Origin of the sequence: Neobacillus canaveralius, from assembly GCF_047237705.1 — a bacterium.
Classification (GTDB): domain Bacteria; phylum Bacillota; class Bacilli; order Bacillales; family Cytobacillaceae; genus Neobacillus; species Neobacillus niacini_K.
The window spans coordinates 807,401-865,071 of record NZ_JBDFLL010000001.1 but is presented as its reverse complement, the minus strand read 5'-3'; the positions used below and the strand labels follow the sequence as shown (position 1 = coordinate 865,071).

Genomic DNA, 57,671 nt, shown 5'->3' with positions numbered 1-57,671 from the left:
GGTTATTTGACCGGTCTCTTGTCTATTTAGTACATAGAAATGTAAAAAATATGAAAGGATAGTATTATACGGCTATTAAATCGTTAGGAGGTTGAACCTGTGCAGAGGAAAGTGATCTATAAGATTTTGCTGATAATGATTTTTCTAACTGTAACATCTTTAGCCAATAGCGATGAAAGTAAGGATATTCAAGCATTTTCGAACCAGGTACTCCAGCAAGGCTCTTCTGGTGAAGATGTGATTGAACTGCAATCGCGCCTCTCATATAATGGATTTTATAAAGGTAAGATTGACGGTGTGTTTGGCTGGAATACATATTGGGCAGTTCGAAACTTTCAAGATCAATTTGGTCTTCCCATCGATGGAATGGTAGGGGCAAAAACGAAGGCAATGCTTGTAAAAGCAACAAAATATGAAAAGAATGGCACTGGGAATACGACGGCAAATGTTCCAAATGGCTATAGTCAAAACGATATCCAATTGATGGCGAACGCCGTATACGGAGAATCGCGTGGAGAACCCTATATAGGTCAAGTTGCTGTGGCCGCCGTTATTTTAAACCGAGTTCAAAGTGTCTCTTTTCCGAACAGTGTCGCAGGTGTCATCTATGAACCTGGAGCCTTCACTGCTGTTGCCGATGGGCAAATTAATTTAACGCCAAATGAAACGGCAAAAAAAGCCGTATTGGATGCAGTTAATGGATGGGATCCAACTGGCAATGCCATTTATTATTTTAATCCTGATACCGCGACAAGCAGCTGGATATGGAGCCGCCCACAGATTAAGAAAATTGGTAAACATATTTTCTGCAATTAAAATAGAAAACTGTCATCTACAATTTATTTATGCAGATGACAGTTTTTTAGTTTATGGCTTTATTATTCCCTGCTCCTTTGCCTTAAACACGGCTTTATGCCTTCCCGTTACTTCTAATTTGGAATAAATATTTGAAATATAATTTTTTACGGTTCCTTCAGTCAGGAAGAGCTTTCTGGCTATTTCACGATTGGTTAACCCTTTCGAAAGTTCCTCTACTATTTCTACTTCTCTTTGCGTGAGTCCAAAATCCTTACGATTACTTTTTTCCTCGATTACTTTTTCCGATGGGGTAATCCACTGTGTAATTAACTGCTTCGCAATCTCCTGCGTAATCAGTGTCCCACCGTGATGGACGAGTCTGATTCCTGCTGCAAGATCTTTTGGGTGAATGGCTTTTAATACATATCCTTCTGCTCCGGCTGCCAACGCATCTCGAACATATCCTAATTCCTCAAAGGTTGTTAAAATCATTACCTTCACAGAAGGAAATAGGCTTTTAATTTGAGCTGTGGCGTCGACCCCATTCATTTCGGGCATATGAATGTCCATCAGTACTACATCAGGAGAAAGCTGTTTTGTTAACTCCAATGCCACCTTTCCATTTTCAGCTGTACCGACAATTTCAAAGTCTGCTTCCCCTCCTAATACAATCGCAAGGCTTGCCGTAATCAATTCCTGGTCATCCACTAGTAACACTTTTATCATCTTGCATAACCCCCTCCCTAAAACGGCTTACACTCACAGGTAAAAAACAAGTAACAATCGTTCCTTCATTTTCCTTTGATTCAATACTCAACCGACCTTGGAGTGATTCTAACCGCTCCTTCATTCCATTAAGACCAAATCCATTGCTTACTTCCCGGATACCTATGCCATTATCCTGTATCAAAAGGATCACATGCGAAGAATCTGCCTTTAGTGTAATCATAATCTCATTGGCATGGCCATGGCGGATGGCATTAGTTAGTGATTCCTGGAGGCACCTTATAAGAGCGATGGTTGCTTGAGAGGATATATTGATGTCATGTTGGTCTATATGTTCAAAATGGATATTAGTTTTCGTATGTAAGGCAAATTCATCCGCAATTTTTTTCAACTGGGAAGGTACCTCTTCCCTTTCTTCACTTGGAGAAATTTGATGAATTTGCGTTCGAATTCCTCCTAAAGACTTCCTCATCACATCACTTAACACATCCACTTGTTCCTGTGCTTTTTCCGGAGATGTTTTCATTAGAAACGAGGCCGCGTCAAGTCCCATAATAACGGATGTAAAGGTATGTCCAACCGTATCATGGAGATCACGTGCCAAACGATTTCGCTCCTCCAATAACGTGACCTTTTCAACTTGCCTTGCATATTCCTTCAAAAGTTGATTCTGCCTCCTGTTTTCAACAAGCAGCCTTTGCGTCTTTTTCTCGGCTTCAATAACTTTTGCCACAGCTATACCAATGCCATAGAAGAAAAAGCCATCTATCACGCCAAGACCCAAATGATTCAATCCAACAGCAAGTACTGCAAGAAACGGAACAAGGGAAAATCCCGCCCATAACCACCAACGTTCCTTCCTAGGATTACTATAAATAGCAGCACAGAGGGCAGGATAGGCCAAGAAGGATGAATACTTCCCTAACAAATAACAGCCCACAATTAAGAACAGCCCGCTAAAAATTAATTCAAGTAAAGGATAGTTTCTGACACCGAAACTATCAAACTTAATTCCTGACCATTGTGGAATCAAGAACGCGGCAAAGAACAACGGCAGGATTAGCCAGAAGAAAGGCATGGAAGAAAGAAAAATAGCTAGAAATAATAAATGAAAGACAAACCAGCCTATTCTTGTTATTTGTGCCGTTTTATATACCCAATGGGATTCTTGCCGAATTGGCAGCATAATGAGCACCTTCAATCTTCTGATTTAATCACTTACTATATTCCACACCGCTTCATATTTCCCTTTTTTCGTTAAAAGCTGTGGGTAATAAAAGTCATATGACCCTCTTATGACCAAGTTCACTTTTAGGTATGACCGTTTCTCGCCGATAATGAGGATACAAATTGAAGCAAAAAGGAGAAATTCAAATGAAAAAATTTTTATATCGTCATGGTTTGGTTTTATTTCTTGTAGTAATGATTGGCAGAGGCTTAATAGGAATGCTTGCCGTAAAGGGAATCCAATCATTTAACCCTTCCCTTACGGTTGAAAAAGATTTAGGTTGGTTAATCATGCTAATTTATGCAACCACTGTTTTCTTAGCGGTAAAATGGGTGAAAATTGACAAAGAAATCGGATTGAAAATGCCGTCCTCAGTAAAAGAATGGTATGTTTGGGTACCAGCACTCCTTATCCCTATCACATTGGCGTTCTATCTTGGTTTTAATTCAACATTGGGGCATATTCCGCTATTGCTCATTGCAGCAGTCGGTGTTGCAGTGAATGAAGAAATATTATTTAGAGGAATTCTTCTTCGAGCGATTTTACCATTTGGTAAAGCAGTTGCGATAATTGTTCCTTCGCTCTTATTTGGAGCTGCTCACCTCGGCAATATTTTTGTAGGTGCAGATGTAACCTACGCTCTCTTCCAGTTTGGTTGGACGTCTTTTGCCGGCATGGCCCTTACCGCTATGGTATTAGCCAATAAAAGCTTACTTCCGGCTATTGTCTTTCATTTTGTCCTGGACGCAATAGAGTATGGGGCAACAGGAGCATACGGTGTTCATAGTACAGAGTATTCACTGAAATGGTTAAGTGTATTTTTGCTGCTCAACTTGGCATTTTTACTGTACTCACTCTTTATTTTAAAAAAATCAACATCGAACCAACATCAAGCTACTTATCCAGCCACACCTTTGTAACGATACATTAAGGCTGACCTTAAAGGAGGAGTAATTCCATCTTTTTTGGTCAGCCTCTTTATTTTAGTAACTTTAGAGCTACGTTTAGAAAACAATGGTTTTGTTTTGATGGACAATAATCCGGTCTTCGATATGCCATTTTACCGCCCGAGCCAAAACACTTCTTTCCACTCTACGACCAATTTTTTTCAAATTATCGACATCGTCACGGTGATCGACTCGGGCAATATCCTGCTCAATAATCGGTCCTTCATCAAGATCATTGGTTACATAATGAGAGGTTGCTCCAATTAACTTTACACCGCGGGCATGGGCACGCTCATAGGGTCTTGCCCCAATAAACGCTGGTAAAAAAGAATGATGAATATTAATGATTTTCTTTGGATTGACTTCAACAAATTTAGGGGTCAGGATTTGCATATAACGCGCTAATATTATTAAATCGATTTCATACTCTTTTAACAGTTCAAGCTGCTGGGCTTCCACCTGTTCACGAATATCCTTATTCGCAGGGATATAATAAAACGGGATATTCAATCCTTCAACCGCCTCCCTTGCCTCCTCATGGTTACTGATGACGAGCGCAATATCCGCCATTAAATCACCGCTCTGCCATTCCCAAAGCAATTCAAGCAAACAGTGAAGCTCCTTAGACACAAAGATTGCAGCTTTCTTCACATGATAGACATGCGTTAATTTCCAATCCATCGAGAATTTCTCAGCAATCGCAGCAAACTGCCCTTCCATATCCTTTGCCTTTTCCTTTAGACCTGGGCACTCAAATTCAATTCGGATAAAAAATACGCCGCCTTCCGGATTGGTAGAATATTGACTAGATTCGATGATATTGGCTTGATACGAAAATAAAAACTGCGAGATGGCTGAAACAATGCCCGGCTGATCCGGGCAGCTGACAAGCAGCCGTCCACGATTACGGTTCTCTTGTTGAAACTTTTCTAGTTGATCCTTTATATATGAATTCATTGTCATAACTCCTCTATTATTATTAGAAAAGATTATACAGCAGACAACCTTTATAAGCGAATCTTTTATTGAAAATTCTAATTTTATTTCGCGAACAAATAATGGTAAAATTTTTTAAAAGGAGGTTGTCTGGTTATGAAAATTGCCTTTATTTCTGATATTCATGGGAATGCCCTCGCGCTGGATGCAGTTCTCCAGGATATTGAGAATCAGGGAATTGATAAAATTTATGTGCTAGGTGATATTTGTTACCGTGGACCAGAGCCAAAACGTTCTCTTGACCTAGTCCGCAATTTACATACTGAAGTGATCAAAGGAAATGCCGATGAATGGGTGGTACGTGGTGTTCGGAAGGGTGAAGTGGCAGATAAGGTCCTAGAGTTAATGAACCTTGAACGCCAATGGATTGTAGAGCAGCTAGAACCATCAGACATCGATTATTTAGAGAGCCTGCCTGCTCAATTAAATCTCACAATCGAAGATGTTGAGATTTCAGCCTTCCACGCTACTCCGACTAGTTTATTTGATATCGTCCTCCCAAACGCGGACGACAACCAAATCGAAACGAGTTTAATACAGACGCAAAATGCACAGGTTTTCGTATATGCACATATTCACAAGCCATATATTAGATATCTAAATAGCAAGGTCATTATCAACATCGGCAGCGTAGGTTTACCGTTCGATGGTCTGGCAAAGGCATCCTATGGACTTGTTGAAATCGAGGACGGACATATAAAAACATCCATAAGAAGAGTAAACTATGAACTCGAAAATGTCGTAGCACTCTATCATGAAGTCCAATACCCAAATGCAGAAATGATGAGTAACGTTATTCGGAATGCTAGAATCTAAGTAATCTCGGTGTTTTCTTTAATTGATAGGCTGTGTTACAGCTAATTGTAGATTTTGCACCCTGTTGATTTGCGCGGAAGGCACGAAGACTCCTCGAAAATGCTATCGCATTTTCTTCGTGCGTGGGCAAATTCGAGGAAGAAATTCAATGTCCTGCAGGAGTACGGAGCAGGTGAGACCCCACAGGCGCAAGCGCCGAGGAGGCTCACCGCAACGCCTGCGGAAAGCGACGTGCCTCGTGACAGGCAAAGATCGCCTGTCCCTGCGGTGATTATTCAAAGAAGCCTTCCTTAGTGGAGCGCAAATCAACAGGTCCATGTAACACAGCCAATAGATAAATAGGGAGTTAGATAAATGCAGTTATTTGTAAGGAATATGACGGAGGAATATGCAAAACAGATACTAAATTGGAAATACGAAGCACCCTATGATTTTTATAACAATGAAGAAACCTCTGAATCTCTTAACGAAATACTAGAAAACCCCTATTATGCTGTTTTAAATCAAGACAATGAACTCGTTGGGTTCTTTTGTATTGGAAACGCGGCACAAGTCCCATTCGGTTCTACAATCGGCGCCTACGATGAGGATATGAGGGATATCGGTATTGGCATGAATCCGGCAATAACGGGTCAGGGGTTTGGAACACCATTCTTCTCGTTTATCCTTTCGTATATGCAAGAAACCTATGGACTGGATGCAATCCGATTAACAGTAGCAAATTTTAATGAAAGAGCCATTCATCTTTATACGAAACTCGGATTTGTTAAAAAAGTGGAGTTTAATAGAGATTCAACTAAATTTATTACAATGGTTAAGAATTAGTAATAGGTACGTGCCGAAGACAGTACGGTCTCCGGCCTTATTTAAATTTACCCTTTAAACTCTTCTGTTCAGGAGTAAAGAACGTCTCGACCATTTCAACACTAGTTGGTCTGCTAAAATAATATCCCTGCATGTTATGGCAGCCAATACTGCATAAAAATTGATATTGTTCTATCTCTTCTACTCCCTCGGCTACCACATTCATTCCAAGGTTTCTTCCCATTGCCACTAATGTTCGACAGACAGAACGCTGATTTTTATTCTCTAGCCCTTCAATAAAGGATTTATCAATTTTTATCGTATTAAATGGATATTGAACAAGATAACTAATGGATGAATACCCAACCCCAAAATCATCAAGAATGATATCGACTCCTTTATCCTGTAATTCTTTTATCGTGTTCAATGTTTGCTGAACATTGGTCATCGCTGTTCTTTCTGTGATTTCAATTTTTAAAAGATTAGCTGGTAACTGATGGCGTGCTAACGTGTCCTTAACACTTTCAAGAAAAGATTCCAAATTAATTTGTCTGGCTGGTACATTAATAGATACATAGAACGGCGGCAGGTTCATATCCGCCCAGGTCTTACGCTGTCTGCAGGCGGTTTCCAATACCCAATTGCTTAATTTTATAATTAAATCTGACTCTTCGGCAATTTGGATAAATTCTCCCGGAGATATTGCACCTAAAACGGGGTGCTTCCAACGAAGAAGTGCTTCTACCCCAATCACTTGTTTTCCGTACACATCAACGATCGGTTGATACACCAGATATAATTGATTCTTTTCAATGGCTTTATGAAGGTACTGCTCTAGCAGCAATTTTCGCGATAGACTTTTCGACATTCCCAATTCATAAGACTGAATTCCTACCCCGCTTTCCTTTGCAAGATACATCGCTTGGTCTGCCTTTTGAATTAATCCTTCCGCCTCGTAACCATGATCTGGGAAAATACTCATCCCGATACTTGCACTCAGTACAAACTCATTACCGAGCAGTCGAATTGGGTCTGCAATCATTTCATTAATCCTTGCTGCGGTTTCTTCAATATCCTCTTTTGTTGAAAGGTTTTTCAGCAAAATGACAAACTCGTCCCCGCCTTGCCGTGAAATAATATCGTCCTTTCTTAAACTTTCCTTCAACCGATCCGCAATTACCTGTAATACTTTATCTCCCATTTTATGACCAAGAGAATCATTGATATATTTAAATCGGTCGAGATCCAAGAATAAAACTCCGACCTTCTTTTTCTGTTCCTTTGCTTCACTTAACGTTTTAAGAAGCTCATGATCTAATTTCCTTCGGTTCGGTAAACCGGTTAAAGAATCATGAAAGGCTAAGAACGTTAATTTTTCCTCTGCTTTTTTCCTTTTCGTACTATCCACAACGATTCGATCAATTTTCTTAATACCAGTATAGATAGTATCCCAGCTCCAAGTAATGGAAGGGGAAAGATTCTTGTCATTTGCTGCACTGGTAATATAGCCGCAAATACCTAGAATTACACCATCTACTTTAACCGGAATAGAAAGGATATTTACATCTATTATATGACCGTTCCGATTTCTAATCTTTGTATGAATGCTCTTCCTTTCTCCTTTGAGGACAGCATTAATATGCTCAATCGTCTTATCAATCTCCTCTTCTTCTAAAAACGAGACAAAATTCCATTGATAATCAGGATGTCTTTCACAACCTGTTAATTCTTGAACGGCTTCATTCGAAAAAACAATACTGCCCTCCAAATCCATTACGTAACACGGATATGGCATACACAAAAGTAAAGGCTTACAATTTTCAACAAAGGAACTCAAATCTGAACTTTTAATCTGATATCTCAAGAGAAATCTCCTTTCTACGTTCCGGAGAATCAAACACCTGTTAATGAGACGATATACCATATTCCCGTATATAGCTGTGATAGATATCAACAAACCCAGACATTTTTTTCACCTTCTATTACTAATCAAACGTTTGATTAAAAGCGCCTCAATCCCATATAAAAAACAAGCTTATTTTAATTTCCCAGAAAATATCCTGTCGAAGAAAAGTTGTCTTTTTTCTTAGAACACGTCGAAAACAAAATGAAATAGTGTGCCAAGCTTTTCGTTTTTTCCCATTCCCTTTTTGTTAAACTTAATTAAAGAAAATTGTTTTAGTGCTTTTATCTCTATTTTTCAAGTTAAGCACTGTGAAATAAACCATTTGGATTATTGTATATGTAAGCGTTTTACATTATAATCAGTATAACAATCGAAAAAAAGAAATATTATCTACAACTACTAATAGGGAGTGGATTTTATGGACGAGCAGGGTAATTTCGCCTATGGGCTAGTTTGGGGTACTTCATTAAGTGTACCGCTATGGATTGCGTTTTTCGGTTGGATAAAATTAATCATTCATTTTATATTTTAGGCCATATAAAAAATACCCTTGCCCGCAAGCCACGGACAAGGGTTTTTTATTTAGGCTTTTTCCACGTTAAAAATCGGCTTTAAGATTTTAACAACAATCTTTACGAAAACAGCCTTTATTTAATACTGCTGATTGTTATGCCATTTCCAGGCATCTGCTATAATCTGTTCCAAATTCCGCTCGGCTTTCCAGCCTAATTCACTGAAAATCTTTTGTGATGAAGCGACGAGCCTAGCAGGATCCCCTGCACGACGGTCAGCCATTTCAACATTTGCTTTTACCCCGGTTACTCTTTCGCACGTCTCTATAACCTCTTTAACCGAAAACCCGAGACCATTTCCTAAATTATAAACCTCTGCGCTTTTCTTCTCACTTAATAAAGCCTCTACTGCAAGGATATGGGCGCTGGCTAAATCAGTGACATGTATGTAATCACGAATACATGTACCGTCAGCCGTATCATAATCAGAGCCGAAAACAGCGACCTTTTCGCGCTGACCTAGTAGCTGCTGAAGAATAATCGGAATTAAGTGCGTTTCTGGGTCATGGCTTTCACCAATCTTAGATGATTCATGTGCCCCAGCCGCATTAAAATACCGTAGAACGACATAGTTCAAACCATAGGCTTTGGAAAAATCAGCAAGCATTTGTTCAATCATTAATTTAGAATGGCCATAAGGATTGATTGGTGAAGTGACTGTTTGTTCATCAATGATCTCAACATTTGGGATACCATATGTAGCCGCAGTAGAAGAAAAAATAAAGTTCTTAATATTGTTTTTCATCATTACTTTTAGAAGCGTTAACGTCGCTGCTACATTATTTTCATAATACTTAAGAGGATCAACTACAGACTCTCCTACTAGGCTAAAAGCAGCAAAGTGCATAACAGCCTTAATGGGATAACTAGAGAAAATCATTTGTAAGTCTTCTTCATTTCCGAGGTCGCCTTGTACAAAAATCGCTCTTGTATCAATCGCTTCACGATGACCTGTAGACAGGTTATCTAATACGATTACCTCTTCCTTTTCCACTAATTCCTTAACAAGATGACTGCCGATATAACCAGCACCGCCAACAACGAGAATCATAGTCATTTCCCCTTATGCAAAAAATTTTTCTTATAAGTTTTATTTTATCACAAAATCATTGTAACAAATCCACCCTTGCTTACGTCCAAAAATGAGACATAGAAATTATTGGAAATAACCCGAAAAGCGGAAGCGCCTTGCTCAGGGGCGACAGGCATAAGACGGGCCGGCGAGAAGGTTGTTCTTTAACCTTCTTGACGGATTGGCTTATGACCCAGAGCCCCTAGGCGCTGGAGCTGGACAGTAATCTAAGTTCAATATGCTTTCTAGTTTTTTAGCAGGTTGAAAGGAGTGAAAATTTAGAATATAATTTCTTTTACGTGACACTACTTCTATTGTACGAAAGTAATAACTTTGAAGGAGGAGAAATGAGGTGGGGAATTTTGCGGTTTATTAGATTATTTACATACTATCTACTTGGAATGGTATCTATATTTTGTGTGAGTATTTTCCCACAATATTTTTCCACTAGAGGAACTCCAGAATCAACAGGGTATCTTGATCAATTATTCTCTTTTGGGAAGGACTTAATGAAACCAGAGTCATGGATTTATAAGTTCGAACGATCGCAGACGGGTGGTGCCCCGATGATGGAGATTATGGGGCCGGCATTTATTTATTCCATGCAAATCCTGTTAGGTGCTCTTTTGGCAGGCTTCAGTATCGCCCTTCTTCTCGCATTAGGGTCCGCCTTTTTGCCTAAAATCGTGCTTAGTCCTATCAAGAGATTACTTGATGTGCTGGAGTCTGTTCCAGACTTGATACTCGGTACTCTTTTACAAGTACTATCTATTATGATCTTTAAGTCGTTTGGAGTCGATTTATTTCGGGTTGCCAGCTTTACAGAAAAGGCCTATTTTGCTCCAATTGTAACGTTAGCAATCTTACCGCTTGTGTCCATGTTTAAAATCCTCCTCCTTATGATTGAAGAAGAGTTTTTGAAGGTATATGTTACCTTTGTCAAAAGCAAAGGGATAGACAAATTCAATATCTTAATTAGACATATTTTAAAAAACATCATGCCTCTTTCATTCCATCATATAAAAATTATTATTTGGGGAACACTTTCCAGCCAATTTATTATTGAACGAATTTTTAACGTACACGGGCTAACTTTCTACTTACTTGATAACTTCCAACCTATAACTATTTTTGTTACTTTGGGTCTTATTTTTACACCTTTTTACTTTCTATTCCAGTTAGTAGATCTATGGCTAAAGGAAGATCTGCCACTATCTTACGAAACAAGACGGAGTTCCTGGTGGCAAAGATGGCGCATTGGAAATATGGTGGAGGGGACAAAGAGGTTTTTTGATAACATCCTTTATTCTATTAAATCCATTAACCTAAGAAAAATATCACCATTCCGTCCATTTATCAATGTATTCTTTATTTTTTACCGTCATATGAAAAATTGGAAATTTGCGCTTGGGGCTTTATTTTTCATTGTAACGATCAGTTACAGCATTATTTATTCGGTCACAACCGACAACCACGTTGATCAAGTCAGACTATATTACGCAGAAGATGGCGCGACGCTGCTTGGTGCTGCTCCACATGCGCCAACAAAGCCCTTTTTCTTCGGATCCGACAAATTAGGCTTCAGTCTTTTTGACCAGTTAGTGATCGGTGCGAAATATACGTTGATTTTTGCATTGTTAATCGCATTATTACGTGTAGTTGGCGGGCTATTGTTTGGTGTTTTTTATGCTTTTTACTTAGGACCCCGCACCCAGCAATGGCTAGCAAAGTTAATAGACTCAATTCATTTCCTGCCTTTAAGCTTGGTGGCATATATTCTGTTGGCGCCGATCTTAATGCCGGCGTTTACTGGCTTTGGCTATGAATTTACCTATACGTTTACGGAACGAATTTTACTAGAAATGTTCGTCTTAACCATCCTGGTCGTTCCGTTAACAAGTGTTTTACTAGGTAGTGAGATAAAGCGAGTTCTTGATTATGAATTTATTGCCAGTGCGCGCGTTTTAGGCGGCAGTAGATTTCATCTCTTCTGGCGGCACATCTTCCCGCATATTAGTGCCCGTTTAACGATTTTATTAGGAACACAATTTATCCAAGTTCTATTAATCTTTATTCATTTAGGGATTTTTAAATTTTTCTTTGGCGGGACAAAACTAGACTTTGATCCAATGGGTGCGGATCCGCCAATGTCGATAACCCATGAATGGTCAGGATTAATTGGAGAATTAGGCAGGACCACCATTGCTTCTGGCCGCTACTGGTACTTGTGGATTTTAGCTGCCTTCATGCTGGCGATTTTTGCAATGCAGCTGATTATACAAGGTGTAAAAGAAGTGCAGCAAGTAAAAGTTGGCGTGTTATATAAACTTCCAAAAGCTCAAAAGAAAAAATTTAAAAATACAAGTGAAGTTCCTTCCTATCAAATGACAAAGGAAAGTTTTAAAGTGATTGGAAATGAAGCAGATCGTACTCTCGAACCTGATGTGGGTAAAAAGATCGACCGAAAAATAAAACCAAAGTTTAAACGAGGGTTTGAACGTGGGATGTAACTTCATGGCTGGAGCTAGCTTCAAACAAAAAAAGAACCCCGTACACTTAGGATTGTACGGGGTTAATTTTTGCAAGAATAGCATTGTATGTCTCAATCGCAAATTCCTTGAAAGGCAAAGATGGGATGTTTTTAAAATTCTTCACTGCCATTTCTGCGGATTGAAGCGCATTTTCCATTTCGCCAAGCTCCACATGGCATAAAGCTTTGTATGAATAGCGAACATAAAAAAGTGACAAATCAAATGGATGGTGAGTAGTGGTCGGAGTCTCTACTTTTTCAAATTGACGAATCGCTTCCGTAAATTCTCCAAGACCATATAAAGCTTTTCCTTTTTCAATTGTATAAAGTGATTCCACCACTTCTTCTTCCTGCGGGTTGGCTAAGTAATGGTCAAGAATTTCAATGGCATTGGCGTACTCTTTATTCTCAGCAATTAAAGTCATGGCAATAAGGAGGTCATGAACGAGGATGGACAACGAATCCTCAGCAAAATCACCGTATTGCTTTAACTTACGTAAATAATGCTCTCGCTTTTCTTTATCACTAAACATCATGGCCTGTCCGGCACCGATTCTGTATAAATCATCAGCACGATAAAAGATTCTGTGCTTTTTTGAAAAAATCAAGGCATTCTCCATTACATGAGAGGCCGTCTTATAGTCACCAACTGCAAAATGAAGAATCGCTTCTGTATAGTCAAGGTCAACCTGTGTCATGGGGTCCATATAGACATGATTTGATTTGATTTCCATACGTTCGCTTAGTAATATCTCTAATGCATTGGAATAATCATGTTCAATGAATTTGACCATAGAACGAAATATTGCAATTTGCGCACGATTGGCTGTTACATTCATCTTGTCATACATAGTCGCAGCAAGGCCTGCGAGGTTCTCCCAGCCAGGTATTTTTTCTTCATATAAACTTCTGCTATAAATATCTAACAAGCGTGCCCCCTCATACCCTTGTGTAAGGTTTTTTATATAGGGTTCGATAAGGGTTAAAAGCTGTTGGTATTTATCATCGACTTTATCTTTTTTTTCATTGTACAGCTTTTCTGCTTTTTCAAGAACTTCTCTTAATTCCATTGTACTGACTTCCTCTAATAAATCAGTTACTTCCACCCCTAATCCCTCAGCAATATAGGCAAGACTCTCCATAGAGGGCTGTGCTTTATTGTTCTCGATTAAGCTGAGCATGCCCTTGGTAAGTCCCTTTCCTGCCAGGGCTTCAAGCGTCAGCTTTTTCTGCTTTCTTAATTTTCGTATACGGTCTCCTAACATGTAAAGAGCAACTCCTTAAAACGTTTCTTTGTTTAATTATATTAAACTTATCCATAATTTGAAAGATGTAAACGAAATGAAAATAAATTTGTTTAATTTAATTAAACTTATTACTTGATTTGGTAAAAACTTCGTGTTATGATTTGTTTAATTAAATTAAACTTTAAAGAAAAGAGGAGATTTTTATGAATAGCAGTGTAATGTTGAAAAAAGCCACTTATCATCTTTGGACATTCACCATCAGCAAACTGATTGCTTCGTTTGGTTCGCAGGTATATTCATTTGCAATTAGTTTTTATATTTTGCAGGCAACAGGATCGGCGAAAAGTTTTGCACTGAATTTGATATGTAATGTATTGCCTCGTACCATCGCAGCTCCATTTGCAGGTTATATCATCGATAAGTACCCACGGAAAAGGATTGCAATTACCTCACAAATAGCGACGACCTTAGGGATAGGGGGATTGTTAGTCGTCAGTGTCACCTCTGGATTATCTTTAACCGCTATCTATATTACTACCTGCCTTCTGTCCCTTACATCCATGTTCTCCAGTGTAGCGTTCACTTCCTCGATTACAGGGCTTGTGGATGAAACAAGAATTCAAAAAGCCATGTCATTAAATCAAATGTCTGTTTCCTTTGCGGCTATTGCTTCTCCAGCAGTCGGAGGACTCTTGTATGGAGTGATTTCCATGCCAATTTTCCTTATTTTCTATATGGCTGCTTCAACGGTGGCAATCGTTCTCGATGCTACGATGAACTTCACTTTGTTCGCTGTCCAAAAAGCAGAAACAGTGGAGAAGTCGAAAGAATCCATGTGGCAAGGAATGAAGGCCGGTGTATCCTATTTAAAATTACAGCCGATGTTGATGACCATTATCTGGATTGCGTTATTAGTTAATTTCCTTTTCAGTGCCTATCAGGTTGGATATTCCTTTATTCTGATTGAAAAATTAAAAATGCTTTCCCATCATTTTGGTTTTACAGAAGGTGCCTTCGCGGTCGGTATGCTGCTGTTATCGATTTATCTCTCCATTCGGAAAGAGATAAAATTTCCACTGCTGGTTTCAAAAAGAGGCATTGTTCTCATGGGGGTCGTCATGGGAAGTTCCACTCTTCCATTACTCTTCATTATGTCTTATAACATCATGTTTGGTTACTACATTCTTCTTCAATTTGTTTTAGGAGTGTGTATTGTTTTCGTTAACACGCCAACACAAGTGATGATGCAAAAACAAATTGCCGACGAATTTAAGGGACGTGTATTTTCACTCATTGAAACAGTAGCAATTGCTTTATCACCATTAGGTATGGTGCTGTATGGATTTCTGTATGATGTCTTCCCTGCAGAATGGGTTCTGCTCCTGTCATCTGGATTATGTGTGTGTGTAGTACTTACTCTTTTAAGACCAACCGTCATACGAAGGGTTCATCCGGAGCTTAAAGCGGAAAAAGTAGTGAAGAAAAGTGTGGAAGCATTTTGATGAAGTTTAAGTTATCCTAACAAATGGGGTTGGATTCAGTAGAATCCAACCCCATTTTTATCGATCTAATTTTATAATTCTCCTAACCATCCTTAAATGAGACACCAAGATTAGAAAAACGATGGGATATAGAAAGATGGAATACCAGAGCTTCCAGCCAGTATAGTTAAAAAAGTGAGTCCTTTCAACAATAAATTCAATAATGGAGGATCCTGCTGTCCATGCAAGGATATAAAAGAGTTTCTGTTGGTTAGTCCGTTTAAAGGGATAATAGTTTAAGAACAAAATACTGACTGGAATAAAGTAAAGAAATTCTCCAACAAACCCCAGCCATTGAAAACCTTCACCAAAATATCCGTACAAATGGTATTTAAAGACGAGAACCAAATCTACATTGATACCAAATACCAAAGCAAAAAGACTCGTTGTATATAATTCAATTTTAGTCAATCTCTTTGGGACTAGAAAAGCAATGATAACAAGAATAAAAAAGAAAATAAATACCAGCTTCCACATGGATGGACTATCTCCTTCAAAAACAACTAATTAAAAATTATACTTTCCAAATCCTTGCTCATATAGTCACCTATCAATCCTCATCCAGATAAAATGCCAAAAGACCTACTCTACCCACCCGAACAGGAGGATTAATTTTCCAAATAAATAGTTATTTGTGACTGATTTATTATTCTGGTAAATAAAATACTCCTTTTATGAATAGTAATGAATTAACCCCAAGAAAGGAGTGAATATGCAATGAGTGTATTAGATCGCAGTCCGTTTTTATACTTCTTATGTATCCTTGCCGGTTTTGCCTTATTAAGAGTAGAGCTAACTGGATTCTTAGCGCCGCTTAGTCCGTTAGTTCTCCTAATTGGTGTCATAGCTGTCCTTTTATTCTCACTTGTGTTAATCATCCAAGGGGTACTTTGTTTGGTAAAAAGAAGATAGTTGTTTAAAGTTCAAGAAAGAGAGCGAAAACTATCGCTCTTTTTTTGTTTTTTGCGAAGGCCAGCAGTAAATTTTTTTTATTTATTAAAAATGCCTATTTATAAGCACTGAGAACGCTTTAAAACCAAGGAATTAATTATTATTTTAAAAAAGGGATTTGACTTTTCACTATCCCTACAGTAAATTAATTAACAAGTTCAAAAAATGAATAAAGTAAAAATACTTCTTATCAAGAGAGGTTGAGGGACTGGCCCTATGACACCTCGGCAGCGGAATCACAAGATTCTGTGCCAAATCCAGCAAGTGCGACTTGATAGATAAGAAGAGGACGCTAATTATTTCAATTTGCCCTCTTCTTTTTCAAGAAGAGGTTTTTTATTTTTAACTGAATAATATTTCTTATCCAGAGAGGTTGAGGGACTGGCCCTATGACACCTCGGCAGCGGAACCAATTGGGGACTGTGCCAAATCCAGCAAGCAGCAAGCTTGGGAGATAAGAAGAGTTTTTTGCTATTACTTTGCATCGGCATGCCCTCTTCTTGTTTCCAAGAAGAGGGTTTTTTATTTGTTAAAAAAGGAGAGATACACCATGATCGAATTTCAGAATCTTAAAAAGGTTTATGAAAGTGGCGGGCAGCAGGTTGCAGCTTTGAATGGAATTGATTTGAAGATTAATAAGGGAGAGATTTTCGGAGTAATCGGGTTTAGCGGTGCTGGGAAAAGTTCACTTATCCGCTGTGTAAACTTACTAGAGCGTCCGACCTCAGGTAGTGTAATCGTCGATGGTCATGACCTCACTTCGATGTCCGTAAAAGAAGTCCGTGAGATTAAGAAAAATATTGGCATGGTTTTTCAACACTTTAATCTATTAAACTCAAAAACAGTGTTTGCCAACGTCGCAATGCCTCTGACACTTGCCAAAGTTCCAAAGGATGGTATTAAGAAGCGCGTTCAGGAATTACTAGAATTTGTCGGGTTGGCCGACAAGGCGGACTATTATCCTGACCAGCTTTCAGGCGGACAAAAGCAGCGAATTGGAATTGCAAGGGCCTTGGCAACACAGCCATCGATTCTACTTTGTGATGAGGCCACATCTGCACTTGATCCACAGACAACCAGCTCCATTTTACAGCTGTTGAAAAAAATCAATAAGGAATACAACATAACCATTCTAATCATTACCCATGAAATGGCGGTCATCAGAGAAATTTGCGACCGAGTGGCAGTGATTGAGTCCGGTAAAATTATTGAAGAAGGCACGGTGTTTAACGTCTTTTCATCTCCTAAAACGGAGACGGCAAAGAACTTTGTAAGCTCTGTCATGAACGACCAGATCCCTGATTCTATAAAAGAAATCATTCAAAAACATGACGGAATGCAAAAGGTTTACCGAATTAATTTTGTAGGCAGCACATCCGGTCAGCCCCTGCTCTCCGAACTTGCCAAACAGTTTGATATTCATATCAATGTCCTGTTCGGAACCATTACTGAGCTTCAAGGCACACCGTTTGGAAACTTAATTGTTGAGTTCCAAGGCTCTGACAAAGAAATCATCCGTGCATTAACCTACATCAACCAGAAGAAAATCAGCATAAAGGAAGTGACAGCACATGCTAGTTAACTCAGAGCAAATTATTTCTGCTTTAATTGAAACGGTCCAGATGGTTGCTTTTTCACTCTTGTTCTCAACCATCCTTGGACTGCCGCTGGGAATCTTACTTGTCGTAACACGGAAAGGCCATCTGCTTCAGAATCTGCCGGTTTTTAATGTATTGAATGGAATTATTAATATTTTCCGATCTGTTCCGTTCATCATTTTATTGGTGGCAATGATACCCGTTACAAGGTTGATTGTTGGAACTTCGATTGGAACCGCAGCAGCAGTAGTTCCTCTCGTCTTCTATGCAGGACCCTATATTGCCAGATTGATAGAAAATTCCTTACTAGAGGTTGATCCTGGTGTCATTGAAGCAGCAGAGGCAATGGGCGCAACCCCATGGCAAATTATTAGTAAATTTTTAATTCCTGAAGCACTCAGCTCACTAGTTCTTGCCCTGACAATCGCGACCATCGGTCTTGTTGGTGCTTCGGCAATGGCTGGGGCAGTCGGCGGCGGTGGAATTGGAGATTTGGCAATTACATATGGCTACCAGCGTTTTGATACAGTCACGATGATGATTACAGTAGGAATTCTGATTGTGATCGTACAAGGTCTACAGTCATTTGGGAATATAGCAGCAAAAAAAATTAGACGAAGATAACTAGGAGGAAAAATACGATGAAAAAACTTTTACTATCCATCATTATTATTACATTAGCGATTATTGGCGCTGGCTGCGCTGAGAAAACATCAGAGGGTAAAGAAACCACTACCGTTAAGCTTGGTGTTAGCGGAACCGATACACGTATTTGGGATTTTGTAGCGAAAAAGGCTGAAAAAGAGGGAATCGATATCGAAATCGTATCATTCTCAGATTACGTTGCTCCCAACACTGCACTTGCAGAAGGTGAAATAGATGTTAATGCATTCCAAACCGTTGCCTATTTTGATGTATTTATTAAAGAACACAAATTAGACCTAGTGCCAATCGCAACTACCGTCCTTGCCCCAATGGGAATTTACTCTGAAAAACACAAAGATGTCAAAGACATTCCAGATGGTGCAAAAATTGCGCTTCCGAACGATGCATCCAATCAAGGCCGTGCATTATTACTTCTTCAAGAAGCTGGACTTATTGAATTACCAAAAGATTTTGATCCAAATGGAGATCTTACTCAAATAAAGAAAAACCCTAAGAACATTGAATTTGTTCCAGTTGTACCAGCGCAAACACCTAGAGCATTGCCAGACGTTGCTGCTTCTGTGATCAATAACGGGATTGCCGGTGATGCAGGTCTTAGCCCATTAGAAGATGCGATTTTTGCTGAAAGTGAAACAGCTACCCCTTACCTGAATATTATCGCTGTCCAAGCAAAAGACAAAGACAACAAAACTTATAAGAGAATAGCAGAACTTTACCAATCAGAAGATACAGCAGAATTTATTGAAAAAGAGTACAAAGGCAACATGATTCCAACATTCGTGCCACTTAGCAATATTGGTTGGTAGAAAGAAAAGCGGAAGCGCCTTGAAAAGGGAAAAATGCAGTTCAATTTTCCTCTGGCGCTGGAGCTGGACAATTTAAGGAGGGGAAAAACGATGTCAGAAACTGTTATATCCATAAACGCCTTAAAAGAAACAATTATAGAAAATGTAGAAAGCAATAAAGAGCTTTACCTGTCAACTAGTCAGAAAATTCATGAAAGTCCTGAAATCGGCAATGAAGAATTTTTTGCTTCTGCCCTCTTGGCCGACATTCTTTTAAAAGAAGGCTTTGCGGTTGAAAAGGCAGTTGCTGGACATGAAACTTCATTTATTGCTCGTAAAAAGTCAGAAAAACCAGGTCCATCCATTGCATTCCTAGCCGAATATGATGCCCTTCCAGGCCTAGGACATGCATGCGGACATAATATTATTGGAACCACTAGTGTTGCTGCAGCGATTGCCTTGAGTAAAGTTTTACAAGAAACAGGCGGAGAAGCCGTTGTTTTCGGTACCCCGGCAGAAGAAGGCGGGCCAAACGGCAGTGCAAAAGGCAGTTTTGTTAAACACGGACTAGTGACCGGGATTGACGCCGCACTAATGATTCACCCGAATAGTGAGACACGACTAACCAGTTCATCTCTAGCTGTAGATCCACTAGATTTTGAGTTTATTGGAAAGCCGGCACATGCATCAGCTAACCCGCATGAAGGAATAAATGCACTCGATGCAGTTATTCAGCTTTTTAATGGAATCAATGCATTAAGGCAGCAACTACCGGGCGATGTACGGATTCATGGAATCATCACCCATGGCGGGGATGCACCAAATATTATCCCTGAATATGCAAAAGCAAGATTTTACATCCGAGCTGCAACAAGAACTGGTTTGAACGAAGTTACTCAACGAGTAAAAGCAGTGGCGGAAGGTGCCGCATTGGCTACAGGGGCAAAGTTAAACGTGATTGCTTTCCAAAATGAAGTTGACAATCTTCTATTAAATAGTAGTTATAATGCTGTATTCAAGGAAATCGTTGAAGAACTAGGTGAAACCGTGGTTGAAGGTGGAAACAAAGGCATCGGCTCAACAGATGCAGGAAACATCAGTCAGGTTGTCCCAACCATTCATCCCTATATAAAAATTGGTGCGAGCGATCTTATTCCGCATACGGTACCATTTAGAGAAGCCGCAGCCTCTCCTAAAGGAGACCAAGCACTCATCACCGGTGCTAAAGCTCTTGCACTAACTGCTTTAAAACTGATTACAGACACTGATACATTAACTCAGATTAAAGCAGAATTTAAAGAGAGAAAAGCGGCAGAGTCCATATAAAAAGACGCCCAGTGACATAACCTTGTCGCTGGGCTCTCTAATTTTAGGACCCTACCTACCTCTTATTCTTTTACCGCACCACCTAAAATCCCAGAAATAAAATGCTTTTGGAGCAATAGGAAAAAGACCATAATGGGGACCGTAGATAACGCAGTTCCTAACATTAACTGTCCATAATCAATCCGCGCCATCCCGATTAAACTGGATAATGCAACAGGCAGAGTAAACATTTCTTCCGAATTTAGCGTAATAAGCGGCCAGAGTAAGCTATTCCATTGTGACATAAATAGAAAAATAGCAACAGCTGCCATTGCAGGTCTTGTTACAGGCAAGATAACCGTGAAGAATATTTTTAATTCTCCTGCCCCATCTACACGTGATGCCTCGATAATCGAGTCTGGAACAGATTTCATATTCTGCCTCATCAAATAAATCGCAAAAGGAGAAGCAAGGGTTGGTAAAATAATCGCTTGATACGTGTTTAACCAATTAAAGGTAACCATCATTTCAAACAAAGGAATCAATGTCACCTGAGAAGGAATCATTAGTGTGCATAAAATAATAAAAAAGAACAAGTTCTTACCCTTAAAATTAAATTTTGCAAATGCGTACCCAGCCATTGAACTAATAAGTGTGCTAACCAATGTATAAACGAGTGCAATAAACAATGAATTCCAAAAGATTTTGGCAAACCCCAATGACTCATTAAGCGAATGTAAATTCTTTACTAAGTAGTCACCTGGAAGAAGTTTAGGAGGTAAACGAAAAATCTCTCCTGATGGCAGGGTAGAACCGACAAGCATCCAATAAAACGGCGCAATCGATAAAAACACACCTGCTATTAATAAACAATAAAGCCCTATTTTCGAGGATCGTTTCTTAGAATAGATCATTAATCATCACCTACTAGTTTCATCTGAACCCATGAAATGATTGCCGTTATGATGACAAGAACATAAGCAATCGCTGAAGCATATCCAAAGTCAAAGAATTTAAAGCCTGCTTCATATAAATATAGCGTAATCGTCATCGTGGCATTATTTGGTCCGCCTTGAGTCAAAATGAACGGCTCATCAAATAGCTGAAGGGTGCCAATAGTTGACATGACAACAGTAAAAATAAATACAGGTTTTAATTGAGGAATCGTGATCATGAAAAATTGCTTTACTTTACTTGCTCCATCAATACTTGCTGCTTCATATAATTCTGATGGAATATTTTGTAGGCCAGCTAAGAAAATCACCATATTGTATCCAGTCCATCTCCAAGTCATGACAAGAATGACAGAGACCTTTGCCCAAAATGGGGTGGTTAACCAAGGGACGGCTTCAACACCGAAGAATGATAATAAATAGTTGACGAGACCAAAATGTTCATCTAATAGGATCATGAAAACAATTGACGCAGCAACAAGCGCTGTGATGGCAGGCATAAAGAAAGAAATTCGGAAAAACGCCTTCCCCTTTAGCATGGAAGAATGGAGGCCCACTGCAATCAGTAAAGAGAGAAAGAGCATGATTGGAACTTGAACAATCAATATTTGAAAGGTATTTAAAAGTGATTTATAGAAAACCGGATCCTGAAATAACCGTGTATAATTGGCTAGACCCACAAATGTTTTCTCCAGCCCCCGTACCTCTTGAAAGCTTAAGATAAACGAAAAAATCACGGGATAAACGGTAAATATCAAGATTAACAGCACTGCCGGTGCGATAAAAACATATGGGACGTTTTTAGGGGTCAAAAGACTTTTTCTCGTTTTGACTTGAAAGTTCGTTTCGGTATTTAAAACCTTTTCTGTCTGCTCCAAACGAGCCACCTTCCTAACTTAAAGAGATTTTAGAATAAGAGAGAGCTGAGAAAAATTAGAATACTCAGCTCTTTCGTTTTCTAAAAATCTATTTTTTTATTTCATTTTCTAGTTGTTCCTCTGCATCCTTTAATCCAGACTCTACTGATTTGTTTTCGAGTAAAATTGCTGCCTGTGCATTACTCGTTAAACTGCTTGCTTTTGCAAAGTTTTCGTTCAAGTTAATCTGTGGCACTTGATCAACAATATCAGCAAACTTTTTGAAAATGGGACTATTATTAAAGTACTCGTTATTCGCAGTAAATATTGGAGTGCTATACGTTTCCTTTAAGGATGGGAAAAGCCCATACTTTTCAAATCCTAACAATTGGGATTCTGGATCTGTTGTAAAGAATTCCACAAAGGCATAGGCAGCAGATTGATTTTTGCTTGATGAAGGAATCAACACAGATGATCCCCCTACATTCGCATATCTGGTGCCGCCACTTTCAAAGCTCGGCAGATAGAATACATCCCATTTTCCTTTTAAATCTGGCGCTTGATCCATGATAGTTCCTGCATACCAAACACCATAAGGAATGGTAGCAACACTACCATTTACTGTTGCCGTTACAATCCCATCCCATCCTTTATTGTTTAGGACCAAGTCCTCTTCATGAAGCTTTTTGATGACTTCCATGGCTCGGATCGCTTCCTTGGATTGCAGGGTGATTTTGTCGTCCTTATCAAAATAAGAAAGTCCTTGCTGCTGCATCATCATTTGGAAAACACCATCATAGTTCGGTATATCTATCGGCAATAACTGCGCACCAGTAGCTTCTTTAATCTTCTTCCCTGCTGCAATATAGTCATCCCATGTTTGAATGGTATTTGGATCAATATTTGCCTTTTCAAAGAAATCTACTCGGTAGAACATTCCAGCAGGACCAATATCCCATGGGGCCGCGATGAAATCCCCGTCTTTATTCTGAACAGCAGCGACCTTAGCTGGATTGAAAGAATCTTTATATTGGTCATACCCAAGCTTGTTCAAATTTACAAATCCTTCGGGAAATTGGTGTAAGTATCCAGGAATTCGTTCATCCTCCATTAACACAACATCCGGTAATCCTGAACCCCGTGCTGCCAGACCAACTGTTAATTTATCGTATAAATCGGAGCTATTAAAATCCTCTACCTTCACGTCTACATCAGGATACTTCTTCTGAAATCCCTCAACTGCAGCTTCCATCGTTGCTGCAGCGACATCCCATCCCCATACCGTGATTGTCCCGGCAGGATTTTTTGAATCCCCCGTTTTCTCTTCATCCCCTGCAGTATTATTAGAACAGGCGGACAGCATGAGCAAAATCATTACTAGCATAATCGACATGTACTTTTTCATTTTTTAACCCCCTCTTTTTAAAAAATGCACTATTACTATTTCACTAGATTATGTGCTTCTGTTTTTTTCAAATAAGTTCTCCAAGTGATACACCATTTCTCTGGATCATCCAAATAATCTTGCTCGTCAATTTTGTGTATTGTACTATTATGCGGGGCAGTTTTGATGATTTCTGGGATTTCATATGCTTCCTTGGATATTTGCTCTAGTGCATTGATATATTCATCTAAATCCTCTTTTGAATAAGACTCTGTTGGCTCAAGGGTAAACGGTTGTTTCACGATATAAGGATGGTGGCTAGTCCAGTAATGGAGACCGAAATCAGTCATTCTTAACTGAATATCCTCTGTAGTTACTCCCGTTTCTTTTGTTAACTGCTCCCAGCTATAACGGACCTGCTCAAGGCGGTGTCCTTTGACATATGGTGCACCCGCGCCGCGAATCGCTAAAACCTTGTGATACATATAGTTATTGTTTAACACGGCAGTTTTCGCCACTTCTTTAAGTCCGCTCGCTCCGAGTGCGCGAATCCAAGCATAGGCGCGCAATACCGTTTGAGCTACGCCATGGAAGGAACGAACCTTTCCAATTGAATGCTCTAGATCGTATTGGAGTGAATATTTCCCTTCCTGATATTGAACAATTGGGGCTGGCAAGAACTCTTTCAGTTCTGCTGTCACACCGAGCGCACCCGTTGCTGGTCCGCCGCACATATGCGGGGCAGCAAAGGTTTTGTGAAGATTAAAGAAACACATATCAAAGCCCGCTTCTTTTGCTCTTGTGATTCCTAAAAGGCCATTCGCATTCGCCTGGTCGTAAAAGCAAAGACCGCCTGCTTGGTGGACAATATCTGTAAACTCTTTTATTTTTGGATTAAAAATGCCTGTATCCTCAGGGTTTGCTACAACAAATCCTGCTGTTCGCTCAGACACTGCCGCTTTTAACTTTTCAATATCAGGAAAGCCATTCTCATCCGGATGCAAGGTAATAATTTTATAGCCTTTAACGGCTGCTGTTGCTGCCTGTGATGGGTGAGAGAAAATCGTCGTAATGATTTCATTCCGCTGATCTCCTTCGCCCTTTTGTTCATGGTATTTTCTTACGATGGATGCCATCGCAAACAGTGCTTGCGTTCCACTGCTGGGCTGGAAGGAGAAATAATCCATTCCCGAGATTTCTCTCATACATAAGTCCAGCTTGTAGAAAATCTCAAGCATTCCTTGAACGGTATCTTCACTCTGTAATGGATGAAGCTCCATCATTTTTGGATCACGAACTAATAATTCGTTTATTTTTGGAATGTACTTCATCGTACAGGTTCCTTGGCCGATTTCTACATTAAAATCCGAACCAAGTGTTTCTTGGGAAAGCCTCAAGTAATGTCGTAATACCCGCGCTTGACCAACTTCAGGGAGATTGGGCTTACTTGTTCTCTGCATTGCTGCTGGAATGGCCGATGTTCCATCTCCTACAGCTAATGTGATTTTTTCGTTTACTGGCGGCAGCTCCACACCCTTTTCCCCTGGCTGATGGAGTTCAAAAATAATCGGTTCATTCCATTTTGCTTGATGAAAATCCCGTGTCTTGCTTGTGCGTTGAATCCTTTTCATGTCTGAATGCTCCTCTCTTCTTTCGGTTATTACGCTAAAATATCCTTAATCGCTTGGACTAACTGGTCAATATCCTCTTTCGTATGAACCTCGGTTACACAAAATAATGCTGATTGGCCAAACTCAGGGAACTCAAGTGAGAGGTCCTTTCCACCAAAAATCTTCTTTTCTAAAAGCCTTTGATTAATTTGTTCAACTGAACAGCCGGTTTGATTAAAATCGACGATAAACTCTTTAAAAAATGATGAATGTATCCGTGACCCTGTTACACCGGCAATTTGATTTAATTCTTGAGCAGCATACTGGCTATTCTGCATAATGGTTTGGCCTACTTCCTGCATACCATTTGGACCAAGTAAGGCTAAATAAACTCCTGCTGTAATGCCCCATAATGCGGTCTGCGTTCCAACGGATTCTTTTCCTTTTTCCCTTTGAGCAAATGAGGTCCGTTCATATGCCACATCTCCAAAGCCGTATTCCCCTGCTTTCACCGTAGGGACAATACCAAACAATCGGGATGGGTACTCATTGACCACTTTCACATCATTATGCGAGGCAATGAAACCAGCCTGGCCGCCGCTGTAATTCATATGCATACCAAGTGGCTGCAGGTCTCCACAAACAATATCAGCTCCATAATGACTTGGTGGTGCCAGTACGCCAAGAGAGATCGGGTCGACTCCAACTACCATTAGTGTTTCGTTTTCCTTTAATAGATTAGAAATCTCTGTTCCCTGTGCCTCAATAAATCCTAGGTAGGATGGATTTTCAAAATAAAGGGCTGCAACATCTTCTGTTAATTTTTCTCGTAAGTCTTCTAAGTCCATTGCCCCTGATTTCGTATCAAATTGAACAAATTCAAATTCTAATGCCGGCGTTCCGTAGTTGATGATAATTTTGCTTCGTTCGGGTGCAACGGTTTTGGCTAGTAAGACTTTCTTCCTCCCGGTGATACGGGCTGCCATTCTAATCGATGTTGCTGCCGCCTGCCCCCAGTCAAAGGTTGGAACATTTACAACATCCATATCTACTAATTCAGCTAGTAAACTTTGATACTCGAAAAGTGCCTGAAAACGTCCATGGTCCTCGTACGGTTCCCCCGCATAGGCCGTTAAAAATTCTGAACGCTGATTAATTTCATCACAAACTGCGGGGATAAAGTGCTGCCAGCAGCCAGCTCCTAGGAAATTCAAATATTCCTTTGCACTTGTATTCTTATTTAGAATTCCTTCAATATGGCGTCTAAGCTGGTACTCCGTTAAGGATGGCGGCAGTTTTAGATCTCCTTTAAGCTGTAGCTCCTCTGGGATGCCTGAGTATAGTTCCATAATGGATTCAGCGCCAATTACCTTCAGCATTTCTGCTTGTACTTCTGGCACCATATTCGGTATATAAGGGTGTACCTTTTGTGTCATGAAAATTACCTCCTTGTAGTTTGAAGTGATAAATAGTTAATTCCCAATATTACAAAAAATCAGGCTAAACCGCCTCCATCAATAATAAGGTCAGTACCTGTTACCCATTCTGACAAGTCGCTTGCAAGGAATAATACTCCTTTGGCAATATCCCTTGGCGTTCCAAGTCTTTCTAATGGCCGGCCTTTAGCAGAAGATACTAAAAAATCATCCTCTTTCAACTGTAATTGCTTCGCTTCATCCCGTAATAACGGAGTATCGGTGTCACCTGGACAAATACAGTTCACACGAATATTTTGCGGTCCATGGTCAATGGCCATTGCCTTAGTTAAATTCACGACTCCAGCTTTGGCCGCACAATAAGCAGCTGCCTGGTCTCCACCTTTTATCCCCCATCCAGAGCCGGTATTAATGATACTTCCTCCGCCGCCACTAGCCATAAGAGGAATTAAATATTTAGAAAGGAGATAAATTCCTTTTAAGGAGACATCTATGACTAAATCCCAATCCGACTCTTCCAAATCAACAACTGTTTTTCTTCTGATAACACCAGCATTGTTAAAAAGGACATCGATGGTACCGTATTTTTTTTCGATATGATCTCTTACGGCGATACAATCGTTTCCATTACTTACATCACATTGTAAGAATTCCGCCCTATATTCTTTCCTCTGTAACTCAGCCACGGCCTTTTGACCGTTTTCTTGATTAATATCTACCATAATCACCTTAGCGCCAACTTCAGCTAAAAGTGTTGCAGCAGCTAGCCCAATCCCTGATGCCCCACCTGTTACAACACACACCTTATCCTCTAAACCGAAATAATCTTGAGTTATCATCTTAATACCTCCTGATAAAAATTGATTTGATCTATAGTAGAAAATCTCTAAACCCTTTTTTACTGCCCCATATATTTCTCTGAATCTATAACGGCATTGTTCAATAATTCTTTCGCATCCTGTTCCAGCATGATGGCATTTATTGCTGACGATAAATTTCGATTGATTTCATCCCAATTCTTAGTCAGCAGATACGCTGGTGTAGCATTAGATCTTTCTAGCATTTTGTAGAATGGCCCAAGTAATGGGTCCTGATCTGTTTTCAACTCTTTCACCATGCTGATACGGACAGGTAAATCAGCTGTTCTCATTTTTATTGCTTCTGGGGAGGAGAAAAATTTCACAAATTCCCATGCTAGATCTTTATTTTTTGAATCCTTTGCAATCGAAATCGCTGAAGAAGAAATAATACCTCTTACTGGTTTTCCTTTAAATGCAGGCATTTCAACTGTTCCAAAGTTTACCTTAGCTTTTTTAAACTCTTCCAATGGCCAAATTCCGCTTTCCCACATGGCAATCTTGCCTGTTTTAAAAAACTCTTCACCACTCTGTTGATTTTTACCGCCAACAAGCACTGCGCTTTTTTCCTTGACCATGTCTGCAAACATTTTGATTGATTCAATGGTTTCTGGGCTATTCATATAGCTATCGATTTTCTTTCCATCGTCACTAATGAAGCTTAAGCCATTACTCCAAACAATGCCTTGGAGGTCATACGTATCTGGTTCTGGTCTTACTCCGAATCCATACTGATTGATAGCAGGATTAGATAATTGCTTTGCCACACTTTTAAAGTCATCCCATGTCCAGCCATCCTTTGGGTAGGGGACACCCGCAGCATCAAATAAATCCTTGTTATAATAGACCACTCTTGTTGTAAAACCGGCTGGCATACCATACAGTTTTCGATACATAGTCGAATAGTTAAAGAGACCCTGGTAAAAATCATTCAAGTCGATTGTGGGATCTTTTTTAATAAAATTCTCAAGTGGTTCAAGTGATTGAAAATAGGCTGGATAATTCCACATATACATGACATCTGGAGGGTTTTTTGCACCAAATGCAGCAGCCAGCTTTTGATCAAATTCATCTCCATAGGCCTCCATTTGCACCTTTATAAATGGATGTTTTTCTTCAAATTTTTTAGCAATTGTTTCTTGAATTTTTAGTGCTTCGCCTGAATCCCAGGTTGCAAAACGAAGAACTATTCTTTCGTTATTTTCTTTCCTTGTTTGATTAGCCCCGCTGTTAGATTGATGGTCTAAGCAGGCAGCCATAACAAATACTAAAATGAGTGTCAGAAAAGTCATCCAGAATTTCTTCATCACTAGCTCCTCTTTTTCCTTTCAAGATATCAGAAACCGCTTTCATTATAACTCGAATGAAAGCGGTCTAGAACTTACTATCATCTTATTCTTTTTGTACTATTGTTCGAATTTTCTCAAAGCGATGCATGATAGGGAATTTTGTTAGCTTTCATTCTGCTTTTTGTCCTGTCGATATTCTGAAGGTGTCGTACCCATACATTTTTTAAACCATTTGCTAAAATATTTTCCATCCTGAATGCCTATTTTTTCACCAATATTTTGTAAAGGAAGCGAAGTATTTTCAAGAAGTTCACACGCAGCTTTGACTTTCAGCTTTTCTATAAAGGTAATAAAGCTTTCTCCAACTGTCTTTTTAAACATGGTGCTAAAATGACTCCTGCTTAAGCCCACTTCATTGGCAATATAGCTTGATGAAAAAGATTGATCTAAATCTTGGATCATGATTTGAACAGCCTTATGAATGGGGAATGGCCAATCCTCCATCGAAACCTTAAATTGTTTACCAAATTTGAACCTGCGAAAAAGATTTGTCACTCCATCCATCCATTCATTCATTCCTCGATTTGGACCGTGATCCTTCCAACGAATAGAGGATTCCATACTTCTAGCCTCAACTAGAAGATGTTCAAAATCTGCTTTTGACTTTTCCTTGATAAAAATAAAGGCTTGATCATGCCCGCAAGGAATCAAAGCAAATTGCTTTTCCCCAAAAGACAGTTTCTTCTGAAAAAACTCGCTGCTATTTAGTCCGGTAATTAAATAAATAAAATAAGGATTCTCCATCCAATTCCACTCATTGGAAAACAGCTCCTCCACTAGCTTGGGAAAGGAATTTTCAAAGTCACATAACCATTCATAGAATTCCTTTGCTAGATAGGATGAATCATAGGAATTTTGGATATTGGTTTGATTAATTTCATTTTCAATGCGTCCAAGGTATTCTTCAAATTGGTGGTCACTAAAGGCTGTTTTCAAAATATAACCAGAAGCACCAATATTCATCCCCTCCTGTGCAAAAGTGAAGTCTCGATGGCAGCTTAATAATAATATTTTGGTAGTTGGGGAACTCTGTTTTATGTTTCTAGCAAGCTCAATTCCATTCATTTCAGGCATGACAATATCGGTTATGACTACATCGGGGCAATGCTGCTGAAAGAGCTCCCAAGCTTTTTGTCCATTAGGTGCATCAGCAATTACCTCCATGCCAAATTTCTCCCAATCTACCGTTGCGATTAATCCTTTTCTAACAATGAGTTCATCATCTGCAATTAATACCTTTATCATCAACGTTATCTCCTTTTCGGCCATTTAATGCTAAAGATTGTTTTTACACCCACAACTGATTCGATTGATAAGCCGTACTCATTTCCAAAGTGAAGCCTTATTCGTTGGTCGACATTATAAACACCAATTCCCCTCCCATTTCCACCATGATGATTCGGGTTGAGAAGCTTTTCAATGGATTCTTCATTCATACCTTTGCCGTTATCAGCTAAGGTAAGTTCTAGATATTCAGGTTTAACGGTCACCACTAGTTCAATACTTCCTTCGCCATCTTCAAATGCATGGAAAAAGATATTTTCAAACAATGGCTGGAGAGTCATCCTAGGGATTAAATAGTCCAAGCATTCCGAATGAATATTCTCTATATATTCAAATGTTTGGCCATAACGTATCTCTTGAACCTTCAAATAATGTTTGATCGTCTGGAGTTCCTTTTTTAACGGAATTAACTCATCAGCAAAATTTAAATTTTCATGCAGAACCTCTGTTAAATGGTAGATCATCTCTTGAACTTCCTTTGCTCCTAAGATCCTTGCCTTCCATTGGATCGAGTTTAAGGTATTAAATAATAAATGAGGGTTTATTTGATAATGAAAAGCCCTTAATTCTGCTTGTCTTTTTAAACGTTCAGTCATGCTATTTTTCTCGATTAATTCCTTAATTTGATTGACCATAACATTAAAGCTTTGAGATAAAATTCCTAATTCATCATTAGAAGTAACGGTTATCTGTGTGTCTAAGTTTCCTTCACTGACTCTCTTCATCGAGTAATTTAGACTTTTAATTCCCTTCGTAAGCGGAACAGAAAATATGAAAGCGAGCAAGGATACAAGGATGATGGAAAATAAAATAGCCGCTATCGTATAACGTAATATCACATTTGATGATTGATAATAATACTCTTGAGGTATGCGAACATGGATATCCCATCCATAGGCATCAAAGTGGTTGTTCCAGATAATATCTGTTGTCAATTCCTTCGGAGCATTTTTTGTCTTATAGACCACCTGGTTCTTACCATTTTTAAGAGTGATAGAAGCGTAAAGATCATTTTCTAGAAAACCAATATAAGAGAACAGCTCCTCCGCATTTGTTTCAACTAACAGTTTACTTCCTTTCAATACCCCAAAATCACTTTCAATTGGAAAAACAAGTCCGATAATTTTTTCATCTTTTTTACCAGTGTAATAATGGTCAGAATTATAAAACCCTATCCAGAGATCTCCTTCTTTTAAGCTATTAATCTCTTTCCAAAATGGCTTTTGAAAGAGATTATGTATATCCAAGCGACTATTTCCATAATAATAACCTGTATTGGTAATTAAATAGATTCCCTTTGTGTCATACGTTTTATGTGCCTCTATATATCTTTCAAAGTTTTTGATTCCAATAAACCCTGTATACGTTCTCGGGATTTCTTCCTGTAAGATGACCAAGGTTGGATCCGATAAATACTGATTAATATCTTTCGAAACGACATACATTTGCTCAAATATATTTTCGATTTGTTTATCGAGTTGAGAAACAGCAAATTGCTCATATTCATTAAATTGTTTATTCACAATTTCAGAAGACTTTCCATAGGATAGGAATCCAAATAACAGTAATGGAAACAGGGCAACTATGAGGAAAAACAGCACCATTTTTGTACGAATGCTTCGAAAAGAACAGTTTTTTATTTTAGTTGCAAGTTTTTTCAAAGTTTTCTCCACCTTGTAAAACAAAATGTGGACATAAAAAAGAGGAGTGTCCCGGCACCCCAATATAGCATTATTTCTTTTGAGGTACGGAAGCACTTTCTCTTACAATTAACTTCGTATTTATGGTGATTTTTTTACTGACTTCCCTTTTTGAGGAGAGCCTTTCTACCAGTAAGTCAACAGCAGTTTCACCCATGATTTCTGTATAGAGTTTAACCGTCGTTAAAGGCGGAACCATATATTGGGCTGTAGCGACATCATTAAAACCAACAATGCTTAGTTCATCAGGAATTTTGACCCCTAGTTCATAAGCAGCTTTATAGCAGCCGACTGCAATCGTGTCATTCGCAACAAAAACAGCCGTCGGCTTAGGCTCAGATCCTAACATTTCTCTTAGATTGGTATAACCATCCTTCGGATCATATCCACCAATTTTCACTAATTCTTCTTTAAAAATACCTTTTTCTTTTAAATAATTTTCAAAAACATCCTGTCGTAAATCTTTAAATCGATTCCCATACATATCTGTTTCTACTCCACCAATAAAGCCAATATTTTCATGACCTAGTTCAGTTAAGTAGTTTAGAGCATTTCTGGTGGCAGAATTGAAATCAATCACAACGGAATCATAATAATACTCGTCTGGATTGGAATCAACAAAGACACAAGGTTTATGAAAACTTTTAATTTTTTCAATATCCTTTTTTTTGAAGGTCCCAAGGCATAAGATTCCATCAATTTTTTTAAGATTCTCCTCATTGCCTTCCTTGTCAATTCTGAAAAAGTCAATGCCTTTACTTTTCAGTTTTTTTTCCAAGGCGACCCTTATGGACAAGTAATAGGTATCTACTAATTCTTCTTCGAGTGAGAAAGAATCGTATAACCCTATTCTCCATTTACTCTTTTGCTTCTTCTTCGGAATTACCACATAGGCTAACTCCTCAGCCGCTTCAAACACTCTTTTTCTCGTTTCTGGTGAGACATTTAATGTTTCATCATAATTTAATACTCTTGATACGGTAGTGATTGAAACATTAGCTAAGTTGGCTATATCTTTTATAGTGGCCATTATTTCTCCCTACCTACTTGTTTTTTTATCTTGCTATTCCTATTCAATTAGGTTAATTCCTTTAGTTTATTCTTTTTTAAAAAAGGCATTTTTGTTTCTGAAATGATGATGGCAGTTAGAATAAGAATGGCACCAATCACCATTTTAATGGTCATAGCTTCATCCAAAATCGCAACGGAAAATACCATTCCCCAAAACGATTCTGTGGAAAGAATAATCGCAGCTTTTGTTTCTGTTATCATTTTTTGAGCAACGGTTTGCAATAGATACGCGATCGTTGTTGAAAAAATCCCCAGGTAAAGCAGTGAGAACATTCCTTCCTTTTCAAAAACAAAGGAAGTTTCTCCCTTGAAAAGAACAACGATCATTCCGATTATCGCGGCTGTCATCATTTGAATAAGCGTTAATGAGACAGGGTCTGAATCTTTTACATATTTTGCAGTAAAGAATATATGGAATGCAAATCCAAAAGCACAGCCTAGTGTCAGTAAATCCCCAATGTTGATTTCAGCAGAGAGTTTAAGTGATAATATGCCGACGCCAACCATAGCCAAAATAGCACCCATTAGTTCATACATATCAATTTTCCGTTTATATATAACAAATGCAATAAAAGGAACAATCACGACATTCACAGCCGTTAAGAAGGCATTTTTTGAAGGTGTCGTAAATTGAAGTCCTACTGTTTGAAGTGCAAAGGCCAAATATAAAAAGATCCCTAGTACAGCCCCTTTTATCATAGTACTTTTATTAATATTTTTCAGCTTTTTATGGAAAATTACGGTTAAAACAATGGCCCCTATTAAAAATCTCCCTGCTAAAATTTGATAGGGTGTAAAGTACTCCAAGGAGATGCTACTTGCAACAAATCCGCTTCCCCATATAATCGCTGTAATCGTAAGAGCGATTTCTCCCATATATTTTTGCATTTAATCCCCCCTAAGCTGATCTTCTAACAGCAGCAGAAATACACTTGATGTCCATGTGAAGGATGTATCCACTAACCCTTTTCCAGTAAGCGGATCGAAGTTTTCAGCCATCCCGCCTATAAGCGTAAGGTCTAAAAACTTATCTCTGAGACGATTTCCAACCTCTTTGTAGCCATTTTTCTTTAATGCATGGATAAACAGGTAAGTAACTGGCGCCCAGATAGGACCGAGCCAATACCCATTTTCCCGATAATAGTTACTTGTTACACTCTCAGTAGCGAGACCAAATTTCGTTTCAAAATTGATTTCAAGGTCTGACACCAAGCTATCCATAATGGTTTTATCAAAGCGATAACCGATCAATACTGGCAGTCTTAAAATTAAACTGCTTCTAATCGCGATTTTCTCACTATTTTTGCCCACTCGCCCATAAAAGCCATCACCATCATAAAGTCGCTCAAGTAATAGGTTAAATAAAGAGTCTGCTTGCTTCTTAAATCTCCCTGCCGCATCGACTTCTCCCAGAATTTCTGCAAAGGAGGAGAGGATATCAAAAGAACGAATTAAAAAACTAGCAAGGTCTGGTGCTTCCACGGGCATCCCCGCATGAAAGAGGGAAGCATTATCCCATCCAGAATCATTCCCATGTTTATAGTGTGGCAGTCTGCCATGAAAAGTACGATAATTTTCATAATAGGTCATGACTTTTTTTGTAGACTCATACACATTTCTTAACCGTTGTTCGTCCTTAAAGTAATCATTTCGCTCCATTAACTGTTCATAGACATAGGCAAAAATAGGCGGCTTTATACAATTGTACGAAATAAATTTGTCATTCACAAAATCCGAATAAGCGCCCGACTCATCTTGTGTGTCCATGAAAATCTTTAATTGAGCATAGGCGATTTCTGGATACCTTTCTCCTAAGTTCAATGCGTTAAAGCAGTTATCCCACGACCAAATATTATACATCCACAGCTTAGACATATACATTGCATAATCCTTAAGGACTCCATCCGGATGTACGACGCTTGACCATGTAATATAAGAAGCCTTCTCCAAGGAGAGGTGATAGTCAGTTTGATCATAGCCCTTTCTCATAGAATCAAACCACTGTTTGTAAAGCATATCGACTTGTTCTTTTCCTTGGCTAAAAGGGAGGTATTTCTTTTTATGATAAACGGTTCGATAGCTTTCGATTACGAAATGTCCATTTTTCAAGCGCATATCAATATAATCATTTCCGATAATATTCCATGGTGCATCAATAGACATATCACCATTTAGATTCATGATCATTAATTTTAATTCCTTAGGATAGATGTGGTATTCGTACATTCCATCTTCCAATTCCATTAAAGAATCATATTTTCCCTTTGTCGCTCGCAGCCTAAGTTCTACATCCTGTACTTCAATATGGAGTTCATCTTCTTCGGGTATGATGATTTCTGCAACACACTCCGGTTGGTCATTAATATAGAAGGAAGTGGAAATCTCCGAAGCACGTACTACGTAATCCATTTCAACTCCATCTTTTAATAGATCCACTTGAAAAAGCTTGGATGGCGCGTCATCACCGCCGTGAACGTCCCTTATATATACAGCCTCTGAATCCTTTTCTTGCGAGATGCAAAAATAGGATCCAAATCTGGAAAATGGTATCTCTTTAATGTCTAATTTCATCCTATTTCTCCTTGAATTATGATAGTCTACAGCTTTATCATTTCAAATAAGCAGGGTTTCCCCTGCCTTTGAAATTTTATCTAGCTCTAAAACATTTACTCTCTTCTACTAAATCATCTTTAGGAATGCTCCTAATTTCCAGACTGATTTCAAAGTCTTCAATTCCTACTCGATAGGATGGAAGTTGTTCCTCCCCACAGCTATTACTGCCAAGACCGCTTTGTCGATAATCGATGGTTAACACATGGAATGGCGATTTTTTAATTTCACCTCGGTGCGTTGCTTCTTCTAAGGCACTTGTTTCATAGTCATGAATGGTAAAATCCCTAATCTCTTTAAAGTTAAAGAGGATGGATTGATTCCCCTTCGTTACAGCTAAGAAAGAAGTATCACATCTTGAACCATTTTCCTGTGGATAAACATAATCCGTGTGCATTTCCTCTACGCTTTTATGATAAAGGCCAATACTTTGGCTTCTCTTACTATCTTGATAACTTTCAGAATCGCCTCTGCCATACCATGTCACATCATTATAATCTTTGTTTACATGCAACGTAATCCCTATTCTTGGCAGCATTTCAGGTATTTCTTTTCCTCTAATAACTTTACTGCCTTTCAATTGGAGATTTAATACCCCACTTTGAGTGATTCGATACTGGTAAAACAATTCAAAGCCCCATGCTTGATTCACGCTGGATAAATATTTTATGATTTCAATATCTACATAGCCTTCGTTCACTTGATAAGAGAAGGACGATAGTTGTTCCTTTGCATTTTTCAGGAAGTACTTATTGATCCAATCGTTTTTCTTATACATATCATTATCAATGGCAGCTCTCCAGAGGGTAAGCTCAGGCCCCTTCTGAATAATCTCTTCTCCATTTAGTTGGTAGGAAACGAGAATTCCATGAAGTTTTGAGAAAACAGTTTTAAACGTATCATTTTCAAGAATAAGTTGTGTTCGATTCTCTTCAATAGAGATGTTTTCATGATTGAATTGGTTTTCTGGCAGTACGATTTTCTTCACCTCTGTTGCTTCAAGCAAGAAACTCTCACTAGTGATAAGATGACCTTCACTTGCATAATTCGTACTATTTGGTTCAGAATAACTTAATTTAATACGGACATTATCGTAATTTAGGGCTTCTGCAAGATTAATTGGCAGCGTCAATTCCATTTCTTCCTGTGCGTTAATAGATGGAAGATTAATATTCTTTTCTTCTATTAAACGAGTGAAGGATTCTACCTTAATGTTCACCTGAATTCCTTCTAGGTTTCTAAAATCATACCTGTTTCTTATTCTAATCTTGAGCTGAGTTAGGTCAAACGCCTCAGTCACAATCGGTTCAATAACCTTCTTGTACTCAATCAGTCCAGGTGATGGTGTCCGGTCTGGGAATACAAGTCCATCAATGCAGAAATTTCCATTTGTAGGGAAATCTCCGTAATTCCCACCGTATAAGTAGTAAGTATTTCCATTTTTATCTAAACGTTCGATGCCATGGTCATACCATTCCCATACGAATCCACCCTGTAATCGTGGATACTTCCTCATCACTTCTTGATATTCTGTCAGCCCGCCAGGTCCATTTCCCATTGCATGGCCATATTCACATAAGATATGCGGCTTTTTGCCTTCGGAATCTTGCCCAATTTCTTCAAGTGCCTTTAATCTCGTGTACATCGTGGTATACATGTCACTATAAGCAGCATGACGATCTCCTTCATAATGGACCAATCTAGTAGAATCAATTTCTTTTATTGCTTGGTACATTGCTGTGAAGTTTCTACCCTGACCAGATTCATTGCCCAAGGACCAAATAATGACGCTTGGATGATTTCGGTCTCTTTTCACCATTCTAACGGCACGATCTACATACTGCTTTTCCCATAGTTCATTATCACTGATCCAGTTATAATTTCCCGTGTTTTCAAAGCCATGGCACTCTAGATCTGCTTCATCAATGACATAAAGTCCATATTCATCACAGAGATCATAAAAAGCATCATTATTAGGATAATGGGCGGTTCTTACAGCATTTATATTATGCTTCTTCATTAAGATGACATCCTGAAGCATATCTTCATAGGTTACGGTTCTGCCCATTCTCGGATTAAAATCATGTCGATTTACACCATTAAAGAAGATTCTCTTTCCGTTTACTCTCATTTCATTATCAATAATATCGATTGATCTTACACCAAATCTGAGCGGAACAATTTCCTTTTCTCCATCTGTTAAATGATACTCCAAAACAGCGATATAGAGATTTGGTTCCTCCGCATTCCATAATAATGGATCAATCATTTTTCTTAACACTTGGAATTCACCATTAGCCACTTCAACTGGGAAGGAATCTACCAAATTCTCTCCCTGAAAAAGCTTCACATTTACTGACTGAATTTCACTCGTGAGAAACTTCCCGGTTACTTTTAGCGTAAAATCTTTAAAATCTTCATCCGGTAATGTTTCAACGTACACATCTTGAAGCGTATCTTTATTCACTCTATAGAGTTCCACACTTCTAAAAATCCCTGAAAGCCACCACATATCCTGGTCTTCTAAGTAGGTTCCATCTGAAAACTGGTAAACTCTAACTGTAAATCTATTTTTTCCATTACGGAGGTACTCAGTAACATCAAACTCTGATGGCATTCTAGAGCCTTTACTATAGCCTGCATGATGACCATTCACATAGAGATCAAAGGCTGAATCCACACCGTTAAATTTAACAATGATTTTTTCTTGTTCATTTATTTCTTCTATATAAACTTCTTTGAAATAAATGCCTGTCGGATTAACCTGAGGCACAAATGGCGGATTTATCGGAAATGGGTATAACACATCTGTATAATGCATATTTCCATATCCCTGTAATTGCCAGCAAGACGGCACCGCGATATCATCTAAATCCGCAATATCGAATTCTTCTGTTTCAAAGGTAACTGGTGAAAATTCAGGAGCTTCCAAGAACAGAAACTTCCACTCACCATCAAGTGACGTATATCCCTTACTATTTTCTTTATTAAATTGTAATGCCTCATCGAATGCACGGTATCTGTAAAAATCAGTATGTGCCGGAAGCCTGTTTAGTGCCGTAAGATGGATATTTTCCCATCTCTTCATTTCACGTTGCATGTTCTCTTCCTCCGAACTTTATTACTTGATTGAGCCGCTTATTCCTTCAACAATATATTTCTGCGCAAAGGCAAAAACGATGACTGGCGGAATGATCATAACAAGCGTCATCGCCATAATTGGAATAATTTGAAGCTCATGTACACCTTGGAATGATGCCAAACCAAGTGCCATCGTATATTTAGATTGATCATTCAAATAAATAAGTGGTCCTAAGTAGTCATTCCAAACTAAAATAATATTTAATACAGCAATTAAGGTTAAAGGAGCCTTCATGATTGGCAGGAAAATTTTATAAAAGATTTGAAATTCATTTGCTCCATCAATTCTCGCTGCATTTTCTAAATCCTTAGGAATATTCATTAAAAACTGCCTTAGTAAAAAGATATTGTACGCTGAGCCAAAGAAGGCAGGGATGATTAATGGTTTTAATGTATTGATCCAACCAAACATGTTAAATTCCATATAAAGTGGAATCATCGTAACATCCCAAGGAATCATCATGGTGGATAGTAGCAGGATAAAGAGAATATTTTTAAATTTAAAGTCATACCTAGCAAAGCCGTACGCAACTAAGGAACAGGATATAATCTGACCGATTGTCGTCAACACGGTAACAATCATTGAATTCTTAAAATACGTCCCAAAGGGCTGGCTATTCCAGGCATCCATAAAATTACTAAATAGCGGTACATCAGGTACAAATTTAGGTGGAAAGCTAAATACTTCTGCTTCTGATTTAAGTGCCGTAATTAAAGCCCATATAAACGGAAATAGGAAATAAAGAGAAAAGAGGACAAGAATGCTATAAACAATGATTTTATGTTTTCGGGTTATCTTCATTTTCTTTTCCTTCCTTTTCTTTCCTTTTTCACTTCAGCCTCATAAAATACCCATGCAGAGGATGACTTAAAGATGATCATCGTCAATATCAGGATGATGATAAACATAAACCAAGCATTTGCACTCGCATAACCGAGTTCATGATGCTTAAAGGCATTGTTGTAAACAAATAGTCCGTAGAAATAGGTCGATTTTAATGGTCCGCCACCTGTTAATAGCAGCACTAACGTTAATTGCTGTAATGCGGCGATGACAGAAGTGATGACATTAAATAGGATGGTTGGTGTAATGGTAGGAATCGTAATACTAACAAACTGCCTGATGGGACCTGCTCCATCAATGGATGCAGCTTCATACATTTCATGTGGAATTCCTTTTATATCCGTGTAGAAAATTAACATCATCGTACCAACGCCCCATGCACTTGCAATCACAATGGTAACGATTGCCCACTTAGGATCAATTAGCCAGTTTGGTCCTTCAATACCAAGTAAAGATAATATATAATTTAAAACTCCATACTCAGAGTTAAACATCCAACCCCATATAATCGACACCGCCACACCGGATACAACGGCCGGTAAATAGAAGATGGTCCTAAAGATCTTAATTCCTTTGATTGGCTGCGTAATAAGCAGTGCGAGCACTAAAGCAACAAAGAGGTTTAATGGAACAAATATTAATGCGAACTTCAAGGTGATGGCAAGCGAATCATAAAATTGGGGATCAGCCGTAAACATCTTCTTAAAGTTATCAAGTCCAATGAACTTCGCTTCGCCAGCAATTGGCCAATCAAATAGACTCATGATTAACGAAAAAACTAAAGGGCCTAAAGTAAAAACAATAAAGCCGATGATCCAAGGTAAAATAAATAAAAAGGGCACTCTTTTACGGACTAATGTGAATTTTTTTGGTTTGTTCTTTTTAGTAAACATACTTTTCCCTCTAATGGTTTGACCTTTATAGAATATGAAATCCAGTTTCGTTTAAATTTTTTAAAAATGAGAATATATCATGCTGCCATGATATATTCTCATTCAGATCAATGGACAATCTTACTTAGCTACACTATTTAAAGCTTCTTTAGGATCAACACGTGTACTTGGATTAAAGATTTGTTCAAAGACTAAACTTAAATCATCTGACAACTTACTCCAGTCCTCTGTTACAAACGATGTTGGTGTATACCCTTCACTTTGTTCCAGCATGTTGTAAAAGACCTTCTTTATTGGATCTTCTTGCAGCTTTTCTGATTCAACTACGCTTTTTAATACTGGAAGTTCAAAGGAGAGTCGTGCTTTATTTGCTTGTTCCCCTGTCCAAAACTCCATAAATTTAAATGCCGCTTCTTTATGCTTAGAATCCTTTGACATCGCAATACCAGAAGAACTAACAATACTTGCACTTGGCTTATCTCCAAATGATGGAATTTCAACCACACCATAGTTAATACCAGCTTCCTTAAATGCGGACAGATACCAAGCGCCGTTAATAAGCATACCTACTCTGCCTGTTTTCATCTCGGTATCACCGTAGCCTTCAGTGGTAATCGCGATACTGTCTTCCAACATATTTTGGAACATTGTAAACGTTTCAATTGACTTTTTGGAATTCAAGTTTCCATCTAATTTGCCTTTGCTGTCTACATAAGAAGCACCATTGCCCCATAAATACATTTCAAAATCATAGGGGTCCGGTTGACCTGGGAAAGCAAATCCAGTAATCTTCTTTTCTTTATCTGTTAGCTTCTTAGCTGCTTGCTGTAAATCTTCCCATGTCCAGCCAGCTTTTGGATATTCAAGTCCTGCTGCATCAAATAAATCTTTATTATAGTAAACAACATGCGTAGTATAACCCACTGGAAGACCGTAAATATCCTCTCCAACAGAGTTATAGTTCCATAATGCTTCATAGAAATTACTCTTGTATTCTTCCCCTCTATCTTTTATATAAGAATCAAGCGGTTCTAAAGCATCTTTATATTGAGGGTAATTCCACATATACATGATATCTGGAGCATCCTTAGCCCCAATACCAGCAGTTATTTTCGTGTCATAATCGCCGCCGTACGCTTCCAAAACTACTTCTATATCACTATTTTCAGCATTGAATTGATCAATTAACCCTTGTTGCAGCTCGACATCATCACCTACATCCCAAGTTGCAAACCTTAACTTAACTTTTCCATCCTCAGCTTTATCCCCGTTTGTATCGGAAGAGCTGCAAGCAGATAAAAGCAATGTTGCTACAATAGTAAAAAGAAAAAACAATTTCAATTTCTTTGGTACGTTCATTCTATCCCTCCTAGTAGTTTATAGGATTATTATAATTACAGTTTTACTAAAAGTAAATGCTTTCATTATAAATTTTACTAAAAATATTTTTATATATTTATAATTAACAAACGCTTTAGTCCGGTAGAATTATACTATATTATCTTAGTAAAATATGATTAACCCCAGGAGTTTTGATAGAATCCTTTGGAATATTAGGTAAAATAATCCATTACCTACCTATAATCTCAATAAAGAAACTACCAATCAATTTTAGTAAAAATTGATATTATAAAGGAGAGTTTTACCTAACACCAAAATACCTGGGAAGAGATATCCCACATTTTTACTAAACGAGCGCAAAATAAAAAAGGCAATTTCAGTTAGAACTGAAAATCACCTTTTAAAATCCTTTACCCAGAGGTTTGCCGTTCTATCTTAAAACATCTTTAAAACTTCTCTCAAAGCAAACGAGTGGTATGCCTCTTTTTTCGTGATAATGCCAAGTCTCCACGGTAATGTTGGCTCAGCTAGTGGAACAATTTGAACGTTTGGGTTATTTTGCTTGCTGTAAATAGACCTTGGCAGTAGTGTTATGCCAAACTCGGAAGAAACAAGTTCTAATATTAAATCCCACTGTGAACTCTGATAAGAGACCTCTGGAATAAAACCTGCCTCCATACAAACATTTTTTATATAGTCATGTAATGTAAACTCATCTGAAAACAGAATAAACTTCTCTTCCTTTAATTCGCTGATATCAACGGTACTCCGCATTGCCAGTGGGTGCTTTTTATGTACATAAAGAACAAACTCATCGGTGATAAAGGGCTGAACATTAAACTTTGATGTATCTGCTGGGAGTACGATAATACCGAGGTCGACTTGTCCGTTTTCAACCAGCTGACCGATAAGTTTTGCACCGCGTTCCACTAAGTGCAGGGAAACGTTAGGGTATTTCCCCTGAATCCGTGTAGCTATATTTGGAAAAAACAAAGTTCCAATCAGCGGTGGAATCCCTATTCTGATTTCACCTGAAACGACATTCTTTAAGTCATCAAGCAGGATGGTGATTTCATTCAAGGACTCCAATGCTTTTTGTGCTTGCTCATATACAATTTGTCCAGCGTCAGTTAACCGTAAATGGCGGGTTGAGCGGTCGAACAATTCTACCTCCAATTCCTCTTCTAGCTTTTTCACCGCCTTACTGAAAGAAGGCTGTGATAGATAGGAATTTGCCGCCGCTTTTGTAAAACTTTGATGAATGACCACTTCAATAAATGATTTCAAATCACGAAGTTCCAAGTTAGCTCCTCCATTTATTCCAGATATTCATACTATTTATTCTTTTTATGTATTTTACTTATAAATAAACTGCCTGTAAACTATTAGGTAATAGAATATTCAGAATAAACGGAGGGGATAGTTGTGAAAAACAGTAAAGTGTTTACTTCATTTTCGGAAGCGGTTTCAGATATTCAGGATGGTGCAACTCTAATCGTCGGCGGCTTTGGTTTATCCGGCATTCCAGAGCATGCGATTCAAGCGTTAAAGGAACAAGGTACGAAAAATTTAACGGTCGTCAGTAACAACTGTGGCGTTGATGACTGGGGTTTAGGGCTGCTCCTAGCAAACAGGCAAATTAAAAAAATGGTGTCATCGTATGTAGGAGAAAACAAAATTTTTGAAAAGCAATTTTTAAGTGGTGAACTAGAAGTGGAATTGACTCCACAAGGCACCTTAGCTGAGCGTATACGAGCTGGCGGTGCAGGTATCCCAGGATTTTATACAGCAACAGGTATTGGAACCCCGATTGCTGAAGGGAAAGAAGTGAAAGAGTTTGATGGAAGAACGTATCTGCTTGAACGCGGAATTGTTGGGGACTTCGCTCTTGTGAAAGCGTGGAAAGCCGATACGCTAGGAAACCTCGTTTACCGTAAGACATCACGCAATTTCAATCCACTCGCAGCGATGGCGGGCAAAATTACGATTGCAGAAGTGGAAGAAATCGTTGAGGCAGGAGAGCTCGATCCAGATGAAATTCACACACCAGGAATATACGTGCAGCGTATTTTAGTCGGCACCAACTATCAAAAACGCATTGAGCGCCGGACTGTTGTTCAGGCATAATACCATAAAAAGGAGCGGATGAAAATGAGTGACACTCGTTTAACGATTGTAAAAAGAGCGGTTGAGGAAATTAAGGATGGAATGAATGTTAACCTTGGAATCGGAATGCCGACACTTGTAGCAAATGAGATTCCTCAGGATTTCAACGTATTATTACAGTCGGAAAACGGACTGCTTGGTATTGGCCCTTACCCGATAGATGGTCAGGAAGATCCTGATTTGATTAATGCTGGAAAAGAAACGATTACAACCGTTCCGGGATCTTCCTTTTTTGACAGCGCTGAATCCTTTGCGATGATTCGCGGCGGCCATATTGATCTTGCCATCCTTGGCGGCATGGAAGTGTCCGAAAATGGTGATCTTGCGAACTGGATGATTCCAGGAAAGATGGTCAAAGGAATGGGCGGGGCGATGGACCTTGTGAATGGAGCTAAACGGGTTGTCGTTATTATGGAGCACGTCAACAAGCACGGAGAATCTAAAATTAAGAGAGAATGTACTCTTCCACTTACAGGTAAACAGGTTGTACATCGTCTCATTACCGATCTCGCTGTCTTTGATTTTACACCAAATGGCATGGTCCTGATTGAAACAGCTAGCGGAGTCACGGTTGAAGAAGTGAAACAAAAAACAGAAGCCACATTCACAGTGTCAGAACTACTTACTGAAGTACGATAGATTAAAAAAGACGATTCGAGGGGACCGAATCGTCTTTTTACTGCCTGCATTTATGCTGTTACTTTTGCTTTGTTTTTTCTAACTGTTTTGTTGATGAATGGTGCTACCCAATAGTCTAAACCATATTTACCAGCGTTGTAACCTGCTGTTAAGATGATGAAGCCTAAGAAAATGTCTGTTGGGTTATGAGATACAGTTCCTGCTAAGAAAAAGCTGAAGTTCATCACTAGACCAAAAACAATAGCTGCTGTTGTTAAACATCCTAGTAAAAGTCCTAAGCCGATCAATGTTTCACCCCAAGGAACGATGGTGTTGAAGACATCAATATTTGGCAGGGCAAAGTGCTTTAAGAAATCTACATACCAAGCATATACCATGGTGCCATCTGGGCCCTTAACGGGATTTGCTGTTGCACCTTTTAAGAAGCCTGAAGCGTCAAAGCCGCCTGTTAATTTATGAAAACCTGCTGTGAGCCAAGAGTAGCCAAGGTATAAACGAATAATAGTTAAAATAGCTGCTGAAATTTTATTTTCTCTTAAAAAGTTGTTAAACATAAGTCATTCCGCCTTTCAATATTTGGTTGTTCTTTATACTTACACTATATTGGATTTCAATAGTTAATAACATGGGTATAGTGTTAAGTTCACAGTTTGTTTGAAAAGATATGACGGAACGTTGAACTGCTCTTATCGTTGCCACATAAAAAAGGAAAGGTTTCCCCTTCCTTTTTTTATGAAAATCCTGCGACTGTAAATAGAATTGCCAAGCCAACGATTAGAATTAGAGCTAAATAGCCTATAATACTAAGAATGGTAACGATCCAGCCGATTAACTTTCTATCTGTTCTAATCAAATAGATTCCTAAAGCAATGGCACCAAAAACGAAACCTAGAATTCCCCATAGAATAGGATTTTTACCATGCTTTTTAGAATCAATTACTAAATAAATAGTGAGAATAATATTTAATGCTAGACCAAAGAAACCTTCCAAAACTCCCTCTCCCTGCTATGTTCAAAAGTTTATTCTTAAAATAAAATTATACCAGAAAAGCCCTATTAAAGCCCAAAATTTTCAAAAAGGTTATCAGAGTCAAAAAAATTAATAAAAAAAGCGTAAATGGACCTTACGTCCACGTACGCTCTAAATTTTATGGTGACAGGCACCACTTATAATTTAAACTCGTTTTTAAACTCTGTAAAATCGATCTCAAGTGCCTGGCAACAATCCTGCACTTTTGAAAAGAAGTTTTCGTTTCCTTTACTAGGAATGTCACGGTATTCATAATAATATTGGACTAACTCAAATAACTCGGATAGTTTTTTAACCTTTTCTACTTTATCCAACGTATTCACCCCTTTCACAATAATATTATATCGGCTTAATCATCTGGCCAATAGGCTCTGAAACAATTTGTCCCTCTTCCATCACGGTAACTCCTCTGACGATGGTTGCTGCAGGAACACCCTTTACTGGGAACTGGTCAAATGCGGTAACCTTGCTTTTACTATGCAGGTTCTCTCTTTTAATAATCATTTCTGCATTCATATCAACAATTGTGATATCTGCATCGGTCCCAACAGAAAGTGAACCCTTATTTGGATAAATTCCATATTGCTTAGCTGGATTTTCCGATAATACATCACATACTTGTTTCAGTGTAATTTTGCCTTCACTTACGGCGTTTAATAGAAGCGGTGCAAGGGTTTCCACTCCGCACATGCCAGCAGGAATCGACCAGAGATCTCCATCCTTTTCTTCCTCAGTATGGGGAGCATGATCAGAACACACGATGCTGACAGTTCCATCTTGAATTCCACGCCATAATTCATCCTGATCCTTCTTGTACTTAACAGGTGGGTACACCTTCATTTGCGGTCCAACTTTTTCATAATCCTCATTACTTAAAAAGAGAAAATGCGGGCAAGTTTCCGATGTAATCGGGTAGCCTTCAGCCTGTGCCTGGCGGACTAATTTCACTCCTTCACCCGTGCTAACATGAAGAATATGCAAACGTGTCCCAAGTTTTTTAGCCATCGCAATCCCTGATTGAATCGTCATTTCTTCTGCAAGGTTTGGTCTGCCTTCAAGCAATGCTTCATAATCTCTTCTGCCTGAATCCTCAACCTGCTTTGTCAGTCTCTGGATAATCTCATTATTTTCTGCATGTATCGCTAGGATTTGGCCCGTTTTTTCAACTTCCTTGAAAATGTCATATACTTCGCCATCTGGAAGCGGCGGGATAACACCTTCATCGCCTTCTTTATAATTATAAGCCAACTGGAAGGTTTCGCTGTTGATTGCATACCCCCAGAAAAATTTAAACCCGATTACCCCCGCTTCATGAAGAGGCAAGATTTCAGTTCGGTTTAAATCACCAAGGCAGATTCCCCAAATACCAAAGTCTACATGAGCCTTTGGAGTAAGATTGTCTTTCTGCTTATATAGGTTCTCTACATTATTGATTGGTGGATTTGTATTTGGCATTTCAAACACGGTAGTAACCCCACCCGCAGCTGCTGCTTGGGTACTATAATAAAAATCCTCTTTATAGGTAGCTCCAGGGTCCCTTGAATGAACATGAGTATCAATAAAACCAGGTAGGACATACTTTTCGTTCGCATCTGTCGTTTTCTTGGCCTCACCTTCCAACTCATTCTCAGAGATGGCTGAAATTTTTCCATCATTAATATATAGGTTACCTTTTATAAAATCAGTTCCATTATAAATATATCCATTTTTAATTACATGATCCCATATCATTTTTATGATTCGCTCCTTCAGGTAAAATTACTTGCCCAATTAAATCTGTAATATTTTCAATTTTGTACTGCCTCATATAATTCTCAATTTCTTCTATTATTGTAACCATAGCAGTTGGATTAACAAAATTAGCCGTCCCAACTTGAACTGCTGTTGCTCCAGCAAGGATCATTTCGATGGCATCCTCGCCACACATTACACCCCCGCAGCCAATAATTGGTAGAGATGAAACTTGATATACCTGATGAATCAGCCTGACCACAAGCGGTTTAATTGCCGGACCTGATATCCCGCCGATAACATTGGCGATTTTCGGCTTTCTTGTGTGAACATCAATCGACATCGCAATAAAGGTATTTGCTACTGTTAGGGCGTCTGCGCCACCATCTTCAGCTGCCAAAGCAATAACTCCTATATTCGTTACATTCGGAGATAACTTTGCGATAATCGGTTTATCGGTTACTTGCCGAACACTTTTCACTAGCTTCCGTGTGGCTTCCTCATCCATTCCAAATGCTAGCCCGTTATTTTTTAAATTTGGACAAGAGATATTCAGTTCCAATGCTGCCACTTCCTTCATGGCAGCAATTTTCTCACTGACTTCCGCAAATTCCTCTATACTGTCTGCTGAAATACTTGAAATCAGTGGGCTGGAAAATTGCGAATAAAAGGGTACCGTCACATTCTGGTAATAATCAATCCCTTTGCTTTGAATCCCGATGGAATTGATCATCCCTCCCACTGTTTCACAAATCCGTGGTGTTGCATTCCCTTTTCGAACACTTTTTGTAAAACTTTTTGGAAGGAGGGCACCCAGCTGATTAAAATCAATCACCTTCATCATTTCTTCGCCAAATGTCCCAGAGGCAGGCATAATCGGATTTTTCAATTTTAGACTTCCAATAGAAACCTCTAAATGACTCATGACAGCACCACCTTTTTCAATGGAAGCACGGGACCATCCTGGCAAATACGTATCGTCTGAATTTCATTACCTTCCTTGATATCACAAACACATGCATAACATGCGCCCATCGCACAACCCATATTTTCCTCGAGGGCAATTTCAGCAAAAAGTTGATGTTTTTCTGCCATATCCTTCATCAGAATCGATAACCTTTTCGAACCACATGTATAGATGGAATCAACTTGCTTGCTGTTAATGAGTTCTTCTGCCATCACCTTTACGTTTGCCAGGTCACTTGTACCATCTAGATCGTTGACGAGAAACGTCTTAATACCTGCTTCATTCAGTTCTTTTTCAACCAAAATATCTTCCTTTGTTCGTGCACTTAATATCGCAAAACACGGAACTCCCTTTTTTCCAGCCGCAAAGGCAAGGGCCGATAAAGTTGCAATACCAACTCCTCTAGCCACTAAAATAAGACCTCTGGACATCTCCGGAATGGTAAAAGTATTTCCCAAAGGACCAAAAATATCTAGAAGCTCGTTTGGCTTCCTTTCGGCTAGTCTCTTTGTACCAGCTCCTTTTACTAGATATAGAAATTCCAACGTATTATCTAATTCATTTATGCGATAAATGCTGAACGGACGTCTTAACAATGGTGAAAAATCATCGGTAGTTCGAATATGAAAAAACTGCCCTGCTTGGACCTCTGATACACTCCAATCAGGAATGGCAATCTTCATATGACAATATCGAAGACTGATTTGTTCATTCGAGATAATTTTTGCCTTTGTTAAATTCATCTAATCACCTACTTGTAACATGATGGATAAGCATTGGAATATTGCAGGACTGTTGCTTCCAACAAATCAATTCCTGCTAAAATATCAGTTATTTCGGTATGTTCGTTTGGATGATGGCTAATTCCATCTACTGACGGAATAAAAATCAGACCGACTGGTCCAAATCCTGTCATATTCATCGCATCATGTCCTGCGCCACTTTGCATGATTTTATAAGGCAAATTTTTATCCTCACAAAGGTTTTTAAGTAAATCAATGATCTCTTGGGAGAGCAATACCGGATTCTCCATACTAATCTCGATGCTTTCAATTTCCAGTTCACGTCGTTGTTTAACGGCAGAAATCGATTTTTGCAAATGCTCTAACACCCGCTGTCTTGATTGTGTTGAAGAGGAACGAATGTCAATTTTCATCTCTACTTCCCCTGGTACAACATTCATGGCTCCAGGCATAACATCTAGTACACCGACAGTAGCAACTGTGCCATGGTTTTGTTCTAGATTTGCAGCCTTTTCAAGCTCCAATGCAATCTCTGCTGCACCAAGAAAGGCATCATTTCTCATTGACATTGGAGTAGTTCCCGAGTGGGACGCTTTTCCAATGATTTTAACGATATATCTCGCCGGTGCCGCAATACCTGTCACAATACCAATTTTTTTTTGTTCTTTTTCAAGCACGGGTCCTTGTTCAATATGAAGTTCGAAAAAGGCCTTAAAGACCTCTCCATCCCTGTTTGCTTCATCAATACTATTAAAATCTAAGGCACAAAGTGAAAATGCCTTTTCCATCGATATTCCATCACGGTCTTTTAAATGCCGGTATCTTTCCTTATTAATTCTTCCTGCCATTGCCTTACTGCCAATCGTCGAAACACCAAAGCGGGAGGACTCTTCACAGGCAAAAGAAATAATTTCAATTGGGTGTTCGGTTTCAATTCCCTTTTCATTCAGACGGTTGATAATTTCAAGGGCCGCGGTCACTCCAACCACCCCATCATATTTGCCTCCCTGATAAACGGAATCAATATGGGAGCCCATCACCACAGGCGGCAGGTCATTATTCCTTCCATCTCTTCTTGCAATCAGGTTTCCAGCGTTATCTAGTCTAACTTTCATTTTTGCATCCTTACACATGCGTATCAACGCATGCAGGCACGCTTGTTCTACACTTGTATAAGCAATTCTCGTAATTCCTTTTTCACCAGATGTATACTGATTGATCTTATTAAGTAAATTTTGGTATCTTTCGAATTCATTCATTCGAGTGTCCCCCATCATTCATCATTATCCAAGTAAAAACTACAAGGTAATATACCCTTTTCCATTCTTTATCGTTACAGTGGTTCCATACTCTGAAGACAAATTATTCAGGTCCTGGAGGATTCTCTCACTATGGTCACTTTCGGCAAACTTAGGCTTTCCTTTTCCAGCCCGGTTCTTTTCAAACCCTAAAGAAATAGGTGTCAGCTCAATTTCTCTAATCAAACCATTTTCAATTGCAAATGAAGCAATGACTGATTCAAATACCTTTGGGTTGGCTGCCAGCCCTCTTGTACCCTTTTGACTTCGGGCATCCATGCCGTCTGCAGTTGTATTCTGATGATCAAGTTGGTATAGATTATAAAATTCTGTCGGTTGTTTCTCAACCGTATCATTTTGAAAAATAAAATCTCCCAAACTATAAAAGATTGGTCTGTTTTTATAGATTTCAATTCCTCTTAAAATATGGGGTCCATGCCCGATAATAGCGTTAGCACCCTCATCAATACAAAACTGGCTAAATTCTCTTAAAAAATCAGCTGGTTTATCTTTATGCTCCCCCTTCATTTCATGAGCATGAAGGCTGACAAATACAATATCCGCCTGGCGGGATGCCTCATGTATCGCCTTTGCAATCCGCTTTGCATCTACCTGATCCATATAGGAGGTTGTTCCTTGCGCACCTTCTTCAAAATAAAGGCCGCCAAACATATAACCATCTGTATCCTTCCAGAAACCTTCTTTTACATTTAGGTTCCTTGTCGAATTCACTTCGGTAGTGGCGTCAATTTGTTTAAGTATTTCCATGGTATCCCGGCTTACCCTGTGAACCTTTTTATGTCCCAATGGATTTACTCCAGGTCTTCCTGGAACATCAGGTCTTTGCTCCCCTGCTCTATGCCATTGATCAAAAGAAGAGGTAACCGAAATAAGTGCGACTCTACCGTTTTTTGTTTCAAGATATTTAGGTTGGTTGGCTTCTGCCAAGCTTTTGCCAATACCAGCATAAACCCAGTCCTGTTTTTCAAGATAATTTAAGGTGGATAGTAATCCCCCATGCAGCCAGTCAAGGCTGTGGTTATTGGCACATGCCAACATATTGAATCCCAGCCAATCTAAATCTTTTAACACGCGTGGTCGGGCTGCTGCCCATGTTCCTCCGCTTGTAGCTGATGGTGATTGTTCAAAATTATGTACAATAACTTCGAAGTTCGTAAATCTTACATCATGGTCAGAAAAAAAATCGCGGAGAGCCAATAAAGTACTTTCATTTCTCGGCAATCTTTGTGTAATAAATGAATCTCCGGTCAAGGCAACTTTTATTGGTTCGCTCATTATCTATACCCTTTCTATAGTTTGATAGAAGTCAGCAAATGCATCGACTTTAAATGTTCACTCGCTTTTTCAGAAACAATTTTTAATTGGTCAATAATGAATTCTTTATTAGATTCGATGACTGAACTTTCTCCAACAACGCTCAGGCTCATGGATGTCTTTCGCTCTTCATGAAAAATAGGAACTGAAATAGCTGATACCCCGATTTCTAGTTCTTGAAGGCAATAGGCAATGTCTTCTTTTAATACCGTTTTCAGTTCCAATTCAACATCTTCTCGATTTGATAGAGTAAATGGAGTAATCGGTAAGAGCGTCTCGTTTGCTAGTAACGTACGGATACGCTCTGCACCTTGATAGGCTAAAATAGCTTTAGATGCAGCACAACAATAGAATGGCAGCCGTTGCCCGACATGAACAAAGAATTTGTTCCGTAAATCAGAAGGCTGATGAGTATGGGTGCAATAGACTTGGTCTCCTTGAAACCTGCTTAAATAGGAATATAGACCTGTTTTTGTTGAAATCTCTTCACAATACCGTCCCATTAACCCGATTGGGTCTTGCGATCTTAAATATTGACTGCCCCAAAACATTGCCTTTGGACCAAGCATATACTGTTTCGTTTGCAAATTTTGCGTGACCAGCTGATGTAACATCATGCTGCTTAACATACGGTGAACCGTACTTTTACTAAGATTGGTTTCTCTTGCCAGATCGCTAATACCTATCCCTTCGGTGGGATGACCACTAATACAATCCATAACCTCCGTAAACCGATCTAACCATTCCATCTTCCTGTTCTTCCCTTCCTGTTCATAGTTCTGTTCCGCGGGACATCGTTCCACTCTTAAAGAAAATAATCTTCCCTGCTCCGTCTGTTAAGGCAGGGAAGACATAGTTTAAAAATTAAGTCAAATCTTTACCTTTTGTTTCAGGAATTAAAAAGATGAAAGCAAGAGCTGATAAAATATAAATTCCAGAAATAAGACTTAGGGCATAGCTTAATGAATGTTCCAGAGAAAGATATCCAATGATTACTGGTGCAAAACCGGCCACGGCTCTACCGATGTTGAAAATGATATTCTCTGCTGAAGACCTTGCCTCAGTTGGGTAATGTTCAGCAAGAAGTGCACCATAGCCGCCCATCATCCCGTTTACAAAGAAACCAAGCAATCCACCTAAAATTAATAACATAGACATTGAACTTTGTTGGAAATAAATCCAGACAATGATCGCTGCTGCGAAGAGGAAAATTAAGTAAGAAGGACGACGGCCAATTTTATCAGCCAAGTATCCAAACACGATAATCCCGATCACCATTCCAACAATCGTGACAACTGTCCACAAAGTAGTTTTATTAAAGCTAACACCTAACTCAGTGGCAAGCATCGTTGGCATCCAAGTCATAATTCCATAGAAACCGAAGTTTTGAACACTAGTAGCAATGATTAAGCCGATCGTTATTTTTGTTGTTTTTGATGAATTAAATAATTGTCCTACAGCAATTTTGTTTTTATTTTCATTCTTTAATTTCTGCCATATTTCTGGCTCTTTTAAGTTCTTACGGGACCAGAAAGCTAATATTGCGGGCAGCACCCCTGCTATGAAAACACCTTGCCATCCAAACTTTGGAGAGATAAATAATACGGCCAATGTAGCTAGTACAATTCCGAACTGAAAACCAGTGGCAACAACGGCTGTTGCACGTGAACGGTATTTTTTTGGCCAGGCTTCACTTACTAATGTCATACCTATCCCAAACTCTCCACCGAGTCCGAGTCCTGCAAGAAAACGGAATAAAGATAATGTTTCAAGATTTGGCGAGATCGCACATAATCCTGTAAATACAGAAAAGATTAATATTGTCCAAGTAAACACCCTTACGCGTCCATATTTGTCTGCAAGAATTCCAAAGAGAATTCCCCCAATTACAGAACCCAATAAGGTAATGGTTGATATACTTCCTGCCTGTGCAGCATTGATTCCAAAGTATGCAATAATAAGGGGCATTGTGAAAGCAAGAATCATCATGTCCAAGCCATCCATTGCATATCCTACTGTTGATGCCCAAAGTGTTTTCCAATGATAACCTGTTATTTTTTCATTTCCTGATTCCACTTCTGCTGTGTTCTTTCGAATATTTGTCTCCATATTTGCCTCCCCTATATATAAAGTAGCTCCCAATTAATATGATTCCCAAACAAAATAAAGCTAGCATTTCTAACAATTTTCCGATGTTTAATTCATTAAGATAAATCCTCGTTCCGCTGAGGGGAAAAGCATTCCAACAAATGGCGATAAAGAAAGTATGAATGATTACTCTAAACAAACGCGCTCTTCATTTTTAATTGGTTTAATTCAATAATCGTTCCGTTGAAGGGAACGACATTCCAGTTTATAGCAATAAAAAATGGATTCTTTGGCAATTTCACCCCCAAATTCAAATAATCTTCTCTATGAAGCTTATAAAGTATGCTCATAATGTTAGAATTATTATAAATTTTCAGAATTATATTTGTAAACATTTTTTTAAAATTTTTTTACCTTTTGCTCTTTATTCGAAATTAAATCCTTGTTTTTTTATAAAATCCTTTAAATGGACACGTCTTGGATTACTTAAATATTGGGCCATTTGCTTTGTCCAACCTTCTTGACGTGCTCCGTTTGTTCTTCGCTTGTAATAGTCTGAAGAAATTTCCTCATACCGTTCTAATCCTTCGATGATTTTCTCCTTTGGGAGATATTGATTATAATGAACAACTACTTCTTTTGGGGTTCTTGGTTTTTGCCAAGGTTCCTGATTTGGATATCCTAAACACATTCCCATAATCGGAATCGTATAGTTGGGTAATCCTAATAATTCCTTTACTCTTTCGGGATTATTACGGATCCCGCCAATCATTACCCCACCAAGACCGTATGACCGGGCGGCTATCAACGCATTTTCTGCAGCAAGTGCAGTATCAACCCCTGCAACTAAGAGATTTTCAACTTCATCCACCTCAAACTTGCTATCCCACATTTCACTCGTTAAGCTTAGTCGATAAAAATCAGCACAAAATACTAAAAAAACCTGACATTCTGCTACATATCTTTGTGAACCAGCAACTTCAGAAAGGACCTTCTTTTTCTCATGGTCATCGACAACAATAATGCTATAAGCTTGCACATGATGTGAGGATGGAGCCCACTGTGCGGATGTTAGAATTTCTTCAAGTATTTCTTTTGGAATAGGTTTGTCTGTGTATCTTCTGATTGATCGATGGCTTTGTAGTAAATCTACTGTATTATTTCGCATAAAGAAAATACTCCTTCATTTTTTTTCTTTGGCAATATCAATCTAGTGTTTTTATTCCCTCCTTAAAATTAGAATTTTAAAAATATTTTAATCTATTATTAACATATTTTAAAAGTAAAATAAAACAAAAAATATTTTTTTCGTTTGTGAGAATTCAAAAGTAAAGAAGACGACTCAAATCGAATCGTCTTCTCCTTCTTATTATCCAACTTTCTGAGAACTATCTTGTTCTTGTTTTTCACGTTTATGATAACCCTTCCCATAATAGAAGGCTGTTAGGATCCCAAGCCAAAGCGGTCCAACGATTAAAGCGATTCTTGTATCTGGGAAGAACGCCATTAACCCTACTACTAGCAGTAAGAATGCTAATGAAAAATACGATGTGAATGGGAATAACGGCATCTTATATTTTAGACCTCTCAATTGAGTTGGCGTTAAACTCTTACGATACTTGATTTGTGATAATAAAATCATCGACCACGTCCAAATTGCACCAAACGTTGAAATCGCTGTTACCCAAGTAAATACTTTTGCTGGTACTAAATAGTTAAGAACAACACCTACTAATAAGGCAGCCGCTGTTACTAAGACGGCAGCACTCGGAACACCATTCTTGTTTAATTTACCAAGACCCTTTGGTGCCTCATCATTTTCAGCTAGGTTGAATAACATACGTGCTGTACTGAAAATACCACCGTTACACGAAGATAACGCAGCCGTTAAGACAACAAAGTTAATGATTCCAGCTGCAGCAGGAATTCCAAGCTTATCAAAGGTTAGAACGAACGGACTGCCTTGCGCACCGATTTCGGTCCATGGGTAAATTGACATAATGACAAACAAGGCACCCACATAGAAAATAAGAATTCGCCAGAAAACAGTATCAATCGCTTTAGATAATGTTTTTTCCGGATTCTTTACTTCTCCAGCAGTAATTCCAATCATCTCTATACCTAAGAAAGCAAACATAACCATTTGTAAAGACATTAATACTCCAGTGATTCCATTTGGAAGGATTCCTCCATTCTCCCAAAGATTGCTAATACCAGTAGCAATACCGCCATTACCAATCCCAAAAACAATCATCCCAAGACCACTTACAATCATGAATATGATCGTCACAATCTTAATTAGCGCAAACCAAAATTCAAGTTCACCATAGGCTTTTACATTTAGGAAATTGACTGAGGCCATGATGACTAGTGCACCAAGTGCCCAAATCCATCGAGGTACTTCTGGGAACCAATACTCCATGTAGATTCCTGCTGCTGTAATCTCTGCCATACAAGTAACAACCCATAAGAACCAATAATTCCATCCTGTTAGGAAACCAGGCAGCGCACCTAAATAGTCACGAGCATATTGACTAAAAGATCCTGCCACTGGTTTTTGAATCGCCATCTCACCAAGTGCCCTCATAATAAAGAACATAATCATTCCGGCAAATGCATAACCGAGAATAATCCCAGGACCCGCAAGCTTAATCGCTGTCGCTGATCCTAAAAACAAACCTACCCCAATCGCAGCTCCTAAAGACATTAGCGTAATATGTCTTTCTTCTAAACCTCTTTGTAATTGATTTGGATTTTTTTGCATAGTCTACCCCCTATTTAGTTTAAATCTCCTATTTCCCTTTTACTCTAAAAAAGTTACAATATTATTCGAAATAAAACCTACTGTTTATATTTAAATAATATCCTCCTATTCTTTTTACGAATGATAGCGTTTACAATGTCTTTTAAAGTAATAAAAATTAAAACTTTGTGAAATTAATATAACATATCTGTGAACATTTTATATTGTAGAATAAATACAAATCTATTAAAAAAATATTGTTTTAAATAACAAATACGTTACATTGTGCACAATCTCATTGATAAAGGTGGTAATTTATGAAAAATGATCCGTTTCGCGCCAGTTTTGATAGTCTAGAAGAATTTGCAGATATGGTAAGTGAGGTTTTACATTGTCCGATAACCATAGAAGATGCGAACCATCGTCTTCTTGCCTACAGTACCCATGATGATCGAACCGACCCAGCACGGATTGCCACAATCATCGGCCGCCGTGTTCCGGAAAAAGTCATTAATTCCTTATGGAAGGAAGGGGTCATTCCTTCCTTATTAAGCAGTCGTGATCCTATACGAGTTAAGACTGTAGATGAGATCGGGCTGGGAAATAGAGTCGCCGTATCCATTTGGAAAAATGATGAAGTGCTCGGTTTCATTTGGGCGTTAGAGATTGAAAAAACTCTAGGCGATGAAGAAATGGACTGTTTAAAGCGGGCAGCAGACGCAACCAAAAACAAGCTAATTCAACTTCAAAACCGTAAAAATAAAAAAGAAGAGCAATATCAAGAGTTTTTCTGGCAGCTGTTAACGAGTCATCTTTCTTCCACTGAAGAAATTACGAATAAATTTCATGCGCTGCAAATTTCGCCTCCCACACAATTTGCGGTTGCCGTTTTTCAATTTTCAAAGGAATTGGGAAGGGATGATGAAAAGCATATAGCCTATCTTCTAAAAACCATACAACTGCCAAAGATATTGCTGCACACTATTGATCATCAACAATTAATCTTGTTTATTTCACTTGATTGCATCGGACAGCCAGTAAATAAATTAAACGCATTTTGTGATCTGTTTGTTGCTAAAATGAAGGAACGATTCGGAATTGAATCGGTGGTTC

Annotated in this window: 50 protein-coding genes and 2 riboswitches (1 of these 52 cut by a window edge); of the genes, 14 read left to right on the top strand and 36 right to left on the bottom strand. The window is 38.7% G+C overall.

Going from position 1 to position 57,671, the window contains the following annotated elements; translation table 11 throughout:
• Positions 1 to 135: 135 nt before the first annotated feature.
• A complete protein-coding gene (gene sleB / locus ABC255_RS04190; protein WP_412998478.1) occupies positions 136 to 816 on the top strand; it encodes a spore cortex-lytic enzyme in 681 nt (226 codons plus the stop codon).
• 51 nt (positions 817 to 867) lie between these two features.
• Here the strand turns inward: sleB and ABC255_RS04185 are convergent, their stop codons facing one another.
• Both ABC255_RS04185 and ABC255_RS04180 read right to left on the bottom strand, forming a co-directional pair.
• A complete protein-coding gene (locus tag ABC255_RS04185; RefSeq protein ID WP_412991551.1) occupies positions 868 to 1,524 on the bottom strand; it encodes a response regulator transcription factor in 657 nt (218 codons plus the stop codon).
• Positions 1,499 to 2,719 (bottom strand): histidine kinase, encoded by a 1,221-nt coding sequence (locus ABC255_RS04180; protein ID WP_412998477.1) that lies wholly within the window; start codon positions 2,717 to 2,719, stop codon positions 1,499 to 1,501. Before ABC255_RS04180 ends, ABC255_RS04185 begins: the two co-directional genes overlap by 26 nt.
• Positions 2,720 to 2,898: 179 nt before the next feature.
• On the opposite strand from ABC255_RS04180, the gene ABC255_RS04175 reads away from it, so the two are divergent.
• On the top strand, positions 2,899 to 3,672 hold the full coding sequence (locus ABC255_RS04175; protein WP_412991550.1) for a CPBP family intramembrane glutamic endopeptidase: 774 nt from the start codon (positions 2,899 to 2,901) through the stop codon (positions 3,670 to 3,672).
• An 84-nt stretch (positions 3,673 to 3,756) separates the two neighbouring features.
• On the opposite strand, the gene purU is transcribed toward ABC255_RS04175, so the two are convergent.
• Entirely contained in the window at positions 3,757 to 4,656 is a 900-nt protein-coding gene (gene purU / locus ABC255_RS04170; protein WP_335531301.1) for a formyltetrahydrofolate deformylase, read from the bottom strand.
• A 135-nt stretch (positions 4,657 to 4,791) separates the two neighbouring features.
• Here purU and ABC255_RS04165 point away from each other — a divergent pair, with 135 nt between their 5' ends.
• Both ABC255_RS04165 and ABC255_RS04160 read left to right on the top strand, forming a co-directional pair.
• Positions 4,792 to 5,511: a metallophosphoesterase family protein gene (locus tag ABC255_RS04165; protein WP_412991547.1), complete on the top strand. Its 720-nt coding sequence runs from the start codon at positions 4,792 to 4,794 to the stop codon at positions 5,509 to 5,511.
• Positions 5,512 to 5,865: 354 nt separating this feature from the next.
• A complete protein-coding gene (locus tag ABC255_RS04160) occupies positions 5,866 to 6,336 on the top strand; it encodes a GNAT family N-acetyltransferase (protein WP_412991545.1) in 471 nt (156 codons plus the stop codon).
• Between the two features lie 37 nt (positions 6,337 to 6,373).
• On the opposite strand, the gene ABC255_RS04155 is transcribed toward ABC255_RS04160, so the two are convergent.
• Positions 6,374 to 8,110, bottom strand: coding sequence for a sensor domain-containing protein (locus tag ABC255_RS04155; RefSeq protein ID WP_412991543.1), 1,737 nt, complete (start codon positions 8,108 to 8,110; stop codon positions 6,374 to 6,376).
• A 762-nt stretch (positions 8,111 to 8,872) separates the two neighbouring features.
• The gene (gene galE / locus ABC255_RS04150) at positions 8,873 to 9,844 is read right to left on the bottom strand and encodes a UDP-glucose 4-epimerase GalE (protein ID WP_412991541.1); all 972 of its coding nucleotides are present in this window, start codon (positions 9,842 to 9,844) and stop codon (positions 8,873 to 8,875) included.
• A gap of 368 nt (positions 9,845 to 10,212) precedes the next feature.
• On the opposite strand from galE, the gene ABC255_RS04145 reads away from it, so the two are divergent.
• Positions 10,213 to 12,375 carry an ABC transporter permease gene (locus ABC255_RS04145; protein WP_412991539.1) on the top strand — a complete coding sequence of 721 codons (2,163 nt, stop codon included), beginning with the start codon at positions 10,213 to 10,215 and terminating at the stop codon, positions 12,373 to 12,375.
• Between the two features lie 46 nt (positions 12,376 to 12,421).
• Here ABC255_RS04145 and ABC255_RS04140 read toward each other — a convergent pair whose 3' ends face one another.
• Complete coding sequence (locus tag ABC255_RS04140; protein ID WP_412991537.1) at positions 12,422 to 13,660, bottom strand: helix-turn-helix domain-containing protein; 1,239 nt, start codon at positions 13,658 to 13,660, stop codon at positions 12,422 to 12,424.
• 185 nt (positions 13,661 to 13,845) lie between these two features.
• Between ABC255_RS04140 and ABC255_RS04135 the strand changes: the two genes are divergently transcribed.
• Positions 13,846 to 15,144, top strand: coding sequence for an MFS transporter (locus tag ABC255_RS04135; RefSeq protein ID WP_412991535.1), 1,299 nt, complete (start codon positions 13,846 to 13,848; stop codon positions 15,142 to 15,144).
• A gap of 57 nt (positions 15,145 to 15,201) precedes the next feature.
• On the opposite strand, the gene ABC255_RS04130 is transcribed toward ABC255_RS04135, so the two are convergent.
• Positions 15,202 to 15,660 carry a CBO0543 family protein gene (locus tag ABC255_RS04130; RefSeq protein WP_412991533.1) on the bottom strand — a complete coding sequence of 153 codons (459 nt, stop codon included), beginning with the start codon at positions 15,658 to 15,660 and terminating at the stop codon, positions 15,202 to 15,204.
• Between the two features lie 240 nt (positions 15,661 to 15,900).
• On the opposite strand from ABC255_RS04130, the gene ABC255_RS04125 reads away from it, so the two are divergent.
• The 5 genes from ABC255_RS04125 to ABC255_RS04105 all read left to right on the top strand — a co-directional run bounded on the left by ABC255_RS04125 (position 15,901) and on the right by ABC255_RS04105 (position 20,509).
• On the top strand, positions 15,901 to 16,095 hold the full coding sequence (locus tag ABC255_RS04125; protein ID WP_412991531.1) for a hypothetical protein: 195 nt from the start codon (positions 15,901 to 15,903) through the stop codon (positions 16,093 to 16,095).
• Between the two features lie 223 nt (positions 16,096 to 16,318).
• A riboswitch (SAM riboswitch) is annotated at positions 16,319 to 16,419 on the top strand.
• A gap of 72 nt (positions 16,420 to 16,491) precedes the next feature.
• A riboswitch (SAM riboswitch) is annotated at positions 16,492 to 16,595 on the top strand.
• A gap of 89 nt (positions 16,596 to 16,684) precedes the next feature.
• Positions 16,685 to 17,716 carry a methionine ABC transporter ATP-binding protein gene (locus tag ABC255_RS04120; RefSeq protein WP_412991529.1) on the top strand — a complete coding sequence of 344 codons (1,032 nt, stop codon included), beginning with the start codon at positions 16,685 to 16,687 and terminating at the stop codon, positions 17,714 to 17,716.
• Positions 17,706 to 18,356, top strand: a complete 651-nt coding sequence (locus ABC255_RS04115) for a methionine ABC transporter permease (RefSeq protein WP_307307985.1) — start codon at positions 17,706 to 17,708, stop codon at positions 18,354 to 18,356. The genes ABC255_RS04120 and ABC255_RS04115 overlap by 11 nt, the downstream gene beginning before the upstream one ends.
• Before the next feature lie 17 nt (positions 18,357 to 18,373).
• Positions 18,374 to 19,204: a MetQ/NlpA family ABC transporter substrate-binding protein gene (locus ABC255_RS04110; RefSeq protein WP_412991526.1), complete on the top strand. Its 831-nt coding sequence runs from the start codon at positions 18,374 to 18,376 to the stop codon at positions 19,202 to 19,204.
• Between the two features lie 90 nt (positions 19,205 to 19,294).
• Entirely contained in the window at positions 19,295 to 20,509 is a 1,215-nt protein-coding gene (locus tag ABC255_RS04105; RefSeq protein ID WP_412991524.1) for a M20 family metallopeptidase, read from the top strand.
• A gap of 62 nt (positions 20,510 to 20,571) precedes the next feature.
• On the opposite strand, the gene ABC255_RS04100 is transcribed toward ABC255_RS04105, so the two are convergent.
• From ABC255_RS04100 to ABC255_RS04020, 17 genes are all read right to left on the bottom strand, one after another.
• Positions 20,572 to 21,402 carry a carbohydrate ABC transporter permease gene (locus ABC255_RS04100; RefSeq protein ID WP_412991522.1) on the bottom strand — a complete coding sequence of 277 codons (831 nt, stop codon included), beginning with the start codon at positions 21,400 to 21,402 and terminating at the stop codon, positions 20,572 to 20,574.
• Positions 21,402 to 22,253 carry a carbohydrate ABC transporter permease gene (locus ABC255_RS04095; protein ID WP_412998476.1) on the bottom strand — a complete coding sequence of 284 codons (852 nt, stop codon included), beginning with the start codon at positions 22,251 to 22,253 and terminating at the stop codon, positions 21,402 to 21,404. The genes ABC255_RS04100 and ABC255_RS04095 overlap by 1 nt, the downstream gene beginning before the upstream one ends.
• 154 nt (positions 22,254 to 22,407) lie before the next feature.
• Positions 22,408 to 23,703 carry an ABC transporter substrate-binding protein gene (locus ABC255_RS04090; protein ID WP_412991520.1) on the bottom strand — a complete coding sequence of 432 codons (1,296 nt, stop codon included), beginning with the start codon at positions 23,701 to 23,703 and terminating at the stop codon, positions 22,408 to 22,410.
• A 35-nt stretch (positions 23,704 to 23,738) separates the two neighbouring features.
• Positions 23,739 to 25,313: an aminomethyl-transferring glycine dehydrogenase subunit GcvPB gene (gene gcvPB, locus ABC255_RS04085; RefSeq protein WP_412991518.1), complete on the bottom strand. Its 1,575-nt coding sequence runs from the start codon at positions 25,311 to 25,313 to the stop codon at positions 23,739 to 23,741.
• Between the two features lie 29 nt (positions 25,314 to 25,342).
• Positions 25,343 to 26,728: an aminomethyl-transferring glycine dehydrogenase subunit GcvPA gene (gene gcvPA, locus ABC255_RS04080; RefSeq protein ID WP_412991516.1), complete on the bottom strand. Its 1,386-nt coding sequence runs from the start codon at positions 26,726 to 26,728 to the stop codon at positions 25,343 to 25,345.
• 59 nt (positions 26,729 to 26,787) lie between these two features.
• Positions 26,788 to 27,567 carry an SDR family NAD(P)-dependent oxidoreductase gene (locus ABC255_RS04075; protein WP_412991514.1) on the bottom strand — a complete coding sequence of 260 codons (780 nt, stop codon included), beginning with the start codon at positions 27,565 to 27,567 and terminating at the stop codon, positions 26,788 to 26,790.
• 59 nt (positions 27,568 to 27,626) lie between these two features.
• Positions 27,627 to 28,892 (bottom strand): ABC transporter substrate-binding protein, encoded by a 1,266-nt coding sequence (locus tag ABC255_RS04070; RefSeq protein WP_412991512.1) that lies wholly within the window; start codon positions 28,890 to 28,892, stop codon positions 27,627 to 27,629.
• 144 nt (positions 28,893 to 29,036) lie between these two features.
• Entirely contained in the window at positions 29,037 to 30,179 is a 1,143-nt protein-coding gene (locus ABC255_RS04065; RefSeq protein WP_412991510.1) for a response regulator transcription factor, read from the bottom strand.
• A gap of 5 nt (positions 30,180 to 30,184) precedes the next feature.
• Complete coding sequence (locus tag ABC255_RS04060; RefSeq protein ID WP_412991508.1) at positions 30,185 to 31,879, bottom strand: sensor histidine kinase; 1,695 nt, start codon at positions 31,877 to 31,879, stop codon at positions 30,185 to 30,187.
• A 70-nt stretch (positions 31,880 to 31,949) separates the two neighbouring features.
• Positions 31,950 to 32,948 carry a LacI family DNA-binding transcriptional regulator gene (locus ABC255_RS04055; RefSeq protein WP_412991506.1) on the bottom strand — a complete coding sequence of 333 codons (999 nt, stop codon included), beginning with the start codon at positions 32,946 to 32,948 and terminating at the stop codon, positions 31,950 to 31,952.
• A 47-nt stretch (positions 32,949 to 32,995) separates the two neighbouring features.
• The gene (locus tag ABC255_RS04050) at positions 32,996 to 33,877 is read right to left on the bottom strand and encodes a DMT family transporter (RefSeq protein ID WP_412991504.1); all 882 of its coding nucleotides are present in this window, start codon (positions 33,875 to 33,877) and stop codon (positions 32,996 to 32,998) included.
• Positions 33,878 to 35,560, bottom strand: a complete 1,683-nt coding sequence (locus ABC255_RS04045) for an amylo-alpha-1,6-glucosidase (RefSeq protein WP_412991502.1) — start codon at positions 35,558 to 35,560, stop codon at positions 33,878 to 33,880.
• 76 nt (positions 35,561 to 35,636) lie between these two features.
• Positions 35,637 to 38,699, bottom strand: coding sequence for a glycoside hydrolase family 2 TIM barrel-domain containing protein (locus tag ABC255_RS04040; RefSeq protein ID WP_412991500.1), 3,063 nt, complete (start codon positions 38,697 to 38,699; stop codon positions 35,637 to 35,639).
• A gap of 21 nt (positions 38,700 to 38,720) precedes the next feature.
• A complete protein-coding gene (locus ABC255_RS04035) occupies positions 38,721 to 39,542 on the bottom strand; it encodes a carbohydrate ABC transporter permease (RefSeq protein WP_335461860.1) in 822 nt (273 codons plus the stop codon).
• On the bottom strand, positions 39,539 to 40,477 hold the full coding sequence (locus ABC255_RS04030; RefSeq protein WP_412991498.1) for a carbohydrate ABC transporter permease: 939 nt from the start codon (positions 40,475 to 40,477) through the stop codon (positions 39,539 to 39,541). Before ABC255_RS04030 ends, ABC255_RS04035 begins: the two co-directional genes overlap by 4 nt.
• 120 nt (positions 40,478 to 40,597) lie before the next feature.
• Positions 40,598 to 41,836, bottom strand: a complete 1,239-nt coding sequence (locus tag ABC255_RS04025) for an ABC transporter substrate-binding protein (protein ID WP_412991496.1) — start codon at positions 41,834 to 41,836, stop codon at positions 40,598 to 40,600.
• A 417-nt stretch (positions 41,837 to 42,253) separates the two neighbouring features.
• A complete protein-coding gene (locus tag ABC255_RS04020) occupies positions 42,254 to 43,120 on the bottom strand; it encodes a LysR family transcriptional regulator (RefSeq protein WP_412991494.1) in 867 nt (288 codons plus the stop codon).
• A gap of 123 nt (positions 43,121 to 43,243) precedes the next feature.
• Between ABC255_RS04020 and ABC255_RS04015 the strand changes: the two genes are divergently transcribed.
• Both ABC255_RS04015 and ABC255_RS04010 read left to right on the top strand, forming a co-directional pair.
• Positions 43,244 to 43,945, top strand: a complete 702-nt coding sequence (locus ABC255_RS04015; RefSeq protein WP_412991492.1) for a CoA transferase subunit A — start codon at positions 43,244 to 43,246, stop codon at positions 43,943 to 43,945.
• Positions 43,946 to 43,969: 24 nt separating this feature from the next.
• On the top strand, positions 43,970 to 44,623 hold the full coding sequence (locus ABC255_RS04010) for a CoA transferase subunit B (RefSeq protein WP_412991490.1): 654 nt from the start codon (positions 43,970 to 43,972) through the stop codon (positions 44,621 to 44,623).
• 50 nt (positions 44,624 to 44,673) lie between these two features.
• Here ABC255_RS04010 and ABC255_RS04005 read toward each other — a convergent pair whose 3' ends face one another.
• The 12 genes from ABC255_RS04005 to ABC255_RS03950 form a co-directional block, all read right to left on the bottom strand.
• Positions 44,674 to 45,177, bottom strand: coding sequence for a DoxX family membrane protein (locus ABC255_RS04005; RefSeq protein WP_412991488.1), 504 nt, complete (start codon positions 45,175 to 45,177; stop codon positions 44,674 to 44,676).
• A gap of 176 nt (positions 45,178 to 45,353) precedes the next feature.
• A complete protein-coding gene (locus ABC255_RS04000; RefSeq protein ID WP_412991487.1) occupies positions 45,354 to 45,614 on the bottom strand; it encodes a hypothetical protein in 261 nt (86 codons plus the stop codon).
• A 176-nt stretch (positions 45,615 to 45,790) separates the two neighbouring features.
• On the bottom strand, positions 45,791 to 45,967 hold the full coding sequence (locus ABC255_RS03995) for a hypothetical protein (RefSeq protein ID WP_412991485.1): 177 nt from the start codon (positions 45,965 to 45,967) through the stop codon (positions 45,791 to 45,793).
• Between the two features lie 25 nt (positions 45,968 to 45,992).
• The gene (locus tag ABC255_RS03990; protein ID WP_412991483.1) at positions 45,993 to 47,384 is read right to left on the bottom strand and encodes a dihydroorotase; all 1,392 of its coding nucleotides are present in this window, start codon (positions 47,382 to 47,384) and stop codon (positions 45,993 to 45,995) included.
• A complete protein-coding gene (locus tag ABC255_RS03985) occupies positions 47,362 to 48,309 on the bottom strand; it encodes a dihydroorotate dehydrogenase (RefSeq protein ID WP_412991482.1) in 948 nt (315 codons plus the stop codon). The genes ABC255_RS03990 and ABC255_RS03985 overlap by 23 nt, the downstream gene beginning before the upstream one ends.
• Positions 48,306 to 49,094: a dihydroorotate dehydrogenase electron transfer subunit gene (locus ABC255_RS03980; protein ID WP_412991480.1), complete on the bottom strand. Its 789-nt coding sequence runs from the start codon at positions 49,092 to 49,094 to the stop codon at positions 48,306 to 48,308. Before ABC255_RS03980 ends, ABC255_RS03985 begins: the two co-directional genes overlap by 4 nt.
• Before the next feature lie 8 nt (positions 49,095 to 49,102).
• Complete coding sequence (locus tag ABC255_RS03975; RefSeq protein WP_412991478.1) at positions 49,103 to 50,353, bottom strand: M20 family metallo-hydrolase; 1,251 nt, start codon at positions 50,351 to 50,353, stop codon at positions 49,103 to 49,105.
• A gap of 39 nt (positions 50,354 to 50,392) precedes the next feature.
• Positions 50,393 to 51,688, bottom strand: a complete 1,296-nt coding sequence (locus ABC255_RS03970; protein WP_412991476.1) for a CapA family protein — start codon at positions 51,686 to 51,688, stop codon at positions 50,393 to 50,395.
• Positions 51,689 to 51,702: 14 nt separating this feature from the next.
• Positions 51,703 to 52,530 carry an IclR family transcriptional regulator gene (locus ABC255_RS03965; protein ID WP_412991474.1) on the bottom strand — a complete coding sequence of 276 codons (828 nt, stop codon included), beginning with the start codon at positions 52,528 to 52,530 and terminating at the stop codon, positions 51,703 to 51,705.
• Between the two features lie 61 nt (positions 52,531 to 52,591).
• On the bottom strand, positions 52,592 to 53,836 hold the full coding sequence (locus ABC255_RS03960) for an MFS transporter (protein WP_412991472.1): 1,245 nt from the start codon (positions 53,834 to 53,836) through the stop codon (positions 52,592 to 52,594).
• Positions 53,837 to 54,239: 403 nt separating this feature from the next.
• Positions 54,240 to 54,983, bottom strand: coding sequence for an oxygen-insensitive NADPH nitroreductase (gene nfsA, locus ABC255_RS03955; protein ID WP_412991470.1), 744 nt, complete (start codon positions 54,981 to 54,983; stop codon positions 54,240 to 54,242).
• Between the two features lie 201 nt (positions 54,984 to 55,184).
• Positions 55,185 to 56,579: an amino acid permease gene (locus ABC255_RS03950; RefSeq protein ID WP_412991468.1), complete on the bottom strand. Its 1,395-nt coding sequence runs from the start codon at positions 56,577 to 56,579 to the stop codon at positions 55,185 to 55,187.
• A gap of 296 nt (positions 56,580 to 56,875) precedes the next feature.
• Between ABC255_RS03950 and ABC255_RS03945 the strand changes: the two genes are divergently transcribed.
• Positions 56,876 to 57,671 carry the 5' portion of a PucR family transcriptional regulator gene (locus tag ABC255_RS03945; protein ID WP_335537157.1) on the top strand. The gene runs 428 nt beyond the window's last position, so 796 of the gene's 1,224 nt are visible here — the first part of the coding sequence; its start codon is at positions 56,876 to 56,878; its stop codon lies off the right edge, out of view.

Coding starts and splice junctions, on each gene's coding strand:
- ABC255_RS04025 (WP_412991496.1), bottom strand. CDS start 41,836: ATGAACGTACCAAAGAAATTGAAATTGTTTTTTCTTTTTACTATTGTA.
- ABC255_RS04010 (WP_412991490.1), top strand. CDS start 43,970: ATGAGTGACACTCGTTTAACGATTGTAAAAAGAGCGGTTGAGGAAATT.
- ABC255_RS04035 (WP_335461860.1), bottom strand. CDS start 39,542: ATGAAGATAACCCGAAAACATAAAATCATTGTTTATAGCATTCTTGTC.
- ABC255_RS04125 (WP_412991531.1), top strand. CDS start 15,901: ATGAGTGTATTAGATCGCAGTCCGTTTTTATACTTCTTATGTATCCTT.
- ABC255_RS03985 (WP_412991482.1), bottom strand. CDS start 48,309: ATGAGTCATTTAGAGGTTTCTATTGGAAGTCTAAAATTGAAAAATCCG.
- ABC255_RS03950 (WP_412991468.1), bottom strand. CDS start 56,579: ATGCAAAAAAATCCAAATCAATTACAAAGAGGTTTAGAAGAAAGACAT.
- ABC255_RS04175 (WP_412991550.1), top strand. CDS start 2,899: ATGAAAAAATTTTTATATCGTCATGGTTTGGTTTTATTTCTTGTAGTA.
- ABC255_RS04100 (WP_412991522.1), bottom strand. CDS start 21,402: ATGATCTATTCTAAGAAACGATCCTCGAAAATAGGGCTTTATTGTTTA.
- purU (WP_335531301.1), bottom strand. CDS start 4,656: ATGAATTCATATATAAAGGATCAACTAGAAAAGTTTCAACAAGAGAAC.
- ABC255_RS04160 (WP_412991545.1), top strand. CDS start 5,866: ATGCAGTTATTTGTAAGGAATATGACGGAGGAATATGCAAAACAGATA.
- ABC255_RS04120 (WP_412991529.1), top strand. CDS start 16,685: ATGATCGAATTTCAGAATCTTAAAAAGGTTTATGAAAGTGGCGGGCAG.
- ABC255_RS04145 (WP_412991539.1), top strand. CDS start 10,213: ATGAGGTGGGGAATTTTGCGGTTTATTAGATTATTTACATACTATCTA.
- ABC255_RS04135 (WP_412991535.1), top strand. CDS start 13,846: ATGAATAGCAGTGTAATGTTGAAAAAAGCCACTTATCATCTTTGGACA.
- ABC255_RS03975 (WP_412991478.1), bottom strand. CDS start 50,353: ATGAATGAATTCGAAAGATACCAAAATTTACTTAATAAGATCAATCAG.
- gcvPA (WP_412991516.1), bottom strand. CDS start 26,728: ATGACACAAAAGGTACACCCTTATATACCGAATATGGTGCCAGAAGTA.
- ABC255_RS04045 (WP_412991502.1), bottom strand. CDS start 35,560: ATGAAATTAGACATTAAAGAGATACCATTTTCCAGATTTGGATCCTAT.
- ABC255_RS04055 (WP_412991506.1), bottom strand. CDS start 32,948: ATGGCCACTATAAAAGATATAGCCAACTTAGCTAATGTTTCAATCACT.
- ABC255_RS04130 (WP_412991533.1), bottom strand. CDS start 15,660: ATGTGGAAGCTGGTATTTATTTTCTTTTTTATTCTTGTTATCATTGCT.
- ABC255_RS04155 (WP_412991543.1), bottom strand. CDS start 8,110: ATGCCATATCCGTGTTACGTAATGGATTTGGAGGGCAGTATTGTTTTT.
- ABC255_RS04070 (WP_412991512.1), bottom strand. CDS start 28,892: ATGAAGAAATTCTGGATGACTTTTCTGACACTCATTTTAGTATTTGTT.
- nfsA (WP_412991470.1), bottom strand. CDS start 54,983: ATGCGAAATAATACAGTAGATTTACTACAAAGCCATCGATCAATCAGA.
- ABC255_RS04140 (WP_412991537.1), bottom strand. CDS start 13,660: ATGTTAGGAGACCGTATACGAAAATTAAGAAAGCAGAAAAAGCTGACG.
- ABC255_RS04090 (WP_412991520.1), bottom strand. CDS start 23,703: ATGAAAAAGTACATGTCGATTATGCTAGTAATGATTTTGCTCATGCTG.
- ABC255_RS04165 (WP_412991547.1), top strand. CDS start 4,792: ATGAAAATTGCCTTTATTTCTGATATTCATGGGAATGCCCTCGCGCTG.
- sleB (WP_412998478.1), top strand. CDS start 136: ATGATTTTTCTAACTGTAACATCTTTAGCCAATAGCGATGAAAGTAAG.
- galE (WP_412991541.1), bottom strand. CDS start 9,844: ATGATTCTCGTTGTTGGCGGTGCTGGTTATATCGGCAGTCATCTTGTT.
- ABC255_RS04075 (WP_412991514.1), bottom strand. CDS start 27,567: ATGATAACTCAAGATTATTTCGGTTTAGAGGATAAGGTGTGTGTTGTA.
- ABC255_RS03990 (WP_412991483.1), bottom strand. CDS start 47,384: ATGATATGGGATCATGTAATTAAAAATGGATATATTTATAATGGAACT.
- ABC255_RS04115 (WP_307307985.1), top strand. CDS start 17,706: ATGCTAGTTAACTCAGAGCAAATTATTTCTGCTTTAATTGAAACGGTC.
- ABC255_RS04065 (WP_412991510.1), bottom strand. CDS start 30,179: ATGATAAAGGTATTAATTGCAGATGATGAACTCATTGTTAGAAAAGGA.
- ABC255_RS04050 (WP_412991504.1), bottom strand. CDS start 33,877: ATGCAAAAATATATGGGAGAAATCGCTCTTACGATTACAGCGATTATA.
- ABC255_RS03980 (WP_412991480.1), bottom strand. CDS start 49,094: ATGAATTTAACAAAGGCAAAAATTATCTCGAATGAACAAATCAGTCTT.
- ABC255_RS04110 (WP_412991526.1), top strand. CDS start 18,374: ATGAAAAAACTTTTACTATCCATCATTATTATTACATTAGCGATTATT.
- ABC255_RS04005 (WP_412991488.1), bottom strand. CDS start 45,177: ATGTTTAACAACTTTTTAAGAGAAAATAAAATTTCAGCAGCTATTTTA.
- ABC255_RS04105 (WP_412991524.1), top strand. CDS start 19,295: ATGTCAGAAACTGTTATATCCATAAACGCCTTAAAAGAAACAATTATA.
- ABC255_RS03960 (WP_412991472.1), bottom strand. CDS start 53,836: ATGGAGACAAATATTCGAAAGAACACAGCAGAAGTGGAATCAGGAAAT.
- ABC255_RS04040 (WP_412991500.1), bottom strand. CDS start 38,699: ATGCAACGTGAAATGAAGAGATGGGAAAATATCCATCTTACGGCACTA.
- ABC255_RS04030 (WP_412991498.1), bottom strand. CDS start 40,477: ATGTTTACTAAAAAGAACAAACCAAAAAAATTCACATTAGTCCGTAAA.
- ABC255_RS03970 (WP_412991476.1), bottom strand. CDS start 51,688: ATGAGCGAACCAATAAAAGTTGCCTTGACCGGAGATTCATTTATTACA.
- ABC255_RS04185 (WP_412991551.1), bottom strand. CDS start 1,524: ATGATAAAAGTGTTACTAGTGGATGACCAGGAATTGATTACGGCAAGC.
- gcvPB (WP_412991518.1), bottom strand. CDS start 25,313: ATGAAAAGGATTCAACGCACAAGCAAGACACGGGATTTTCATCAAGCA.